The sequence below is a fragment of the Kitasatospora sp. NPDC002227 genome (genome assembly GCF_040296285.1).
Lineage (GTDB): Bacteria > Actinomycetota > Actinomycetes > Streptomycetales > Streptomycetaceae > Kitasatospora.
Map to the genome: position 1 here is coordinate 63,667 of NZ_JBEOWY010000025.1, position 42,250 is coordinate 105,916.

34 protein-coding genes are annotated in these 42,250 nt (G+C 72.4%); 6 read left to right on the top strand and 28 right to left on the bottom strand.

Annotation, left to right across the window (positions count from 1 at the left end):
* From ABT095_RS22285 to ABT095_RS22330, 10 genes are all read right to left on the bottom strand, one after another.
* Positions 1-1,703, bottom strand: a 1,703-nt coding sequence (locus ABT095_RS22285; RefSeq protein ID WP_350531216.1) for a WXG100 family type VII secretion target, incomplete at its 3' end; no start/stop codon positions are given.
* A gap of 6 nt (positions 1,704-1,709) precedes the next feature.
* Positions 1,710-2,717, bottom strand: coding sequence for a WXG100 family type VII secretion target (locus tag ABT095_RS22290; RefSeq protein ID WP_350531217.1), 1,008 nt, complete (start codon positions 2,715-2,717; stop codon positions 1,710-1,712).
* Between the two features lie 51 nt (positions 2,718-2,768).
* A complete protein-coding gene (locus tag ABT095_RS22295; protein WP_350531218.1) occupies positions 2,769-4,919 on the bottom strand; it encodes a WXG100-like domain-containing protein in 2,151 nt (716 codons plus the stop codon).
* Between the two features lie 30 nt (positions 4,920-4,949).
* Positions 4,950-5,483, bottom strand: coding sequence for a hypothetical protein (locus tag ABT095_RS22300; protein ID WP_350531219.1), 534 nt, complete (start codon positions 5,481-5,483; stop codon positions 4,950-4,952).
* 156 nt (positions 5,484-5,639) lie between these two features.
* Positions 5,640-7,865: a WD40 repeat domain-containing protein gene (locus ABT095_RS22305; RefSeq protein WP_350531220.1), complete on the bottom strand. Its 2,226-nt coding sequence runs from the start codon at positions 7,863-7,865 to the stop codon at positions 5,640-5,642.
* 182 nt (positions 7,866-8,047) lie between these two features.
* The gene (locus ABT095_RS22310; protein ID WP_350531221.1) at positions 8,048-8,662 is read right to left on the bottom strand and encodes a GNAT family N-acetyltransferase; all 615 of its coding nucleotides are present in this window, start codon (positions 8,660-8,662) and stop codon (positions 8,048-8,050) included.
* 28 nt (positions 8,663-8,690) lie between these two features.
* Positions 8,691-9,152, bottom strand: coding sequence for a GNAT family N-acetyltransferase (locus ABT095_RS22315; RefSeq protein WP_350531222.1), 462 nt, complete (start codon positions 9,150-9,152; stop codon positions 8,691-8,693).
* A 1-nt stretch (position 9,153) separates the two neighbouring features.
* Positions 9,154-10,092 (bottom strand): RluA family pseudouridine synthase, encoded by a 939-nt coding sequence (locus ABT095_RS22320; protein WP_350531223.1) that lies wholly within the window; start codon positions 10,090-10,092, stop codon positions 9,154-9,156.
* Positions 10,093-10,125: 33 nt separating this feature from the next.
* Positions 10,126-10,650 carry a signal peptidase II gene (gene lspA, locus ABT095_RS22325; protein ID WP_350531224.1) on the bottom strand — a complete coding sequence of 175 codons (525 nt, stop codon included), beginning with the start codon at positions 10,648-10,650 and terminating at the stop codon, positions 10,126-10,128.
* A 188-nt stretch (positions 10,651-10,838) separates the two neighbouring features.
* The gene (locus ABT095_RS22330) at positions 10,839-11,345 is read right to left on the bottom strand and encodes a TraR/DksA family transcriptional regulator (protein WP_350531225.1); all 507 of its coding nucleotides are present in this window, start codon (positions 11,343-11,345) and stop codon (positions 10,839-10,841) included.
* A 529-nt stretch (positions 11,346-11,874) separates the two neighbouring features.
* Between ABT095_RS22330 and ileS the strand changes: the two genes are divergently transcribed.
* Complete coding sequence (ileS, locus tag ABT095_RS22335) at positions 11,875-15,003, top strand: isoleucine--tRNA ligase (RefSeq protein ID WP_350531226.1); 3,129 nt, start codon at positions 11,875-11,877, stop codon at positions 15,001-15,003.
* 260 nt (positions 15,004-15,263) lie between these two features.
* Here ileS and ABT095_RS22340 read toward each other — a convergent pair whose 3' ends face one another.
* The 15 genes from ABT095_RS22340 to rsmH form a co-directional block, all read right to left on the bottom strand.
* Complete coding sequence (locus tag ABT095_RS22340) at positions 15,264-16,577, bottom strand: DivIVA domain-containing protein (RefSeq protein ID WP_350531227.1); 1,314 nt, start codon at positions 16,575-16,577, stop codon at positions 15,264-15,266.
* Between the two features lie 51 nt (positions 16,578-16,628).
* On the bottom strand, positions 16,629-16,919 hold the full coding sequence (locus tag ABT095_RS22345; RefSeq protein WP_350531228.1) for a YggT family protein: 291 nt from the start codon (positions 16,917-16,919) through the stop codon (positions 16,629-16,631).
* A gap of 78 nt (positions 16,920-16,997) precedes the next feature.
* Positions 16,998-17,597, bottom strand: coding sequence for a cell division protein SepF (locus ABT095_RS22350; RefSeq protein ID WP_350531229.1), 600 nt, complete (start codon positions 17,595-17,597; stop codon positions 16,998-17,000).
* A 150-nt stretch (positions 17,598-17,747) separates the two neighbouring features.
* Positions 17,748-18,536 carry a YggS family pyridoxal phosphate-dependent enzyme gene (locus ABT095_RS22355; protein WP_350531230.1) on the bottom strand — a complete coding sequence of 263 codons (789 nt, stop codon included), beginning with the start codon at positions 18,534-18,536 and terminating at the stop codon, positions 17,748-17,750.
* Positions 18,537-18,629: 93 nt separating this feature from the next.
* A complete protein-coding gene (gene ftsZ / locus ABT095_RS22360) occupies positions 18,630-19,829 on the bottom strand; it encodes a cell division protein FtsZ (RefSeq protein WP_350531231.1) in 1,200 nt (399 codons plus the stop codon).
* A 333-nt stretch (positions 19,830-20,162) separates the two neighbouring features.
* Positions 20,163-20,930: a cell division protein FtsQ/DivIB gene (locus tag ABT095_RS22365; RefSeq protein WP_350531232.1), complete on the bottom strand. Its 768-nt coding sequence runs from the start codon at positions 20,928-20,930 to the stop codon at positions 20,163-20,165.
* Positions 20,923-22,029, bottom strand: a complete 1,107-nt coding sequence (gene murG / locus ABT095_RS22370; RefSeq protein WP_350531233.1) for an undecaprenyldiphospho-muramoylpentapeptide beta-N-acetylglucosaminyltransferase — start codon at positions 22,027-22,029, stop codon at positions 20,923-20,925. Before murG ends, ABT095_RS22365 begins: the two co-directional genes overlap by 8 nt.
* A gap of 6 nt (positions 22,030-22,035) precedes the next feature.
* On the bottom strand, positions 22,036-23,445 hold the full coding sequence (gene ftsW, locus ABT095_RS22375) for a putative lipid II flippase FtsW (RefSeq protein WP_502884963.1): 1,410 nt from the start codon (positions 23,443-23,445) through the stop codon (positions 22,036-22,038).
* Positions 23,446-23,508: 63 nt separating this feature from the next.
* A complete protein-coding gene (murD, locus tag ABT095_RS22380) occupies positions 23,509-24,918 on the bottom strand; it encodes a UDP-N-acetylmuramoyl-L-alanine--D-glutamate ligase (protein ID WP_350531246.1) in 1,410 nt (469 codons plus the stop codon).
* Positions 24,915-25,976, bottom strand: a complete 1,062-nt coding sequence (gene mraY, locus ABT095_RS22385) for a phospho-N-acetylmuramoyl-pentapeptide-transferase (protein ID WP_350531247.1) — start codon at positions 25,974-25,976, stop codon at positions 24,915-24,917. The genes murD and mraY overlap by 4 nt, the downstream gene beginning before the upstream one ends.
* Positions 25,976-27,379, bottom strand: coding sequence for a UDP-N-acetylmuramoyl-tripeptide--D-alanyl-D-alanine ligase (locus ABT095_RS22390; protein ID WP_350531234.1), 1,404 nt, complete (start codon positions 27,377-27,379; stop codon positions 25,976-25,978). Before ABT095_RS22390 ends, mraY begins: the two co-directional genes overlap by 1 nt.
* Entirely contained in the window at positions 27,376-29,031 is a 1,656-nt protein-coding gene (locus ABT095_RS22395) for a UDP-N-acetylmuramoyl-L-alanyl-D-glutamate--2,6-diaminopimelate ligase (protein WP_502884964.1), read from the bottom strand. Before ABT095_RS22395 ends, ABT095_RS22390 begins: the two co-directional genes overlap by 4 nt.
* Positions 29,019-31,016 (bottom strand): peptidoglycan D,D-transpeptidase FtsI family protein, encoded by a 1,998-nt coding sequence (locus ABT095_RS22400; protein ID WP_350531236.1) that lies wholly within the window; start codon positions 31,014-31,016, stop codon positions 29,019-29,021. The genes ABT095_RS22395 and ABT095_RS22400 overlap by 13 nt, the downstream gene beginning before the upstream one ends.
* Before the next feature lie 109 nt (positions 31,017-31,125).
* Complete coding sequence (ftsL, locus tag ABT095_RS22405) at positions 31,126-31,653, bottom strand: cell division protein FtsL (RefSeq protein ID WP_502884962.1); 528 nt, start codon at positions 31,651-31,653, stop codon at positions 31,126-31,128.
* Positions 31,654-31,692: 39 nt separating this feature from the next.
* Positions 31,693-32,664 carry a 16S rRNA (cytosine(1402)-N(4))-methyltransferase RsmH gene (gene rsmH, locus ABT095_RS22410; protein ID WP_350531237.1) on the bottom strand — a complete coding sequence of 324 codons (972 nt, stop codon included), beginning with the start codon at positions 32,662-32,664 and terminating at the stop codon, positions 31,693-31,695.
* A gap of 517 nt (positions 32,665-33,181) precedes the next feature.
* On the opposite strand from rsmH, the gene ABT095_RS22415 reads away from it, so the two are divergent.
* The 4 genes from ABT095_RS22415 to ABT095_RS22430 all read left to right on the top strand — a co-directional run bounded on the left by ABT095_RS22415 (position 33,182) and on the right by ABT095_RS22430 (position 38,751).
* On the top strand, positions 33,182-33,694 hold the full coding sequence (locus ABT095_RS22415) for a beta-class carbonic anhydrase (protein WP_350531238.1): 513 nt from the start codon (positions 33,182-33,184) through the stop codon (positions 33,692-33,694).
* 337 nt (positions 33,695-34,031) lie between these two features.
* Positions 34,032-34,982 carry an AAA family ATPase gene (locus ABT095_RS22420; protein ID WP_350531249.1) on the top strand — a complete coding sequence of 317 codons (951 nt, stop codon included), beginning with the start codon at positions 34,032-34,034 and terminating at the stop codon, positions 34,980-34,982.
* Positions 34,983-34,984: 2 nt separating this feature from the next.
* Entirely contained in the window at positions 34,985-36,325 is a 1,341-nt protein-coding gene (locus ABT095_RS22425) for a DUF58 domain-containing protein (RefSeq protein WP_350531239.1), read from the top strand.
* On the top strand, positions 36,322-38,751 hold the full coding sequence (locus tag ABT095_RS22430) for a transglutaminase TgpA family protein (protein ID WP_350531240.1): 2,430 nt from the start codon (positions 36,322-36,324) through the stop codon (positions 38,749-38,751). Before ABT095_RS22425 ends, ABT095_RS22430 begins: the two co-directional genes overlap by 4 nt.
* Positions 38,752-38,847: 96 nt before the next feature.
* On the opposite strand, the gene ABT095_RS22435 is transcribed toward ABT095_RS22430, so the two are convergent.
* The 3 genes from ABT095_RS22435 to ABT095_RS22445 all read right to left on the bottom strand — a co-directional run bounded on the left by ABT095_RS22435 (position 38,848) and on the right by ABT095_RS22445 (position 40,764).
* The gene (locus tag ABT095_RS22435; RefSeq protein ID WP_350531241.1) at positions 38,848-39,231 is read right to left on the bottom strand and encodes an SCO2097 family morphological protein; all 384 of its coding nucleotides are present in this window, start codon (positions 39,229-39,231) and stop codon (positions 38,848-38,850) included.
* Positions 39,232-39,467: 236 nt separating this feature from the next.
* Positions 39,468-40,220: a methyltransferase domain-containing protein gene (locus tag ABT095_RS22440; RefSeq protein ID WP_350531242.1), complete on the bottom strand. Its 753-nt coding sequence runs from the start codon at positions 40,218-40,220 to the stop codon at positions 39,468-39,470.
* A gap of 79 nt (positions 40,221-40,299) precedes the next feature.
* A complete protein-coding gene (locus ABT095_RS22445; protein ID WP_350531243.1) occupies positions 40,300-40,764 on the bottom strand; it encodes an SAV_6107 family HEPN domain-containing protein in 465 nt (154 codons plus the stop codon).
* Positions 40,765-41,443: 679 nt separating this feature from the next.
* On the opposite strand from ABT095_RS22445, the gene ABT095_RS22450 reads away from it, so the two are divergent.
* On the top strand, positions 41,444-42,199 hold the full coding sequence (locus tag ABT095_RS22450) for a DUF6426 family protein (RefSeq protein WP_350531244.1): 756 nt from the start codon (positions 41,444-41,446) through the stop codon (positions 42,197-42,199).
* Positions 42,200-42,250: the final 51 nt, after the last annotated feature.

Genomic DNA, 42,250 nt, shown 5'->3' on the forward strand with positions numbered 1-42,250 from the left:
GGCCGCTCCGCCATCGGCTCCTGCTCGGTCACACGCGAAGCCAACGGCTCCTCCACCGGCCGCTCAGCCACCGGCTCCCGCACCGACGAGACCTCATGCAGGTCAACCGGCGCCTCCACCGGCCGCTCAGCCACCGGCTCCCGCACCGGCCCGGCCTCCGGCGCGGGCTCCCGCACCACCTGCGGCACCTCACCCGACGGCCGCTCCGCCATCGGCTCCTGCTCGGTCACACGCGAAGCCAACGGCTCCTCCACCGGCCGCTCAGCCACCGGCTCCCGCACCGACGAGACCTCGTGCAGGTCGACCGGCTCCCGCACCGGCCCGGCCTCGGGCGCGGGCTCCCGCACCGACGACACCTCATGCGAATCAACCACCGGCTCCGGCGCCCGCCCAGTCCGCTCCCCACCGGGCGTGGGCTCGGTCCGCGCTGCGACGTCCTCGCCGAGGTGGTTCGCGGCCGGCGGCGCGGCGTCCTGCCGGGCGTTCTCCACGTAGGGCGTGCCGGAGTCCTTGGCGGGGCGGTTCGCGCCGAGCTCCGAGCCACCACCGGCCGGGCCCGACGGACGGTCCGCGCCGAACGGCGTCAGGCCACCAGGACGGCTCTCGCCGGTCGGCGACCCGTCAGGCCCGTGGTAGGTGCTGTGCTCCGAGCTGCTCGGTGGGCCGTCCTGGCGGCCGCCCGAGCCGGACGGGACCGGGTCGCCGATCTCGCCATGAGGCGTGGACGGCGGCGGGCCGTCCTGGCGGCCGCCCGAGCCGGACGGCACCGGGCCACCGATCTCGCCGTGCGGCGGCGCGAACTTCGGCGGGCCGTTGAAGTGTTCGCGGGCGGCGTTGGCCCCCGCGTGCAGGCCGGCTCCGGCCCCACCGGAGAGGCCGGAGCCGAGCAGGCTGTTGGGGTCGACCTTGCCGGTCATGGCCAGCTGGGTCAGGACGTCGGTGCCGACACCGGTCGCGGCGCCGTGCACCACCTTGCCGCCGAGCGAGTCCATCGCGCCCTTCGGCAGCACCTTGCCGCCGACCGCCCCCAGCTCCTTGCCCAGCTGGTTGCCGATCGCCCCGGAGATCGCGCCGCCCTCGACCGCCTTGCCGAGCTCCTTCACGTCGATGCTCTTGCGGTGACCCTCGGCCACCTCGATGGTCTGGGCCATCAGGTTGATGGCGCCCATCTGGACGCCCATCTTGATCGCGTGCTTGAGGGCCTCCTGGAGCAGCTTCTTCAGGATGGCCGTGACGGCCTCCCGCCCGATGGCGATGGCCGCCGGGATCTCCAGCAGCGAGGCCCCCGCCGTGAACGGCGCCTCCGCCTCGGCGGTCGCGATCTCGAAGGCCAGGATGCCGAGTTGGGCGATGATCTGGATCTTCGCGGTCTCGGCCGAGTTGGCCATGCCCTCCAGCATGTCGCCCATGCCACGGCAGGCCTGGATCGTGCCGGGGAAGTACCCGGGGTCCTGTTCGGTGCCCTTGCCGGTGGTGAACTGGGCCCAGTGCTTGCCCAACGCTTCGGCGGCGTTGCCCTGCTGGCCGTCCAGCGCGCGCTGGACGGCGCTGTCGGCGGACCTGGCGGCGTGCTCCAGGTCGTCGGCGGCCGTGCGCCACTCCTTGGCCATGTCGCGCAACTCGCCCTCGTCGGCCTCGGGCCAGCGGGTACCGGCGAGCAGCAGCAGGACCCACTGAAGGGGCTCGGGAAGTTCGACAGCCATAACGAGTCAGTGCTTTCCGGTCGTGGGGCGCAGGTTGTACGGCATGGTCGGCAGCTGCGCCGTGTAAGCGGGGGGCGGGGTCGCACCGACCTGGCCGCCACCGTCCTGGCCGTTGAACTCGCCCGTCAGGGACTGCTCGGAGTTCTGGTATCCGTCCGCCATCGACTTCAGGCCGTCGGAGACCTGCTTGAGCCCGGAGCCGAGGCTCTTGAGACCGCTCTGGGTCTCCTTGCTGTACTTGAGGTAGCCCTTCTCGCCCTCGGCGAACTGCTTCCCCGATTCGTCATCGCCCCAGGGCGAGCTTCCCTCCGCCCCGGTGAGGTAGGACGAGAGGCGGGTGGCGAGTTGGGTTATCTGGTCGGCCGCTTCGAGTACCGGGCTGACGGCTGCCCGGTACTGGTCCACGTCGACCTGGAACCCCTGCCCGGCGCCCCCGCCGCCCCCCTGCGCGTTCGCCGCCCCGGCCCGCTGCCCGGCCATCGTCGTACCCATCCGCGGCGTCAGCCGGGTGGGCGCCGCGCGTTCCTCCGGCATCAGCCGCGGCGACTCGTCCTGGTCCGACACCGGCCGGCCCCGCTCCGTCGGCTGCAGCGGCGCCCGCTCCTGCTCCAGCGGCTGAAGCGTCGCCTCCGCCGGAACCGACTCCGCCTCCCGCAGCCGCGCCTGCACCGGCTCCGCCCGCTCCACCGGCTGCAGCGGCATCCGGTCCTGCTCGAACGGCTGCGGGGCCACCCGCTCCTGCTCGGTGGGCCGCAGCGGGATCCGGTCCTGCTCCAGCGGCTGCAGCGGCGCCCGCTCCCGCTCCACCGCCTGAAGCGGCGTCTCCGCTTGAAGCGGCATCTCCGCCGGAACCGACTCCGTCTCCCGCAGCCGCATCCGCACCGGCTCCGCCCGCTCCGCCACCCGCTCGAAGGAGACCGCCTCCGTGGGCGCCTCCTCCCGCGGGAGGAGGAAGCCCTCCCGCAGCCGCGGAGTCTCCTGCGCCGGGATCTCTTCGCTGTGCTGGTCGCTCATCGGGGGTCCTCGTTCGGTAGCGGTAGGGAGCAGGGATCGGACGGGAGGCCGTCAGGCCCCGCCGCCGCCGGCGGCGAGCCGGGCGAGGGCGGCCCGCAGGAAGGGGCTGGGCACCTGGAACCCCTCCTCCTCCCGCAGCGGCGCGGGCCTGGTGGCGGTCGTCGCGGGCGCGGTGGCCTCACCGGCGGGGGCTTCGTCCGGCCGCCCGCGCCGGGCGGCCACGGACCGGGCCCGGTCCAGGTACGCCTGGTCCTCGCCATCGCCGCCGGTCGCACTCGTCGGCTCGGTCGCCGGGGCGGGCTCAGCCGCCCCCGACCGGCCGAGCCCCGAACCGCCCGCCGCCGTACCGTGCTCGTCACTCGAATCCGCCGAGGCGCCGCCCTCGGCCGTACCCTCCGCGGGTGTGCCGAGGATCGCGCTCGCCAACTGCGCCACGAGCGGACTGTCCGCACCCGTGGGCCCGGCCGTCTCCGCCTCGTGCGCCGCCAGGTGCTCCGGCGTGCGGGCCTCGTCCACCCAGCGCTGCCGCATCCGGTGCCAGTTCTTGTCCCGGGGTTCCACCTCGGTGGCCTGGCCGACGATGCCGCGATCGGTGCGCAGCGCCTCCTCCTCTTCCTCGCCCTCACATCCGAAGCGGGTCGGCCGGACGAAGCGGTTGCCGCTCTTCCCGTCCTTCCTACCGCCGCCGCGTGCTCCGCCGAGCCCGCCGGGGGCATGCATCCCAGCCGCCCCGGGGCGTCCCGCCGTACCAGCGGCGGTACCCGCTCCGGTGAGGCCGGCCTTGCCCGCCGCGCTGCCGGCACCCGTACTCGTGCCGAGCCGCGAGGCGGCCGCACCGGCCCCGGTCAGCGCGCTCGCACCGGCGCCCATCGACGACCCCGCACCGGCGAGCGAACTGCCGAGCGCGCTCCCGAGCCCACCGGCCCCGAGCCCGGCGGCCAGGCCGCCGCCGCCGCCACCACCGCCACCGCCGAAGCTCCCGGCGCCCGGACCACTGCCGAACGGCGCCAGCCCCGGGCCCGCCGGACCACTCATCTGCGGGCCGTGGTCAAGGAGCCCGTCCAGACCGAGCTTCTTGACATCCGGACCGGTCGGCATGGTGAAAACCGGCTTCCCGTCCGGACCGAAGCAGCCGTCGGGGCCCCCGCCTGGCTGCCCTCCCGGGGAGAGGCCGGGGCCGGGGCCGCCGAGGTCCGGCATGGTCGGCCTCAGCGGGACGAAGGGCTGGATGCGCGGGGTCTCCGCCGTCGGCTTTGGGCTTCCGATCCCGCTGCCGTCACCGCCGCTGCGGCCGTCGCCGAAGTCGGGCATCTGCGGCGGCTTCCCGACCGGGATGTTCGGCATGCTGTGGCTGCCGGCACCGGGACTCCCCTTCCCGTCACCGCCGCCACCCGGGCCGCCGAAGCCGCCCGGGCGCGAACCGGCCGGCAACCCGCCCGGCCCCAGCCCGATCGGCAGCCCGTCCGGCCCCAGCGGGCCCGCCAGGCCGTTCGGCCCCGTGCCGCTCCTCGACGTGCCGTCCGGCAGCACGGCCGGGCCCACACCGAGGGGCAGTCCGTTCGGTCCCAGACCGTCTAGCCCCACCCGCGAGCTGCCCGGACCGCCACCGCCCGGTCCACCACCGCTCCCACCTGCGCCGCCACCCAGCGCACAGGACTTGCCCGCGCCGGTCATCGACTCGATGTGGCCGGCGCTCTTGCGCAGCATGCTGTCCACGCCGGAGCCGACCTGCCCGATGTACGTGTGGTAGGTCTGCGCGGCCGTCTTGATGCCCTCGGACTTGGCGATGTCGTCGTGCTTGCCCTCCGGGTGCTGCTGCATGTACTCCTTCGCGTACGCCAGCTCCCGCACCATCTCCTTCTTCGCTGCGATGACGGCGCGGGCGGAGCCGTGCAGGTTGGTGGCCATGGCCTGCCCGGCCAGCAGGGTGGTGGCGGCGTGCGAGTCGTCCCGGCCCGCGTACTTCTGCAGGTACGCCTCGTACTGCTCGGCCGCCGGGCCGGACATGTGCTCCATCGCGCGCTTGGCGGCGTCGATGATGGTCTGGATGCGGCTCTCGGCCACCTTGTTCCAGTTGTCCCAGGCGGCGGCGAGGTCCGCGAGCAGGTCCTCGTTGCCGTTCGGGAAGGTGATGTCCGTGCCGTTCTCGTTCTTCTGGACGGTCTTCAGCACCTCAGCGAGGTCGGACGGCAGCTCGATCATGATGACGCGTCACTTTCTGGCTGGGCCGGTTCAGATTTCGGAGCGATGGGGGCCGCCGCCACCCGCGTGCGGCATCGGGAACACCGGGTTCGGGTGGTTGTAGTCGAGCTTCGGCGCCTCCGGCGGCACGTAGCCCGGGTCCTGGTCCTTGACGGGGGTGGGAGCCACCACGGGCGTGGGAGCCACCACGGGGGCGGGCTTCGGCGCGGAGCCGGAGCCGCCGTCCCTGAGGACCTTGTTCAGGTCCTGCGAGTTCTGGTCGTCCGTGAGGCGGTGGCTCGACACCATCTGCAGCAGATTCGCCGCCATCGCACCCGAGTTGGCGAGGTAGGACCGGATGCCCTCCAGCACCTGCTGCTGGTGCTCGGCCACCCCGCCCACCGAGGAGGAGGAGCCGTTCAGCGCCTTGCCCAGCAGGTCGGTGCCGTAGACGGACTTCTGCACCTGCTTGACCACCGACTCCAGGTGGTTGGCCGGACCCTCCAGGTCGTCGAGCATGCTTCTGATCAGCTTGGCGGCTGACTCGACCTCTCCGAGGTCGATCTGGAACGACGCTCCGGCCACAGCCTCTTCCCTTCACACGGTCATTCGGTCACGGATCACCCGACCGACGGTGAGTCACTCTGGCCCCCGCCGATCAACAACCAATGGACAGCGGGTCGACCCGCGTAGACAGAGGGGTCGACCGTCCCGCTCCGGGCAACACCTCGGAGCAGCGCGTCAGAGCAGGGTCGGCCCGTCCACGCCGACCACGTGCAGCCCGGCCTCACCGAAGGCGATGGCGAGCGCGACATCGTCCAACGCCGCCTCGTTCAGCAGCGTGCCGCTGGCCAGGTGCCACAGCCGCAGAGTTGACGTCTCGTCACCGGCCGCCAGCAGCACTTCGCCGTCAAGACTCTGGACGGCCAGCGCCCGCACCGCGGTTCCGCCGCCGTCGAAGGAAGCCGTCCGGACACCGTCACGCACGCCCCAGACCAGCACCTTGCCGTCGGCCGTTCCCGCCACCACCACGGGAGAGTCCCCGGCAACGGCGAAGGTCAGCGTCTCGGCGGGGGCCGACAGTCCGTCGAGCACCGGGCCCGCCCCGCCGCTCGCGGCGTCCCACAGCCGGACGGTGCCCTCGGCCCCGGCGGTCGCCAGCAGCCGGTGACCGTCGGAGAGCCCGAGCGCCATCGCGGTCACACCCTGCGGGTGGGCGGTGAACTGCACCAACGGCGTCCCGTCCAGCGCCTGCCGGACCCGCACCGTCCCGTCCGCCCCGGCCGAGACGAGCAGCGCTGCCGCACCACCGGGCGCCTCGGCGGCGAAGCCGAGCGCGGTGACCGGACCAGCGTGCGGGGTGGGCACCGAGAGCTTCACACCGGTGCGCAGTGTGTGGCAGCGCACTGCCCCGGCGGCGGTGCCGCAGACCAGTACGCCCTCGCCGACGGCCAGTGAGATGACCGGGCCGCCCTCGGCAGCCAGCGACCACACCTCGGTGCGGCTGGCGGCATCGGTCAGCCGCACCGAGCCATCGGCGTGGCCGGTGACGATGGCCGGGCGGCCGTCCAGCTCGGTGACGGCCAGCGCGTTGACCGCGGCGCCGAGGTCGTGGGCGCCCAGGGCAGCACCGCTGACGGGGTGCCAGAGAGCGATCCGCCCATGCTCGTCACCGGTCACCACGGCCGGGGCGCCGCCGATGTCGAGCGAGGCGACGGCGGTGAGCCAGCCCGTCCCGGCCGGCCAGCCGTGCTTGGCGGTGCCCTCGTACACGTCCCAGGTCCGTACCGTGCCGTCGAGCGAACTCGAGGCCAGCAGCGGAGCGCCGTCCACCTCGAGGAAGACCAGACCGGTGACCGTGGCGGAGTGCCCGGTCAGCACGGCATGCGGCAGGCCGGTCGCCAAGTCCCACAGGCGGATCTCGCCGTCCTGCCCCGCCGAGGCGAGCAGGGCCTGGTCGTTGACCGTCAGCACCGCCAGCGTGGTCACCCGGGCCCGGTGGCCCACCAGCAGGTGCAGGCGCTGCCCCGAGGAGACGTCCCAGACCCGCACGACCGCGTCCTCCCCGGCGGCCGCCAGCAGATGCACCCCCGCGCAGCGCGCGTACGCGAGCGCGGCCGCGCCCGCCCCCTCGACGTCGAGCAGGCCGAGCGGGCGGCCGTCCTCGGCACGCCAGGCCCGGATATCGCCCTGCGCCCCGGCCGAAAAGGCCAGCGGTACACCGTGCACCAGCCCGGCGGTCACCACCTGCGCGCCCTCACCACCGGAAGTCCCGTGCAGCAGGACGCCGCTGACGGCGTCCCAGACCTGCACCGCACCGTCCTCGGCGCCGACGGCGAAGACCTCCCGGCCGTCCACCGTGGCCAGCGCCACCGAGGTGGGCACCAATCCCGCATCCGAGCCGGAACTGCCGAGCGACTCCCGGGTGGCCAGATCCGCCAGACCGTAGCCCTGACCGGTCTCGGCGATCGCGTACGCCGGACGACCCTCGACCGCACCGATCACGGCCCTGGCCTGCGGAGCGACCGGCACGTGAATCGGGGCACCCAGCACGGCGGCCGGGGCCGGCAGGACGCTCGGCGTCGCCGGGTCCAGCGCCTGGGCGGCCAGCACCTCCAGCAGGCGCGCGGTCTCGGGCAGCGGAGTTGACGTACCGTCAGCCCACTGCGCGTCACCCCCCGGCAGTACTCCGGTGACCCGCAACGTGGTGGCCCCCGCCGGCGCCTCCGCCCCCGTCAGGCCCGGCCCCGCGGCGCGCAGTGCGGCGAGCAGACGCACCGTCAGCGCCCCGTCCACCCGGCCGAGCCGGGTGGTGCGCCCCTGTGCCGTCAGCCGTTCGACCCGCAGCGCACCGTCGACGCCGAGCAGCAGCTCCGTACGCCCCCCGGGCAGCTCCTCCCCGCCGAAGCCGAGCCGGATGCCGGGCCCCTGGGCCCCCTCCGTGCGCTGCCCCTCCATGTCCGCCATTCCAGGCCCCCTCCTCCGCTCTGCGATCGAGCGGTGCCCCTGATCTGCCCGTTCAGGCAGAGGAATCGTCCATCCGGGTAGCCGCAGGGCAAGATCGGCATTCAGCTGCCGCTCCCCGCGTAACATCGTTCACATGGGCCGGGAGCGTGCGAATCCTCCGCCGCCTCCCGGCTGTGTTGGTATCAGCACAAATCTTCAGGGACCAGCGTGGCGTGCACCGCGTCGTGCAGCTGATGCGTGCGCGAGCTACGGAACAGGCCCGGGCGAAAACCCGCACGCCGGAATCCGATGAAAGCTCCGACCACCTGAACGGGCATATTATCCGCTGCCGCGTACGCGTCTATACGCCGCAGGTCCAGTTGCTCGAATCCGTAGCGGCAGACCAGGCGCAGCGCAGCCGTGGCGGTCCGCATCCGACGCGCCTGAGGCAGCAGCCAGACCGCCGCCTCGGCCGTCCCCTCGGCGCGCTTCACGGCCACCAACTCCCCCCAGCCGACCGGGAGTCCATCCGATTCGACGGTGAAGTACGCGGCCCTGCCCTGCTCCCACAGCAGCGGCGGCACGGTCTCGATCCACCGCGCGGCCGCCGCCTCGTCAGCGTGAGGGAAGACACCTTGCATGAACTCCCGCACCAGCGGGTCCTGACTCCCCGCCAGCACCATCGGCGCATCCCCCGACACCGGCCTCCGCAACACGACCTCACGGTCAGTCAGTGCAGAGAACTCCCCCAAACCCGTCACGTTTCTCCCCATCTCTTGCCGTTGAAACGGCCAGGGGCGCGAGTTCTGCTGGATCAAGCAGAACTCGCGCCCCTGACTGTCGTCTCTAGAACTCGCGCACCATCGTCCGGTGCGGAATCCCCGCGTCGTCGTACACGGGCCCCTCGGCCACGTAACCCAGCCGCTCGTAGAAGCCCCCGGCCCGGACCTGCGCGTGCAGCTCCAGCGAGGAGGCGCCCCGGGCCTGGCCGGCCACCTCGATCGCGCGGACCAGCGCGGCCCCGAGCCCCGTCCCCCGAGCCGCCTTGACCACGGCAAGGCGGCCGAGCAGGACCCGCCCCTCGATCCCCCCGGTCTGGGCCAGCGCCTGCTCGCCGTGGATCAGCCGGGCGGTGCCGAGCGGAGTGCCCGCGGCGTCGACCGCCAGCAGGTGCTCCGACGTCCCGTCCAGGTCGTCCCACTCCAGGTGCTCGGGGATCTCCTGCTCGACGATGAAGACCTCCCGCCGCACGGCGTGCACCAGCGCGAGGTCCCCCGCGCCCGAGGCCACCCGGATGGAAACCGTCATCTCAGCTCTCCGAGGCGATGATGTCGAGGGCCTTGCGCAGGTCGGCGGGGTACTCGCTGGAGAACTGCACCCACTCGCCGTCCGCCGGGTGCTCGAAGCCGAGCGACACCGCGTGCAGCCACTGCCGGGTCAGCCCGAGCCGCTTGGCCAGCGTCGGGTCGGCACCGTAGGTGAGGTCGCCGACGCAGGGGTGCCGCAGGGCGGACATGTGCACCCGGATCTGGTGCGTGCGGCCGGTCTCCAGCTTGATGTCGAGCAGCGAGGCCGCCCGGTACGCCTCGATCAGGTCGTAGTGGGTGACCGAGGCCTTGCCGTCGCGGGTGACGGCCCACTTCCAGTCGGAGGACGGGTGGCGGCCGATCGGCGCGTCCACGGTGCCGCTCATCGGGTCCGGGTGGCCCTGGACGAGGGTGTTGTACTTCTTCTCCACGATGCGGTCGTGGAACTGCCGCTTGAGGTCGGTGTACGCGCGCTCGGACTTGGCGACCACCATCAGGCCGGAGGTGCCCACGTCCAGGCGGTGCACCACGCCCTGGCGCTCGGCCGCGCCGGAGGTGGAGATGCGGTAGCCCGCGGCGGCCAGGCCGCCGATCACGGTGGTGCCGGTCCAGCCGGGGCTCGGGTGGGCCGCGACGCCGACCGGCTTGTCGACCACCACGATGTGCTCGTCGTCGTGGATGATCCGCATCCCCTCGACGGGCTCGGCCACGATCTGCACGGGCGCGGCGGGGGCCGGGATCTCGACCTCGAGCCAGCTGCCGGCCACCACGCGGTCGGACTTGCCCGCCACGGCGCCGTCGATGGTCACCTTGCCGTCGGCGGCCAGCTCGGCGGCCTTCGTCCGGGAGAAACCGAACATCCGGGCCAGGGCGGCGTCGAGTCGCTCGCCCTCCAGGCCGTCGGGAACGGGGAGGCTGCGGGTCTGCGCTGCGGTACTCACCCGTACGAGTATGCCGGACCGCAGCCCGTCCCCTTACTCCGCGGCGTCCGCCTTGGCGCTCTGGTGCATGCTGCCGTCGGGGTTGCTGCCCCGGAAGGAGAGCAGGACCACCAGGATGCCGCCGCAGACAATGGCCGAGTCGGCCAGGTTGAAGACGGCGAAGTGCTGCACCGAGATGAAGTCCACCACATGCCCGCGGAAGACCCCGGGGGCCCGGAACAGGCGGTCGGTGAGGTTGCCGAAGGCGCCGCCCAGCAGCAGGCCGAGCGCGATCGCCCAGGGCAGGCTGTAGAGGCGGCGGGCGATCCGCCAGATCACCACGATCACGGCGGCGGCGATCATCGTGAAGACGATGGTCATCGCCTGGCCCATCCCGAAGGCGGCGCCCGCGTTGCGGATCACCTGCAGGGTGACGATGTCCCCCGCGACCTCGATCGGCTGCCTGCCCTCGAGCCGGGCCACCACCAGCAGCTTGCTGCCGAGGTCGATCAGGTAGGCGAGCAGGGCGATCACCACCAGCACACCGACCCGGCGGCGCTTCACGGGTGCGGAGCTCACGTCACCTTCCGAGCCTTCCGGGAGCGTGGTCGGGACGGCGTCGTCCTGGGTCTGGGGGGAACCTGGAGTGCTGATGATCCGCTCCGCTGCCATCTGGTGCTCCCCGCCGCCCGGGAGTGAACGGAAGGGGAAGGGCCGACGTTACGGGGTCGAGCGTACGGCACCCGACCCCGTGGGCTCGCACCCCGTCAGCGGCGTTCCTGCTTGGCCTTGCACTGCACACAGAGCGTCGCCCGGGGGAAGGCCTGCAGCCGCGCCTTGCCCACGGCCTGACCGCAGGACTCGCACAGGCCGAAGCCGACGCCCTCCAGGCGGGCCAGCGCGCGCTCGGTCTGGGCCAGCGCGTCCCGGGCGTTGTTGGCGAGGGCGACCTCGCTCTCCCGGTTGATGTTCTTCGTGCCCGCGTCGACCTGGTCGTCACCCGCGCCGTCGTTGGAGTCGCGCATCAGGCCGGTGATCGCGGCCTCGGAGGCGTCGATCTCGGCGGTCAGCCGCTCCAGCTCGCTGTTCAGCTCCGCGTGCAGCTCGACCACCTCGGCGGCCGTCCACGGGTCCTCCCCCGGGCGCACCGGCAGCTCCGCCGGGTCGACCGATTCGGCGCCCCCGCCCCTGGCACCGGTGCCCGAGCTGGTGCGGCCCCGGCTGGTGGCCGCGACCCGCCCGGTGGTGCCGGTCTTACGCCGTGTAGTGCTCACGGTCCCCTCCCCTGAGTCGTCCGCCACGACCTTGCGTGCCGGCTTGGTGGCTGTACCCGCGCCGGATGCCTTCTCAGTCATGGCTTCGACCTCATTCACGAACGAAACAGACCGTCGGTTCCCGGCGGTCTCCGGTGCCGGAACGATAATCCCTATCAAATCCGGTCACAACGGGACATACCGAGACCTCCGGCCGCACCACCCGGGTGCTGACCAAAATGTGCCCAGATCGACATCGGCTAACCACTACACTGGTGCCCGCAAGGCGCAGATGGGACGAGTACCGACGTACGCAGCCAGGAGCGACCCGGGGGTGGTGCGAGCCCGGGGGTGTGCACGGCGGGAAGATCACCCCGGAGCCGCCGGAAGAACGGCCCGCTTCACGCGGGCTCAGTAGACCCGGTCGCAAGCCCAAAGAGCGGGCCGCATCGAGCACCACGCGGCCAAGGAGGGTGGTACCGCGGGGCGGCATGCCGTCTCGTCCCTCCGTCGGATCCCGTAAACCATCCGCCGGAGGTAGACACCCCCGATGAGTACCTACAACGCCGTCCCCGCGCAGGTCGACCTGCCCGCTCTCGAGCACCAGATCCTCAGCTTCTGGCAGGACCACAAGGTCTTCCAGCGGAGCCTGGAGCAGTCCGAGGGCCGCCCCGAGTGGGTCTTCTACGAGGGCCCGCCGACCGCCAACGGCATGCCGGGCGCCCACCACATCGAGGCCCGCGTCTTCAAGGACGTCTTCCCGCGCTACCGCACGATGAAGGGCTACCACGTCGCCCGCAAGGCCGGCTGGGACTGCCACGGCCTCCCGGTCGAGCTCGCCGTCGAGAAGGAATTGGGCTTCTCGGGCAAGCAGGACATCGAGAAGTACGGCATCGCCGAGTTCAACGCCAAGTGCCGCGAGTCCGTCACCCGGTACACCGACGCCTTCGTCGAGCTGACCGAGCGGATGGGCTACTGGGTCGACCTCGACGACGCCTACCGCACCATGGACCCGTCCTACGTGCAGTCGGTCTGGTGGTCGCTCAAGCAGATCTTCGACAAGGGCCTGCTGGTGCAGGACCACCGCGTCGCCCCCTGGTGCCCGCGCTGCGGCACCGGCCTCTCGGACCACGAGCTGGCCCAGGGCTACGAGACCGTGGTCGACCCCTCGGTCTTCGTCCGCTTCCCGCTCACCTCCGGCCCGCTGGCCGGCAACGCCGCCCTGCTGGTGTGGACCACCACCCCGTGGACCCTGGTCTCCAACACCGCCGCCGCCGTGCACCCGGAGGTGACCTACGTGGTCGCCACCGACGGCACCGAGCGCCTGGTCGTCGCCGAGCCGCTGGTCGGCAAGGCGCTCGGCGAGGGCTGGGAGACCACCGGTGAGCACTTCACCGGTGCCGAGATGGAGCGCTGGGCCTACCGGCGCCCGTTCGACCTGGTCGAGCTGGAGAACGCCCACTACGTCCTCAACGCCGACTACGTCACCACCGAGGACGGCACCGGTATCGTCCACCAGGCCCCGGCCTTCGGTGCGGACGACCTCGCGACCTGCCGCAAGTACGGCCTGCCGGTGGTCAACCCGGTCGAGGCCGACGGCACCTTCTCGGCCGACGTCCCCCTCGTCGGCGGCGTCTTCTTCAAGAAGGCCGACGAGACCCTGGTCAAGGACCTCGCCGAGCGCGGCCTGCTGTTCAAGCACGTCCCGTACGAGCACAGCTACCCGCACTGCTGGCGCTGCCACACCGCACTGCTCTACTACGCGCAGCCGTCCTGGTACGTCCGGACCACCGCCGTCAAGGACGCGATGATCCGGGAGAACGAGGCCACCAACTGGCACCCGGAGACGGTCAAGCACGGCCGCTTCGGCGACTGGCTGAACAACAACATCGACTGGGCGCTCTCCCGCAACCGCTACTGGGGCACCCCGCTGCCGATCTGGCGCTGTGACGAGGGCCACCTCACCTGCGTCGGCTCGCTGGCCGAGCTCACCGAGCTGACCGGCACCGACCAGAGCGAGCTGGACCCGCACCGCCCGTACATCGACGCGGTCACCTTCGACTGCCGCGAGTGCTCCGGCACCGCCGTGCGCGTGCCCGAGGTGATCGACGCCTGGTACGACTCGGGCTCGATGCCCTTCGCCCAGTACGGCTACCCGTACCAGAACAAGGAGCTGTTCGAGAAGCGCTACCCGGCGCAGTTCATCTCCGAGGCGATCGACCAGACCCGCGGCTGGTTCTACACGCTGATGGCCGTCGGCACCCTGGTCTTCGACAAGTCCTCCTACGAGAACGTGGTCTGCCTCGGCCACATCCTCGCCGAGGACGGCCGCAAGATGTCCAAGCACCTCGGCAACATCCTGCAGCCGATCCCGCTGATGGACCAGCACGGCGCCGACGCGGTGCGCTGGTTCATGGCCGCCGGCGGTTCGCCCTGGTCCGCGCGGCGCGTGGGCCACGGCACCATCCAGGAGGTCGTCCGCAAGACGCTGCTGACCTACTGGAACACCGTCGCCTTCCAGGCCCTGTACGCCCGCACCACCGGCTGGGCTCCCTCGGCGAACGACCCGGCCCCGGCCGAGCGCCCGCAGCTGGACCGCTGGGTGCTCTCCGAGCTCAACACCCTCGTCCGCGAGGTCGACGCCTCGCTGGAGGCGTACGACACCCACCGGGCCGGCAAGCTGCTCTCCGCCTTCGTCGACGACCTCTCCAACTGGTACGTCCGCCGCGGCCGCCGCCGCTTCTGGCAGGGGGACGCCGCCGCGCTCGCCACCCTGCACGAGGCGCTGGAGACGGTGACCCGCCTGATGGCCCCGCTCACCCCGTTCATCACCGAGCGGGTCTGGCAGGACCTGGTCGTTCCCGTGGCCCCGGAGGCGCCGTCCTCGGTGCACCTGGCCTCCTGGCCGGTCGCGGACGAGACGCTGATCGACGCCGACCTCTCCCGGCACATGGCGCTGGTCCGCCGCCTGGTCGAGCTCGGCCGCTCGACTCGCGCCGAGTCGGGCATGAAGACCCGTCAGCCGCTCTCCCGGGCGCTGATCGCCGCCCAGGGCTGGGAGGAGCTGCCGGCCGCCCTGCGGGCGCAGATCGCCGAGGAGCTCAACGTCGAGGTGCTCGAATCCCTGGCCGAGGTGGGGGGTTCGCTGGTCGACACCACCGCGAAGGCGAACTTCCGCGCGCTCGGCAAGCGCTTCGGCAAGGGTGTGCAGGACGTGGCCAAGGTGGTCGCCGCCGCGGACGCCGCCGTCCTCGCGGCCGACCTCCGCGCCACCGGCTCGGCCTCGGTCGAGCTGAACGGCGAGACCATCGCCCTCTCGCCCGATGAGGTGATCATCACCGAGACCCCGCGCGAGGGCTGGGCCGTGGCCAACGAGGCCGGGGCGACCGTCGCCCTGGACCTGCACCTCACCCCGGAGCTCAAGCGGCTCGGCGTCGCCCGCGACGCCATCCGCCAGATCCAGGAGGCCCGCAAGAACTCCGGCCTGGACGTCGCCGACCGCATCGTCCTGCGCTGGCGCGCCACGGCGGAGGAGACCGCCGAGGCCATCGCCGAACACACCCGCCTGGTCGCCGACGAAGTCCTCGCCACCGACTTCGCCGCCGGCGCGGCGGACTGGGACTCGGAGACCTTCACCGACGAGTCCCTCGGCCTGAGCTTCCAGCTCCGCAAGGCCTAAAGGGTTAGGCACCCCACAGCCAGTTGCACTACCCAGGGGCGCGGGGAACTGCGCGAAACCGGAAGAGTCCAGGTCGGAGCCTTCCGCGCTCGCGCAGTTCCTCGCGCCCCTAGCATTTGCAACTGGCTCTCTGCGGAAGAGCGGCAGGTCGGCTTCTCCCGACCTCGCGCAGTTCCTCGCGCCCCTGGGTAGTGCAACTCGCCCGCATGCCAAAAACGCCCCCGCCCGCTCTCGCGGACAGGGGCGTTCGTGGTTGCTGCTTAGTTGTCGCCGTCCTCGTCGATGAGGAAGCCGCGCATCGGGGCCGGAGCCTGCTGCATCGGCTGCGGCGGCTGCGGGCGGACCGCGGCCATCGGCTGGGTCATGCCGACCGGCGCCATCTGGGAGGCCGCGCCACCGTTCGGCTGGGAGCCGAAGCCGCCCGACTGGCCGCCGAACGACGGGGTGTTGCCACCGAAGGACGGGCTGCTGGTGCCGCCGCCGAAGGACTGCTGACCCCCGAAGGAGGGCTGGCTGCTCATCGCGGACGACCCGGCGGGCGCCATCGAGGAAGCGGCCGGCGGCAGCGAGGCCGTGGCCGGGATCCGCGGCGGGGCCAGCGAGTCGTCGGCCTGCGACTCCAGCTGACGCAACTGGGTCTCCAGGTACGACTTCAGGCGGGTGCGGTACTCACGCTCGAAGGCCCGCAGGTCCTCGACCTTGCGCTCCAGCGTCGCGCGGGCGGACTCCAGGGAGCCCATCGCCACGCGGTGCTTCTCCTGCGCGTCCCGCTCCAGCGCGTCGGCCTTGGCGCGGGCGTCCCGCTCCAGGCCCTCGGCACGGCTGCGCGCCTCGCCGACGATCTTGTTGGCCTCGGAACGGGCCTCGGAGATCGCCTGGTCCGCGGTCTGCTGAGCGAGCGCGAGCACGCGGGCCGCGCTGTCGCCGCCAGGCTGCTGCTGCATCGGCTGGCCCATGGGGCCACCGAGCTGCTGACCCATCGGGCCGCCCATCGGCTGCAGCTGCTGCTGGCCGCCCATGGTCTGGCCCATCTGCTGCTGCATGGGCTGCTGGCCCATCGGGCCGCCCATCGGCTGCAGCATCTGGCCGCCCATCGGCTGCACCAGCTGCTGCTGGCCGCCCATGGTCTGACCCATCTGCTGCGGCATCTGCTGCTGGCCCATCTGCTGGCCGGGGCCGGCCGGGAGCTGCGGGGCGCCGGAGGGCAGGCCGAGGGGCTGGTTGCCCATCTGCTGCTGACCCATCTGCTGCGGGCCACCGAGCTGCGGCTGGCCCATCGGCTGGCCGGGGCCCTGCTGGCCCGGCACCGGAGGACCGGATATGGCGGCCGGCACGGGAGCGCCCGGGCGGGCGTCCTGCGGCTGCTGCTCCTTGCGCATGTTGGCCTGGTTCTGCGCGGCGGCACGAGTCGCGGCGGCCAGCTTGGCCCGCAGGTCCTCGTTCTCGCGCAGCAGGCGCGTCAGCTCGGCCTCGACCTCGTCGAGGAAGGCATCGACCTCATCCTCGTCATAGCCTTCGCGCAGGCGGACGGTCGTGAACTGCTTGTTCCGAACGTCCTCGGGGGTCAATGGCATCTCTTCACCTCAACGTGATCGTCGGCAACAACCGGCATCCTGGTGCAGCGCTCAAGACGGCAGAGTCAGCACGAGCGATCTCAGGACAAACACAATGATCATCAGTACGAAGAAGGACAGGTCGAGTGCCACGCCCCCGAGTCGCAACGGCGGGATGAAGCGCCGAAGAAGCTTGAGCGGCGGGTCCGTGACAGTGTAGGTGGCTTCCAGGACCATGACCATGGCCCGCTGCGGACGCCAGGACCGTGCGAACTGGAAGACCCAGTCCATCACGAGCCGGAAGAGCAGGATCAGCAGGAAGACGGTGAGTGCCCAGAAGAGCACGTCCCTCACGATCCCCATCCCGTTCTTCCCTCTCCCTGACCGACGATCCGTCAGTCACTCACTGTTGTTGGACCCACACGTGAAGTCGTGGCCGGGTCAGCTCTGGTTGAAGAACCCACCCTCGGCGATCCGAGCCTTGTCCTCCGCCGTTACGTCGACGTTAGCAGGAGACAGCAGGAACACCTTCTGCGTCACTCGCTCGATACTGCCGTGCAGACCGAAGACGAGTCCAGCGGCGAAGTCTACGAGTCGCTTCGCGTCGGTGTCGTCCATCTCGGTCAGATTCATGATCACCGGGGTGCCGCCACGGAACTGTTCCCCGATGGTACGGGCCTCGTTGTAGGTCCGGGGGTGCAGCGTGGTGATGCGGTACGGCTCACGTTCGTTCACGACCTTGGGCATGATCACCGGGGCGCTCTTCTCCAGGTTGTGGCGGCGGTCGGGTGTGATGGACGACACTGGGGCCATCCGCGGGGGCTCCGGCCGGATCGGCACGGCGGCCGGGACGGGCTGGGGAGCGATGTGCGCGACCGGGGCCGGCGCGGCGGCGGGCCGCTGGAGGTCCTCCGTGCGTCCGGTCCGCATCGGCTCGGGGTCCGTGTCGTAGTCGTCGTCGGGGTCGTACCCCTGGCCGTCGTACGTCTCGTCCTCCACGAGGCCGAGGTAGACCGCCATCTTGCGCATTGCGCCGGCCATGCTCCTTGTCTCCTCCGCGTCATGGTGGATCGGCTCCGTCACCTGGCGGCCTTCGCCCGCGGAGAAAGCGATCCACGGTCCGTCAAATCATGGACAGTTATAGGCTTCTGTCCCGTTTTGTCCTGCAGTGTGATCTACTACCTGGTGACGTTACCGGAGCGGTGACCGCACTCCGAGCACCGCCGTACCGACGCGTACATGTGTCGCTCCGGCTGATACGGCCTGCTCAAGGTCACCGCTCATTCCCGCGGAGACCATGGTGGCAGCAGGATGGGCCGCCCGTACGGCGGTTGCGATTTCCGCCAGCCGATCGAAGGCACGCGCCGGATCCCCGGCCAGCGGCCCCGCCAGCGGAGCGACGGTCATCACACCGGCCAGCTGCAGTCCGGGCGTGTCGGCGATCCTGTCCGCCAGCGCCAGCACGTCGTCCGGGGCGACTCCGGCACGGCCCTCGCCCTCACCGGCCTCCTTGTCGAGCGCGACCTGCACCAGGCAGCCGAGCGGCCCGCGCTCCAGCTTGAGCACCGCCGCCGAGAGCGAGTCGACCAGCCGGGCCCGGTCCACCGAGTGCACCAGGTCCGTGTACGAGACCACCGAGCGCACCTTGTTGGTCTGCAGCTGGCCGACGAAGTGCCAGGTCAGCGGCAGCTTGGCGCAGAGCTCGGCCTTCGGGGCGGCGTCCTGGTCGCGGTTCTCGGCGACGTCGGTGACGCCGAGCGCGGCGAGCAGCGCGGTGTCCTCGGCCGGGTAGGTCTTGGTCACCACGACCAGGGTCACGTCCTCGCGCGGGCGCCCGGCGGCCGCGCAGGCGTCGGCGATCCGACGCTCCACCACCTCGAGGTTGGTGCCGAGCTGCTCGTAGCGCGCGAGCTGCGCCTCCGTCAGGCCGGCCGCGAAGGCGGGGCGGTCCGGGAACGCCGCGTAGATGTCGTTCGTCATGAGTGTCAGCGGTCCAAAAGTCGGTGGTGACAGCAGTGTGCTCACCCCGCCCCCTGGCGGAGGGGCGAAGTGAGCACGTGATTCGTCCTGCGCCTACTTCAAGAAGTCGGGGACGTCGAGCTCCTCGGCCGGGCTCTCGACGAAGGGCTGCCGCGCGGGCTGCACCTGCGGCGGCACCGGCGGGGCGGTGGTGACCGGCGCCTCGGCGGCGCGCGACTCCTCCGGACGCGCCGTCACCGAGCCGATGCTCCCGTAGGAGGGGCGGGTGGCCGGGCGCTCCGGGGCGGCCGGGGTGGTGGCGGCCGGGGTCGACTTGACCACGGGGTCGCGCACGATGGCCGGGGGCTGGCCGCCGTCGAAGCCGGCGGCGATGACGGTGACGCGCACCTCGTCGCCCAGGGCGTCGTCGATGACGGCACCGAAGATGATGTTGGCCTCGGGGTGGGCGGCCTCGCTGACCAGCTGGGCGGACTCGTTGATCTCGAACAGGCCGAGGTCGGAGCCGCCGGAGATGGAGAGCAGCACGCCGCGGGCGCCGTCGATCGAGGCCTCGAGGAGCGGCGAGGAGATCGCCATCACGGCGGCGGCCTTGGCGCGGTCCTCACCGCGGGCCGAGCCGATGCCCATCAGGGCCGAGCCGGCGTCCGACATGACCGACTTGACGTCGGCGAAGTCGAGGTTGATCAGACCGGGGGTGGTGATCAGGTCGGTGATGCCCTGGACACCGGAGAGCAGCACCTGGTCCGCGGAGCGGAAGGCGTCGAGCACCGAGACCTGGCGGTCCGAGATCGAGAGCAGCCGGTCGTTCGGGATGACGATGAGGGTGTCGACCTCCTCACGCAGCCCGGCGATGCCGTCCTCGGCCTGGTTGGCGCGGCGGCGGCCCTCGAAGGTGAAGGGGCGGGTGACCACGCCGATGGTGAGCGCGCCGAGCGAGCGGGCGATGTTGGCCACGACCGGCGCGCCGCCGGTGCCGGTGCCGCCGCCCTCACCGGCGGTGACGAAGACCATGTCGGCCCCCTTGAGGACCTCCTCGATCTCCTCGCGGTGGTCCTCGGCGGCCTTGCGGCCGACCTCGGGGTTCGCCCCGGCGCCGAGGCCCCGGGTGAGTTCACGGCCCACGTCGAGCTTGACGTCGGCGTCGCTCATCAGGAGGGCCTGCGCATCGGTGTTGATCGCGATGAACTCGACGCCCTTGAGACCGACCTCGATCATCCGGTTGATGGCGTTGACACCACCGCCGCCGATACCGACGACCTTGATGACTGCGAGGTAGTTCTGCGGTGCTGCCACGTCGAAGGCCTCTCGCCTCGAATTTCCGGGTCGGCCCCACGGGAACGGAGAACCGACGGATGTCGATGGGTGGGAGCGCGGATTCGTGACCGTATGTCCGAAATTCCGACCACCGACCCGAACCCTAAACTTGAGCTTTAGAGTTACCTATGTGTCTGTGCCAGTTGACACTAGGTCGGACGAGGCCGGGTGTTCAACGAACACGCCGAGCGTCCCTTTTTTCTTTTGAGCCTATGTGATCATCGACCACCCGGTGAAACCGGGGTGACCACCAAGGGTCGAGCCGCGGCCAAGACTGCGTCAACCCCACCCTCAGCCCTAGAACTTACCCGATCAAGAGGACACCGCAGGCGCCTCCGGCGCACTCACGTCATAGTTCGTGGCCTTCTGACCGAGCAGCGCCGTCAGCACCTTGGCCTTTCGCCCGGTGCGGTCCGCACTCCCCCAGCGCACCACCACACCGTCGCTGAGCTGCAGTTCGATGTCGTCGTACGAGTACACCCGAACCGCTCCGGCCCGCTTGGCGACCGCCTCCGGGAGGCCCGCGGCCACCGTCACGGCGGCCCGGACCAGCTCCGGACGGGAGATCACCCCAAGGGATTCGTTCGCCTGCTGACTGAGGGCCAGCTCCACCACCGGCACTCCGGCGGGGGCGGTCGGCCCGGTGGCGAAGCTCACCCCGTCGGCGTCGACCTGGGTGAATGTGCCGTCCTCGGACTTGACGGCGGCCACCGGCTTGCGCTCCACCAGCTTGACCCGCAGGGTGTGCGGCCAGCCGCGCCAGATCTCGGCCTTGGCCACCCGGGGGACGGCCGCCACCCGGCGCTCGGCCGCACCCAGGTCGACCCGGGCCAGCGGGCCGTGGGTGGCGTCCCCGAGCGCGGCGGCGACCTGGTCGTTCGTCAGCTGACCACTCTCCAGGCCCTGGACGGCGACCGAGCGCACGTCCAGGACCGAGGAGAAGAAGACCAGCCAGCCGAGCCCGCCGGCGAGCAGCGCGCCGAGCACGCTCAGCACCACCACCCCGCGCCGGGAGAGCCGGAGCCGGGGCAGGGCCGGCTCCTCCTCGTCCCAGTCGTCGGCGGGCCCGGTCTCAGCCACGGCGTCGGCCACCACGGGCAGCGGCGACGGCCTCGTAGACCATCCGCACCAGCAGGTCGTCCGCGTCCCGGCGGCCGAACGCGGCGGCGGCGTTGCTCATCTCCCACAGCTTCTGCGGGTTGGTGAGCACCGGCAGCACGTTCGAGAGCACCCAGTCCGGGGTCAGCTCGGCGTCGTCCACCAGCAGACCGCCGCCCGCCTTGACCATCGGCTGGGCGTTCAGCCGCTGCTCGCCGTTGCCGATCGGCAGCGGCACGAAGGCGGCGGGCAGGCCGACGGCGGCCAGCTCGGCCACCGTCATCGCGCCGGCCCGGCAGAGCATCAGGTCGGCGGCGGCGTAGGCGAGGTCCATCCGGTCCACGTACGGCACCGCGCGGTACGGCGGCATCCCGGGGATGTCGTCGATCACCGGCAGCTCGTTCTTCGGGCCCACCGCGTGCAGGATCTGCACGCCGTACTGCTGGAGCCGGGGGGCGATCGCCTGGACGGTCTCGTTCAGGCGGCGGGCGCCCTGCGAGCCGCCGGAGACCAGCAGGGTGGGCAGGCGCTGGTCGAGGCCGAAGTAGTGCCGGGCCTCCGGGCGCACCGCGCCCCGGTCCAGGGTGGCGATGGTGCGGCGCAGCGGGATGCCGATGTACCGCGAGTCGCGCAGCTTGGAGTCCGGGGTCGAGACGGCGACGAAGTCGCTGTACCGGGCGCCGATCTTGTTGGCCAGACCCGGGCGGGCGTTGGCCTCGTGCACCACGATCGGCACCCCGGCGCGCTTGGCCGCCAGGTACGCGGGCATCGCGACGTAGCCGCCGAAGCCGACCACCACGTCGGCCTTGACCCGCTCGATGATCTCCTGGGCGGCCCGGACGGTGCCGCGCAGGCGGCCGGGCACGGTGATCAGCTCGGGGGTGGGCTTGCGGGGCAGCGGTACGGCCGGGATCAGCTCCAGCTGGTAGCCGCGCTCGGGCACCAGGCGGGTCTCCAGGCCGCGCTCGGTGCCGAGGGCGGTGATCCCGATGGTCGGGTCGTGCCTGCGGAGGGCGTCCGCGAGGGCGAGGGCCGGTTCGATGTGACCGGCGGTCCCGCCGCCGGCGAGTACGACATGCACCGAAATTCACCGCTCCCTGCGCGCCGGCCGGGGAGCAGGGCGCGCTGTGGTTCGTCGTCGTGGCAGCACCCGGGCCAGGCGTGTCCTGAGCCGGGTGTTCTTGTTCCTTGTGGCCAGGGCCGCCCTGGCTCCCGGCGTGCTGCGTGCGAAGCAGAGCAGCACCCCGATGGCGCACAGGGCCGACAGCATGGCGGACCCGCCGTAGGAGAACAGCGGGAGCGGGACACCCGCGATGGGGAAGAGTCCCAGTGCCGACCCCAGGTTGATCATGGCCTGCGCCATGATCCACGTGGTGGCGGCTCCCGCGGCGTACCTGACGAAGGGGTCCTTCGTGCTGATGGCCACACGGATACCCGCGTAGCCTAGTGCCGCGAAGAGACCGAGAACTGACAGCGTCCCCACCAGGCCGAGTTCCTCGCCGGTGGCGGCGAAGATGAAGTCGGTGTGCGCCTCCGGCAACTGACCCCACTTCTCCACCCCGGCGCCGAGGCCCGAGCCGAAGAGGCCGCCCGCCGCGAGGGCGTACAGGCCGTGCAGGGCCTGGAAGCAGTTCAGGTTCGGGTCGGGCTTGGTGACGCCGATGCAGGCGAGGCGGTCGAGCCGGTGCGGCACGGTGATGATCAGCGCGGTGCAGGCCACCACGGCGATGCCGAGCGTCGCGCCGAACAGCCGCAGCGGGGCTCCGACCATCCAGAGCAGGCCGAACAGCATCGCGATCAGGATCATCGTGGTGCCCATGTCGCCACCGATCATGATCAGCATCATGAGCAGCAGGGTGCCGGGCACCAGGGGCACCAGCAGGTGCTTCCACTGGTCGAGCAGCCCGGTCTTCTGCTTGCGCGCGAGCAGGTCGGCGCCCCAGAGCACCAGCGCCAGTTTGGCGAACTCGGAGGGCTGGATCTGGAAGAAGCCCAGGTTGATCCAGTTCCGGTTGCCGTTGACCTGCTGGCCGATGCCCGGGATGGCGACCAGCACCAGGGCCCCGATCACCACGCAGAGGGCGGGATACACCAGGGCGCGGAGCAGCTTGAGCGGCATTCTCGCCAGGACGAGGAGCATGGCGCCGCCCAGCAGCACGGCCACCAGCTGCTTGCGGAAGAAGAAGGTGATCGGCAGGTGACGCTGCATCACCAGGATCTGCGAGGAGCTGAACACCATCACCAGCCCGAGGACCACGAGCAGCATGCTCGCGCCCAGGATCAGGTAGTACGGCGCCAGCGGCCGCGCCAGCAGGTACCCGATCCGGCCGCGGAACGCAGCCAGCCGCCCGAGCGGCCCGGCCGACTTGAAGACAGTGGTCGTCGCCGAGATCACGCGCAGTTTCGACGGTGGCCCGGCCACGCTGACTCCTCGTTGCTGAATTGGGGCAGCACCCCAGGGGCGCGGGGAACTGCGCGAGTCGGAAGAGGCGGGCAGTCGGTCGGGCTCCGTGAGCAAGTTGCACGTGCTGCCGACTGACCCGCGCAGTTCCTCGCGCCCCTAGAGGTGCCCTACCGCCTCTGCGAAGAGGTCGCCCCGTTCGCCGTAGTTGGTGAACATGTCCATCGAGGCGCAGGCCGGGGCGAGCAGGACGGTGTCACCCGTTCGGGCGAGTCCGGCGGCCGTGCGGACGATCTCGGCCATGGCCGCCGCCCCAGTCTGGCCGGTGGCGGCCTCGACCACCGGGACATCCGGCGCGTGTCGCGCCAGCGCCTGGCGGATCAGCTCCCGGTCGGCCCCGATCAGCACAACGGCCCGCAGCCGCGAGGCCGCTCCCGCCACCAGCTCGTCGAAGGTCGCGCCCTTGGCCAGGCCGCCCGCGATCCACACCACGGGCTCGTAGGCCGCCAGCGAGGCGGCCGCCGCGTGGGTGTTGGTCGCCTTGGAGTCGTCGATGTACGTGACGCCGTCCACCACGGCGACCTGCGCGATGCGGTGGGCGTCCGGCCGGAACGCCCGCAGGCCGTCGCGGACGGCCTTGGTGTCCACCCCGTACGCACGGGCCAGCGCGGCGGCGGCCAGGGCGTTGGTGATGTTGTGCGGGGCGGGCGGCTGGACGTCCTCGACGGCGCCGATCTCGGCGGCGTTCTTCTGCCGGTCGGGGGCGAACGCCCGGTCGACCAGCAGGCCCTCGACCACACCGAAGTTGGAGGGTGCGGGCGAGCCGAGGCCGAAGCCGATGGCCCGGCAGCCTTCCTCGACGTCGGCCTCCATGACCAGCGCCTCGGTGGCCGGGTCGGCCAGGTTGTAGACGCAGGCGACCTGGTTGCCCTGGTAGATCCGGCCCTTGTCGGCGGCGTACGCCTCCATCGAGCCGTGCCAGTCGAGGTGGTCGGGCGCCAGGTTGAGCACCACGGCCGAGTGCGGCCGCAGCGAGGGGGCCCAGTGCAGCTGGTAGCTGGAGAGCTCGACGGCGAGCACGTCGTACGGCTCCTCGGCGAGGACCGCGTCCAGGACGGAGACGCCGACGTTGCCGACGGCGGCCGTCCGCTTGCCCGCCGCGGTGAGGATCGAGGCGAGCATCTGCACGGTGGTGGTCTTGCCGTTGGTGCCGGTGACGGCCAGCCAGGGGGCCGGCTCGCCGGTCTCCGGCAGCGGCTTGCGCAGCTGCCAGGCCAGCTCGACGTCGCCCCAGATCGGCACCCCGGCCGCCTCGGCCGCCAGGAACAGCGGGCTGTTCGGCGGCCAGCCGGGCGAGGTGACGATCAGCTCGGTGCCCTTCGGCAGCGTCTCGCCGTCGCCCAGCTGGGCGGAGACACCCAGCTCGGCGACCCGCTCGCGCAGCGCGGGGCTGTCGCCGCCGTCCACCACGGTGACCTCGGCGCCGAGGTCGCGCAGCACCCGGGCCGCGCTCACCCCGGACAGGCCGAGGCCCGCCACGACCACCCGGAGACCGGCGAAGTCCGTCACTGCGTCACCCACCCCGCGTAGAAGAGGCCGAGGCCGACGGCCACGCAGAGGCCCTGGATGATCCAGAACCGGACCACGATCAGCACCTCGCTCCAGCCCTTGAGCTCGAAGTGGTGCTGCAGCGGGGCCATCTTGAAGACGCGCTTGCCGGTCATCCGGAACGAGCCGACCTGGATGATCACCGAGAGGGTGATGATCACGAAGAGGCCGCCGAGCAGGGCGAGCAGCATCTCGGTCCGCGAGCAGATCGCGAGCCCGGCCAGCGCGCCGCCGAGGGCCAGCGAACCGGTGTCGCCCATGAAGACCTTGGCGGGCGAGGTGTTCCACCACAGGAAGCCGAAGCAGGAGCCCATCAGTGCCGCCGCCACGACCGCCAGGTCCAGCGGGTCACGGACTTCGTAGCAGTCGGCGGTTGCCTTGGCCATGTAGGCGCAGCTCTGGCCGTACTGCCAGACGCCGATGAAGACGTAGGCACCGAAGACCATCACCGAGGCACCGGTCGCCAGACCGTCCAGACCGTCGGTGAGGTTCACGCCGTTCGACATCGCGGCGATCATGAAGTACGCCCAGATGACGAACAGCACCGGCCCGACCGACCAGCTGAAGTCCCGGACGAACGACAGGTTCGTGGACGCCGGGGTGATGCCCCGGGCGTCGTGGAACTGCAGCGACAGGACGGCGAACGCGATACCCACGAAGGACTGGCCGAACAGCTTCGCCTTGGCCCGCAGGCCCAGCGAGCGCTGCTTGACCACCTTGATGTAGTCGTCCAGGAAGCCGACCAGGCCCAGACCCACCGTCAGGAACAGCACCAGCAGCCCGGAGGCGGTCGGCGACTGGCCGGAGACGGCCTTGGTGACGAAATAGGCGACCAGAGTGGCCAGGATGAAGGCGATGCCACCCATGGTGGGGGTACCGCGCTTGCTGGCATGGGCCCGGGGGCCGTCGTCGCGGATGAACTGGCCGTAGCCGTTCTTGGCCAGGAGCTTGATCAGCGCGGGCGTGCCGAGGAGCGAGAGCACCAGGCCGATCATGCCCGCGATGAGGATCTGCTTCATCATTGGGCGGCTCCATCAGCCAGTAGCGCCTCGGCGACCCGCTCCAGACCCACCGAACGGGACGCCTTCACCAGCACCACGTCCCCAGGCCGCAGCTGACCGCGCAGCAGCTCGACCGCCGCGTCCGCGTCGGACACCAGCACCGACTCCTCACCCCACGAACCTTCGTTCCTCGCGCCCAGTTCCATGCAGGCCGCGTCCCGGCCGCCGACCGCCACCAGCTTGGTGACGTCCAGACGGACGGCGAGGCGCCCGATGGCGTCGTGCTCGTCGAGGCTGTCCTCGCCGAGCTCCCGCATCTCACCGAGCACCGCCCAGGTGCGGCGGCGCTCCGGGCCACGGCCGCCGATCGACACCAGCGCCCGCAGCGCCGCCCGCATGGACTCCGGGTTGGCGTTGTAGGCGTCGTTGACGACGGTGACACCGTCGGCCCGGTCGACGACCTCCATGCGCCAGCGGGACAGCGCACCCGCCTCGCCCAGGGCGGCGGCGGTGTCGTCGACGGACATGCCGAGCGCCGCCGCCACCGCTGCGGCGGCGAGGGCGTTCGAGACGTGGTGCTCACCGTACAGGCGCAGCTGTACCGGTGCGGAACCGGCTGGGGTGACGAGTGTGAACGATGGCCGGCCGGTGGAGTCCAGGCGAACGCCGGTGGCCCGGATCTCGGCCTCCGGGCTCTCGCCGAACAGCAGCACGCGGGCCTTGGTGCGCTCGGCCATCGCCCGCACCAGCGGATCGTCGGCGTTGAGCACGGCGGTTCCCTCGCTGGTGAGGGCCTCGACCAGCTCGCCCTTGGCCTCGGCGATGGCGGCCTTGGAGCCGAACTCGCCGACGTGCGCGGTGCCGACGTTGAGCACCAGGCCGACGGTGGGCGGCGCGACGGTGGTCAGGTAGGCGATGTCGCCCTTGTGCCGGGCGCCCATCTCGAGCACCAGGTGCCGGGTGGTGTCGGAGACCTTCATCGCCGTCAGCGGGGCGCCGATCTCGTTGTTGAGCGAGCCCTCGGTGAAGACGGTCTCGCCCTGCTTGGCCAGCACCTGGGCGATCAGGTCCTTGGCGCTGGTCTTGCCGACCGAGCCGGTCAGGCCCACCACCGAGACCTGCGGGGCCCGGTCGACGACGGCGCGGCCGAGCTTGGCGAGCGCGGCGAGCACGTCCTCGACCAGCACGGCGGGCACCCCCACCGGGCGGGTGGCCAGCACGGCGACGGCGCCGAGCTCCACCGCGCGGGCGGCGAAGTCATGCCCGTCCACCCGCTCGCCGACCACGCAGGCGAACAGGCCGCCGGGGCCCATCAGCCGCGAGTCGCGGTCGACCGGGCCGGTGACGAGAGCGGCCGGGTCGGCGCTGTCCAGGGTGCCGCCGACGGCCTCGGCGATCTCGGCGAGAGTGAGTGCGATCACTGGTGCTTGGCTCCTCGGACGGCGTGCGCGATGGCCTCGCGCAGCACCTCTCGGTCGTCGAACGGGCGGTTCTCCCCCTTGACGTACTGCCCCACCTCGTGGCCCTTGCCCGCGACCAGGATGGTGTCCCCCGCGTGCGCGCGGGCCACGGCCCGCGCGATGGCCTCGGCGCGGTCGGGCAGCACGAGCACCTCGCCGCGCTCGGCCTCGGGCACCTCGACGGCGCCGCCGAGCATGGTGGCGAGGATCGCCAGGGCGTCCTCGGAGCGCGGGTTGTCGCTGGTCAGCACGGCGGTGTCGGCCAGGCGGGCGGCGATGCCGCCCATCGGGGCGCGCTTGAAGGGGTCGCGGTCCCCGCCGCAGCCGACCACCACGTGCAGCTGGCCCTTGGTCACCTCGCGCAGCGACTCCAGGACGGCCTTGAGGGCGTCCGGCTTGTGGGCGTAGTCGACCACGGCGACGTACGGCTGCCCGGCGTCCACCCGCTCCAGCCGGCCGGGCACGCCCGGGACGGCGGCCACCCCGGCCACGGCCTCGGCGAGCGGCAGCCCGGCGGTCACCAGCGCGGCGATCGCGCCGAGCGCGTTGGAGACGTTGAACTCACCCGGCAGCGGCACCGAGGCGTCGGCCTGGGCACCGCCGGGCCCGAGCACCCGGAAGGTCGAGCCGATCGGGCCGAGCTGCACGTCCACGGCCCGCCAGTCGGCGGCCTCCGCGCCCTTGGCCGAGAAGGTGGCCACCGGGATCGGGGCCTCGGCGGCCAGCCGGCGGCCGTACGCGTCGTCGAAGTTGGCCACCCCGCGCCGGGCCTTGTCCGGCTGGAACAGCCGGGCCTTGGCGCGGAAGTAGTCCTCCATGTCGGGGTGGAAGTCCAGGTGCTCGGGGGTGAGGTTGTTGAACAGCGCGACGTCGTAGACGACCCCGTCCACCCGGCCGTAGACCAGCGCGTGGCTGGAGACCTCCATGACCAGCGCGTCGGCGCCGCGCTCGCCCATCACGGCCAGCACGGCGTGCAGGTCGGTGGACTCCGGCGTGGTGTGCTGGCTCTTGATCCGCTCCTCGCCGACCCGCATCTCCACGGTGCCGATCACGCCGGGCAGCCTGCCCGCACCGCGCAGGCCGCCCTCGACCAGGTACGAGGTGGTGGTCTTGCCGTTGGTGCCGGTCAGACCGATGGTCAGCAGCCGCTCGGCCGGGTGCCGGTAGAGCTCGGCGGCCAGCTCGCCCATCACGGCGCGCGGGCTCTCCACCAGGAGCACCGGCAAGCCGCTGCCGGCCGCCAGCTCGGCCCCGGCCGCGTCGGTCAGCAGTGCCACCGCCCCGGCCTCGGCGGCCTGGCCGGCGAAGCTCGCCCCGTGCGCGTTGGCGCCGCCGAAGGCGACGTAGACGTCGCCCGGGCGCACCGCGCGGGAGTCGTGGGTGATGCCGGTGACCGGGCCGCCCTCGACGGGGGGCAGGCCGAGCAGGCGGGCCACCTCGGCGAGCGGCGTGGCCACCCGGGCGCTCGGGCGCGGGGGGCTTGCGGAGATTTGATCGGGTTTCGGCACGGCGGGCAGGCTATCGGCCGAAGGGGCCCCAGGGCCAAACCGGGACGGGTCGAGCGCGTTCATATCATCACCTTGAGCGGAGCCGTCCCTTGTCAGGGCTTCCAGTCGACGGGCAGGTTGGGCGCCTCGCTGCCGCTGGGCGCGACCTGCAGGGTCTTCAGCGTGAACTCCATCACCTGCTTGAACACCGGCCCGCAGAGCTGACCGCCGAAGTGGCCGTTCACCGGGTCCTGGATCACGCAGGAGACGGTGACCCGGGGTGCCTCGGCCGGCGCGAAGCCGATGAAGGAGGCGGTGTAGCCGGAGTACTTGCCGGTCTTGGGGTCCACCCGGTTGGCCGTTCCGGTCTTCCCGGCGACCCGGTAGCCCGGGATCTGGGCCTTGTTGCCGGTGCCCTGCTCGTCGGTGACGACGGACTCCAGCATCTCAGTCAGCGTCTTGGCCGTCTCCGGCTTCACCACCCTGGTCTCAGCCCCGGGCGGGGCGGGCACGTACCGCCCGTCCGGCCCGGTGGTGCCGGCCAGCAGGCTCGGCGCCACCCGCACCCCGCCGTTGGCGATGGTGGAGAAGACCGAGGTCGCCTGCAGGGCGTTCACGCTCAGGCCCTGGCCGAACGGGATGGTGAACTGCTGCGAGCCCTTCCAGTCCTCCGGCTTGGCCAGGATGCCCTTGGTCTCCCCGGGGAAGCCGATCCCGGTCGGCTGCCCGATCCCGAACCGGTGCAGGTAGTCGCCGAGCACCTGGTTGGCCTCCGGCTGGGTCTTGCCCAGGTGTTCGGCCGCCTCGATGGTGCCGATGTTGGAGGACTTGGCCAGCACCCCGGCCAGCGTCAGGTACCAGGTCTCGTGGTCCACGTCGTCGTGGAAGACCCGGTCCGAGCGCTGCAGGGTGTTGGGCACCGTGACATGGGCGTCCCAGTTGGCCGTGCCGGTGTCGAGCACGGCCGCCATGGTCATCAGCTTGGCGGTCGAGCCGGGCTCGTACGCGTCCTGCACCGCCGGGTTGCCCAGCTGGGAGTTGCTGGCGTGCGCCAGGTCGTTGGGGTTGAAGCCCGGGGAGGTGGCCATCGCCAGGACCTGACCGGTCTTCACGTCCTGGACGATCACGTACCCCTTCTCCGCCCCGGCGTTGGCCACCTGGTCGGTGATCGCCCGCTGGGCGGCCCACTGGATGTCCTGGTCGATGGTCAGCCGCAGGTCGCTGCCGGGCACCGCGGGCAGGCTGCCGCTGCCGGTGGCCACCGCCCGGCCCCCCACCGAGGCCCCGGTGGCCCGGCCCGCCCGGCCGGCCAGCTCCTTCTCGTACTGCAGCTCCAGACCGCCGGTGCCGATGCCGTCCGCGTTGGTGAAGCCCACCAGGTTGGCCGCCAGACCGTCCGCCGGGTAGGTCCGCCGCTTGGTCTCGGTCGGGCTCACCCCCGCCAGCGGGTTGACGCAGGCGGCGTCCAGGTACTGCCGGCCGCCCTGGTCGGCGGGCTTGCCGAGCAGCGCCTTCTGGGCCCGGCAGGCCTTGGTGTCAGCCTGCTTGGCCAGCTCGGTGCGCAGGTCGGCGATCTGCTTCTTGGTCTCCGGGCTCTGCCGGGGCGCGAGCATCACCCAGCGGGTCTTGGGAGTGTGCAGGGCCGCCGCGAGCTGCTCCTTGGTCCGGCCGAGGATCGGCGCGAGCAGCGCGGCGGCCTGCTCCGGCCCGTCGGGGACGTGCAGCTTGTCGGGGGCGTACAGGGTCGGGTCACCGACGACGTCGTACGCGTCCACGGTGGCGGCCAGCACCACCCCGTCGGCGGACGTTATCGATCCGCGCTCGGCCGGGACCGGCAGGTCCACGTACTGGTTCGCCACCGCCCCGGCCGCCAACTGGTCCGAGTCCAGCAGCTGCAACTGCACCAGCCGCCCGGCGAACACCGTCAGCACCAACCCGAGCGTGAACGTCACCAACCGCAACCGCCGCTTCGAATCCGCCAACCGGATCGCCTTCGGCGGCTGCGGCGCCGGCCGCCGCGGCGCGGCCGGCCGCGGCCGGGGGGCGGCACCACGCGGGTGCGGCGGACGGGGACGGGGACGGGGACGGGAAGGCTGACGCGGAGTACTCATCGGGCCGCACCCCCGAGCTGGGGCGGCGACCCCTCAGAGGCGCGGGGAACTGCGCGAATCCGGAAGGTACGGACGGCCGCCCGGCCCGCAGGAGCAAGTTGCACGTGCTTCACCGCGCCGTCCCCCCAGCCGTAACCGGCGGAGCCGTGGCGATCTGCACCCCGGCGCCGTCACCGGGCACCGCGCTCGGCGACGGGGCAACCGTCGGCTGCCCCCAGAGCTGGTTGTTGGTACGGGGCACGGGCGGCCCGTCACTCGCCTGGCCGGGCTTGCCGAGGACCTTGCCGTCGTCGGTCAGGAAGGCCGGGTCGCCGCCGGGCACCATGCCGAGCTCGCGGGCGCGGCGCTCGAGTGCGTCGGGCGCCGCGCCCTGGTCGATCTGCTTCTGCAGGGTCTGCTGCTGGTCCGTCAGCTCGGTGGTCTGCTTCTGCAGCCTGGAGAGCTCGAAGGTGCCCTCGTTGAGCGCGGTGTTGAGCGCCAGCAGCCCGAGCAGCCCGCCCGAGAGCAGCGCCACCACCAGGACCACGAACGGCACCCGCCCCCGCGCGGGCCGCACCGCGATCCGGACGTTCAGCCGGGGCCTGCCCCCCTGCCCGGGGACCGCCCTGTCCCGGGTCTTCCCGCCGACCACCGGCACCGCTCTTCTCCCTCGCCGTTCCCGCCCCCGTCACCCCGATCAGGCCCGGGGGGTGTTCCTGATCCTCTCCGCCACGCGCAGCCGCACGGACGCGGCGCGCCGGTTCTCCTCGATCTCCTCCTCGGTGGGCAGCTCGGCCCCCCGGGTGAGCAGCTTCAGCCAGGGCTGGTGCTCCTCCGGCACGATCGGCAGCCCGGGCGGCGCGGTGCTGGTCGCGGCGGCGGCGAAGTGCTGCTTCACCAGCCGGTCCTCCAGCGACTGGAAGGACATCACCGCGATCCGGCCGCCGAGGGCGAGCACGTCGAGCGCCGCCGGGATCGCCCGGTCAAGCACCTCCAGCTCGCCGTTGACCTCGATCCGCAGCGCCTGGAAGGTCCGCTTGGCCGGGTTGCCCCCGGTGCGCCGGGTGGCGGCCGGAATGGCGTTCCTCACCAACTCCACCAGACGCGCGCTGGTGGTGAACGGTTCCTTCTCCCGCTCGCGGACGATCACCGAGGCGATCTTCCCGGCGAACCGCTCCTCGCCGAAGAACTTGAGGATGTGCGCCAGCTGCCCGTGGCTGTAGGTGTTCAGCACGTCGGCGGCGGTCTGCCCCCGGGTCTGGTCCATCCGCATGTCCAGCGGCGCGTCCTGCGCGTAGGCGAAGCCGCGCTCGGCCTCGTCCAGCTGCATCGAGGAGACCCCGAGGTCGAAGAGGATGCCCTGCACCTGGTCGATCCCGAGCCGCTCGAGTACCTGCGGCAGCTCGTCGTAGACGGCGTGCACCAGCGTCGCGCGGTCGCCGAAGCGCTCCAGCCGCTGCCCGGCCAGCCGCAGGGCCGACGGGTCCCGGTCGGTGGCGACCAGCCGGACTTCGGGGAACTGGGTGAGCAGTGCCTCGCTGTGGCCGCCGAGGCCGAGCGTGCAGTCCACCACCACCGCGCCGGGCGCGGAGATCGCGGGGGCCAGCGCGTCCACACAGCGCTGCAGCATCACCGAGACGTGCTTGCCTGCCGGGTCTTCGGTGTTCATGCGCGGTGGCGCCCTTCTTCGGTGATCAGCGGAGGTGACCGCCCCATTTTGGCCCACCGCGAGCGGTTCCCCGCACGCCGCCCGTGGTCCCCGCCCGCTCGCCTGGGGAAGGAGTGACCGCCAGGCACCGGGGAAGGTGCGCCGGGTGGCCACGGAGCGGGTGGAGGCCACGGGCTGCGTACGCGCCGGGCGCCCCTCGGCGCGCGGTTGACGGCGCGCGGCGGGTGTGCTCCACTGCGCGGCAACTCTATCGCGGCAGGGGTCCGAGTCAATCGTCCGCGACGGCGCACCACCCGGGCGGAGGTATCCGTCCTCGCAGGTCGCAGCCCTGCCGCGGCCGCCGGACGGCACTCTGCGCAGGGCCGCGTGCCGCTCCCCGCACGCCGGGACAGATCCGGACAAGTCCGCCGAATTCCCGCGTGCGCCCCCTGCGCCCCGCTATGTGCTCCGTCACACCGGCGAAGCAGCTGCTCCCCGCCGTCACCGCTACGGCCTCGATCCCATTAGCGTCAGCGGTATGACTGAGCCCACCACCGAGCACGCCACCATCATCGACCGCTTCGTCGCGTCGAACCGTGCCTACGCCGTGCACTTCGAGGACGGTGGCATGGACGCCCGACCCGTCCAGAAGGTCACCGTGGTGGCCTGCATGGACGCCCGCCTCGACCTGTTCGCCGCGCTCGGGCTGGAGCTCGGCGACGCCCACGTCATCCGCAACGCCGGCGGAGTGGTCACCGATGACACCATCCGCTCGCTCACCATCAGCCAGCGCGCCCTGGGCACCCGCTCGATCGCCCTCATCCACCACACCGGCTGCGGCCTCCTCGGCCTCACCGAGGACTTCCGCCGCGAACTCGAACTCGAGGTCGGCCAGCGCCCCCAGTGGGCCGTCGAAGCCTTCGTCGACCTCGACGGCGACGTCCGCCAGTCCATGCAGCGAGTCCGGACCTCACCCTTCCTGCTCCACACCGACGACGTCCGCGGCTTCGTCTTCGACGTCCACACCGGGCTGCTCCGCGAAATCCACTGACGTTCGGTAGAAGCCAGGGGCGCGGGGAACTGCGCGAAGTCGGAAGAAGCCGACCTGCCGACTTCCGCAGAGATCCAGTTGCACTGTCCCGGGGCGCGGGGAACTGCGCTGCCGACCATGCACGGCCTGCGGCCCACCGCTTCGCGCGGTTCCCCGCGCCCCTGAATGGTGCAAGTCATTCGTGTGGGTGACTTTCGGCCGCCCGTCGGTGGAGAATGCGCGGGATGGACCGGCCCGTAATGGGGGAGCCGGGGGACACAGGGCTGGGAGCACAAGCGTGACGACGTTCAACGGACAGACCACCGCAGCAGGCGGCGGCGGGGGCCGCCCCGCCGGGCTGCACGAGCTGAGCGCAGTGGTCGAGCGCGTCCGGGCCTCCGTGGAGAGCGTCATCGAGGGCAAGCCGGAGGCCGTCCGGATCGCCCTCACGGTCCTGCTCGCCGAGGGCCACCTGCTCCTGGAGGATGTCCCCGGGGTCGGCAAGACCATGCTCGCGAAGGCACTCGCGAAGTCCCTGGACTGCACGGTGCGCCGCATCCAGTTCACCCCCGACCTGCTGCCCTCCGACGTCACCGGCACCAGCGTCTTCGACCAGAACCGCCGCGACTTCGAGTTCCGCCCGGGCGCGATCTTCGCCCAGATCGTGGTCGGCGACGAGATCAACCGCGCCTCGCCGAAGACCCAGTCCGCCCTCCTGGAGTCGATGGAGGAGCGCCAGGTCACCGTCGACGGCACCAGCTACGAGCTGCCCTCGCCGTTCATGGTCGTCGCCACTCAGAACCCGGTGGAGATGGAGGGCACCTACGCCCTCCCCGAGGCCCAGCGCGACCGCTTCATGGCCCGGATCTCGATCGGCTACCCGAGCGCCGAGGCCGAGTTCCAGATGCTCGACCTGCACGGCGGCGCCAACCCGCTGGACGACCTGCAGCCGGTCGCCCACGCGCACGACATCCTCAAGCTGATCGAGGTCGTCCGCACCGTCCACGTGGCCGACCCGGTCCGCCGCTACGCCGTCGAACTGGTCGCGGCCACCCGCACCTCGCACGAGCTGCGCCTGGGCGCCTCCCCCCGCGCCACCCTGCACCTGGTCCGGGCCGCCCGCGCGGCCGCCGCCCTGGACGGCCGCGACTACGTGCTGCCCGACGACATCCAGGCCCTGGCCGTGCCGGTGCTGGCCCACCGCCTGATCCCCACCGCCGAGACCCAGCTGAGCCGCCGCTCCGCCGAGCAGATCGTCCAGGACCTGGTCGCCCGGCTGCCCATCCCCCGCCCGCAGGGCCGGGCCTGACGGTGGACCGGACCGAGAAGCCCGGCCGCACCGGCCAGGTCTCCGGGCTGCGCCAGGGCCTGCGCGGCCTGACCACCCGGGGCCGCTCCTTCCTCGCCGCCGGGATCACCGCCGTGCTCTGCGCGTACGTCTTCGGACAGGACGCCCTGCTCCAGGTCGGCATGCTGCTCGCCGCCCTGCCGCTGATCTCCGCCGCGCTGCTACTGCGCACCCGCTACCGGGTCGCCTCCGGCCGCCGCCTCACCCCGCACCGGGCCGCCGCCGGCCAGGAGGCCCGGGTGCACCTGCGGCTGGACAACGTCTCCCGCGTCCCCACCGGCCTGCTGCTGCTCGAGGACAAGGTGCCGTACGTGCTCGGGCCGCGCCCGCGCTTCGTGCTGGACCGGGTCGAGCCGCGCGGCTTCCGCGAGGTCTCCTACCGGGTCCGCTCGGACCTGCGCGGGCGCTACCCGCTGGGGCCGCTCCAGCTGCGGGTGGCCGATCCGTTCGGCATGTGCGAGCTCACCCGGGCCTTCAGCGCCGCCGACGTGCTCACCGTGGTGCCGCAGGTGCAGAGCCTGCCGCCGGTGCGGCTGCCCGGCGAGTCCGCCGGCCACGGCGAGAGCCACAACCGCACGCTGGCCCTGGCCGGCGACGATGACGTCATCCCCCGCGAGTACCGGCACGGCGACGACCTGCGCCGGGTGCACTGGAAGTCCACCGCCCGCTACGGCGAGCTGATGGTGCGCCGCGAGGAACAGCCCCTGCGGGCCCGCGCCACCGTGCTGCTCGACACCCGCGAGATCGCCCACCGGGGCAGCGGACCGGCCTCCTCGCTGGAGTGGGCCGTCAGCTGCGCCGCCTCGGTCGGCGTCCACCTGCTGGAGCGCGGCTACCAGACCCGCCTGCTCACCGACACCGGCCAGGCCGTGCCCGGCCCGGAGGCCGGCGGCCAGGGCACCGTCGCCGAGTCCGCCGGCCTGCTGCTCGACGCGCTGGCCGTGATCGGGTACTCCGACGGCGGCGGCCTGCACCGCGCCGAATCGGTCCTGCGCCTGGGCGGCGAGGGCCTGCTGGTCGCGGTGCTCGGCGCCCTGGACGACGAGCAGCTCGACCGCCTCGCCCGGCTGCGCCGCCAGGTCGGCACCGCCGTGGCCATCCTGCTCGACACCCCGACCTGGGCCGGGCTGCGCGCCCTGCTGCCCGACACGCCCGACCCGGCCCAGCGCCGCGAGGAGCAGCGGCTGCGCGAGGCCGGCTGGACGGTCCTGCCCGCCCGGGCCGGCGACTCGCTGCCCGCCCTGTGGCGGCTGGCCGACCGCGCCACCCCGGCCGCCCCCTACCGAACGGAGGCCGGCTCATGACCACCCGCGCCAAGCTGACCCTCTTCGCGGCCCTGGCCACCGCACTGGCCACCTTCTGCCTCACCCCGCTGCTCCACCCCGCCGGGTGGATCGGCCAGGGCTTCTTCCTGATCATCGTCGCGGCCGGGGCCGGGGCCGGCCTGCGCCGGCTGGCCCTGCCCCGCGCGCTGACCGTCCTCGCCCAGCTGCTCGTGGTGGTCTACGCCCTCCTGGTGACCAGCCTCGGCTCCTCGCTCGCGTACGGGGTGCTGCCGGGCACCCGGACGGCCCAGGCCGTGAGCCAGCTGCTGACCGACGCCGGCAACGACATCAACGAGTACGCCATCCCGGCGCCCTCCACCCACGGCCTGCAGTTCGTGCTGGCCGGCTCGGTGGCGCTGATCGCCGTCGCGGTGGACGCGCTCGCCGTCACCTTCCGCCGGGCGGCGGTGGCCGGGCTCCCGCTGCTCGCGCTGTACTCGGTCGGCACCGGGCTGACCGGGGGCGGCGGGGCGTGGTTCTGGTTCCTGCTCGCCGCCACCGGCTACCTGCTGCTGCTCTTCGCCGAGGGCCAGGACCGGCTCTCCCGCTGGGGCCGGGTCTTCCACGGCTCGGGTGCCCAGGGCACCCCGGGGCCGCTCTCGCACAGCGGGCACCGGATCGGCCTGCTGGCCCTGGTCTGCGCGCTCGTGCTGCCGGTCTTCGTACCGAACGGCGGGCTCGGCCTGATCGACGGCGGCGGCTTCGGCGGCTCGGGCGGCAAGGGCAACGGGGGCGTGACCTCGCTCGACCCGGTGGTCAACCTGACCAGGAACCTCAACCACCCGTCCGACACCCCGCTCTTCAACTTCACGACCACCGGCGACGCCTCGCAGCAGTACATGCGGATCGCCACGCTCGACACCTTCGACGGCGCCAACTGGACCGCTTCCAAGCAGCCGGCCCAGGCCCTGCCCTCCGTCCTGCCCCCGGTCGAGGGTCTGGCCGACTCGGTGCCCCGCTCGTCGGTCCAGACCCAGGTCGCGGTGACCGACAAGCTCGACACCCAGTGGCTCCCGCTGCCGTACCCCGCCGAGCGGGTCATGGTGCGCGGCAACTGGCGGTTCGAGCCGAGCAGCCGCGAGGTGGTCGCGGACAAGGGCCAGAAGATCGCCGGTATCAGCTACCAGGTCGTCAGCACGGACCTCCAGCCCACCCCTGAGCAGCTCCGCAAGGCCGGGCCCCCGCCGCCGGACGTGATCACGCGCTACGGCGGCCTGCCCTCCGCCTTCCCCCCGCAGATCACGTCGGCCGCCACCCGGCAGACCGCCGGCAAGCTGACCGCCTACGACAAGGCGGTGGCACTGCAGGACTGGTTCACCAGCTCGGAGTTCCACTACCAGCTGCAGGTCGACCCCTCGACGGACAGCAACGCGATGGTGCGCTTCCTGACCGACAGGACCGGCTTCTGCGTGCACTTCGCCGGGACGATGGCCGCGATGGCCCGCTACCTGGGCATCCCCTCCCGGGTCGCGATCGGCTTCGCCCCCGGCAAGCCGGTCAGTGACACCCAGTACCTGGAGCGCAGCGAGGACTACCACGCCTGGCCGGAGCTGTACTTCGCCGGTACGGGCTGGCTGCGCTTCGAGCCCACCCCGAGCCGCGGCTCACCTCCCCCGTACACCCGCGAGCAGGCGGCCCCCGCGCCGTCGGCCTCCTCCGCCGCGCCCAGCGGCTCCGCCTCGGCCATGGCCAGCGGCGGGCCGAGCGCCAGCAGCAGCTGCGTGGTGCGGGCGCACCAGCTCGACGACTGCGGCAACGACAAGCCGGCCGTGATCGTCACCCCGCACCACACCCCGTGGTTCCTCACCTGGCAGGCGCTGACCACCTTTGCGGTGACCCTGCTGCTGGTGGGGGCGCTGCTGGCGCCGATGCTGTGGCGGCTGCGGCTGCGAAGGCGCCGCCTGGGCGCCGGACGGCACCTGCCGGGGGCGCCCGAGCTGAGCGACGAACAGGTGCTGGCCGCCTGGGAGGAGCTGATCGACAGCGCCTGGGACCTCGGCATCCCGCCGGACGACGCGGCCACCCCTCGCCGTACCGTCCAGCGGCTCGCCGAGGCGGGGCGCCTGGACGCCACGGCCCAGGCCGCGGCGGGCCGGGTGGCGCTGGCCACCGAGCGGGTGCTCTACGCCCGCGACCTGGGCCCGCAGTCGCCGCTCGGCGCGGACGTCCGCCTCACCACCGAGGCGCTGCGGGGCGCGGCCGGCCGCCGCACCCGGGCCCGGGCCACCCTGCTGCCCGCCTCCACCGCCCGGCTGCGCCGGCGCTGGGCCGACCGGCTGGCGGCCCGCCGCGACCGGCTCGCCGAGGCCTCCGCCCGCGCGACGGCCCGGGCGACCGCGCCGCTGCGGCGGCTGCTGGAGAGCCTGGGACGCCTGGGGCACCTGGGGCGCCGCAAGCAGGACTGAGCGGACACGGAAGAGGGCGGACAGTCGACCGACTGTCCGCCCTCTCTTGGTAGGTCTCCGTTGTACTGCTGCCCGAAAGGGCCCGCAGCCACCGACTCAGATGCCGTCGTGTTCGTCCCGACGGCGTTGCCAGCGCTGCTCCATCCGGTCCATCACACCGGCCTTTCGTCGCGGTGGCGACGCCGGCTTGGCGCCTGCCCCCTGCCCGACCGGGCCACGCCTCCAGCCGGTGACGGCGAGGACCGCGCAGCCCAGCATCACCAGGAACCCGACGACGCTCACCCAGATCAGCTGAGCGACCATGCCCCCCATCAGGAGAGCAACGCCCACCACGAACCCGGCGGCGGCCTGGTAGACCCTCCGACGGGTGTAGGTGCGCAGCCCGGTTCCCTCAAGCGCTGACGCGAACTTGGGATCTTCGGCGTACAGCGCTCGCTCCATCTGCTCGAGCAGTCGCTGCTCGTGCTCCGAGAGCGGCACGGAGTCCTCCTACTCGTCGGTCGCGGGGCAACCAGTCCACCCCTGGCCCGGCCTTGTGTGGTCCATATGCCCCATGCGTCTGGCTGTCATGCTTTCCGGCTTTACCCAGATCATACGGTCCTCCGCCCAGGTTCGGGGTGGTCGAACCCGCGTGGCCCGGGCCACGTCCGCGCGGTGTCCCGCACGCTGCCCAACGCCCAGCGGAGCGGACAAGTGCCCGAGCACCGGGCACCGGCTCAGACCAGGGCGGCCAGCAGGTGCAGCTGGGTCGCCACCGCGTGGAAGGCGGGCTGCTCGGCGGCGGCCTGCTCCAGCCGGAGCAGCGCCTCGGCCGCGCCCGGCTCGGTGTCCACCAGCACACCGGGGACGAGGTCGGCGAAGACCCGGACACCGTGCACCGACTCCACCCGCAGCCCGGCCGCCTCCGCCAGCGCGCCGAGCTCCTCGCCGGTGAACCGGCGCGGCATCGGGTCGGCCGTGCCCCAGCGGCCGTCGGCCGACTCGAGCAGCGCCTGGGCCTCGGTGAAGTGGCCCGCCAGCGCACGGGCCAGCACGGCACCGGTGCGGTTGGCGGCCAGCAGGCTGATCAGGCCGCCCTTGCGGAGCGTCCCGGCCAGGTTGCCCAGCGCCTCGGCCGGGTCGTCCACCACCTCGAGCACGCCGTGGCAGAGCACCGCGTCGACCGAGCCGGCCGTGATCACCTCGGGCAGGGTCTGGGTGTCCCCCTGCACGGCCCGGACCAGCTCGGTGACGCCGGCCTCGGCGGCCCGCCGCTCTAGCGCGAACAGCGCGTCCGGGCTCGGGTCGACCACCGTCACCCGGTGGCCCAGCCGGGCGACGGGCACCGCGAAGTTGCCCGTGCCGCCGCCGGTGTCCAGCACGTCGAGCACCGGCTGGCCAAGCTCGGCGGCCCGCCGGCTCAGCGCCTCGGACACCACCTCCCACACCACGGCGGTGCGGAGCGCACTCTGGGGACGCGTCGGGTACAAGGCAGGCTCCTCGGCACAAGGGGTGATCACACCGGAACGACCCCAACCTTAGACCGGCCACCGGCCTGCGCCCGCACCCTCAGGGCCTGCCGTCCAGGCGCAGCAGGCGCTGCACGATCCGCAGGTACAGCGCGGTGTTGCGCACCAGGTCGTCCGCGTCGCGGGCGCTGGCCGCCCCGGAGATCCCCGCCTCCGCGGCCGCCCGCCGCCGGGCCCCCGCCGCGAAGTACACCGCCCACTCCGCCAGCTCCGGCGCGACCTCCGGCAGCACGTCCCACGCACTGCGGATCGCCTTCCGGCGCCGCGGATTCGTCTCCGGCCGCCCCCGCACGGCCAGCACCGCCGCCGTGGTCCGGAGCGCCGCCAGGTGCGCCGTCGCGTACCGCTGCAGCGGATCCTCCATCGCCCGCGCCCGCTCCAACGTCCCGAACGCGTGCCGCAGCAGATCCAGCGCCGCCGGCGGGGCCGAGGCCCGCAGCAGTACCGGGTGCACGTCCGCCCCGCGCCCGTGCGGCAGCAGCGACGGCTGCACCGGCTCGGGCAACGGTGGCTGGTGCCCGCCACCCCCCTGCGGAGGGACGGGTGAAGCGGTCTCGGGCTGGCTGACGGTCATCTGCTCCCCCGGTCCGTGTACGGGCGGCACGGGCCGGCCTGGCCCGCGTAACCCCATCGTGACTCTCGCCACTGACAAGCCGACGGGTCCACCGACGTCACCGGCGCCCCGGACGCGCTCGACATGGCCGGAATCGCCACGGAATGTCACGGGCAGCCAAGGCGCCCAGCAGGGCACCCAACGGGCATTTCACCGCTTCCACCAGCGGAGGCGGCCTGGTTGCCGGACGATCTGCAAAACGATCAAGCCAGTCTACCGACCGGTACCGTGCGCGCCGCGTGACCGAAGTTGATCACTGGTAGCTACCGCCCCCCGCCCATCGGCCCTATTTGGCATGCTTCGACCAATCCGTCCGACCTTCACCGCCCCTCCATGGAAGCTTCGTCAGTGCCCCACTCAACAGCGGACGGCCGGTCCGGCGCGGCCACCCCCGCAGGGCGTCCGCACAGCCCGTGACGCCCGTTGCGCAAGGTGACCGGATCGCCGGTGCGGTGGCTGGAATTCATCCTGGCCAACCCCCTCACGGCTCTGCCACTGTTTCGCCGCGCCGCCGAGCCACCACCGTGGGCCCGGCCGCGATCGGACGCTCTCCCCGCACCGGAAGTAGACAATGAACCTCAGGAACCTCGTGGTCGCCGCCGCACTCGGCGCCACCGTGCTCACCGCCGTCCCCGCGCTGGTCGCCCCGACCCTGGCAGTCGCCGGCGACTGCGGCGGAGACGCGATGTCCGACTGCGACCACTTCAGCGACCCGGTCGTCGGCAGCGACGACCCGGACCCGAGCCCCGAAGACCCGGGCGACCAGAACCCCGTCGAGGACACCATCGACGACAGCGCCGGGAACGTGGGCGACCCGGTCCCGGGTCTCCCGCAGGTCGTCATCACGGCCCCGAAGCAGCCCTACGTCTTCGTCGCCGACCCGGGGATCCCCGCCACGGAGGAGCCCACGGGCGAGCGCGGGGGCTGCTGCGGGGACGCCGTGACGGATTGGGTCAGCTCGAGGTCCGCCACCGTCGTCAAGGTGGGCGCGAAGACGACCGTGCGGCAGCCGTGCCACAGGAACAACAGCAATCTGCCCGCCGAGATGACCGCGAACTCCACCTACAAGGTGAGCTACGGGTACAGCGACAACCTCTCGGCCTCGGCGAAGGGCGCGCTCCAGGCCCAGGTCAACCACAATCTCAACTCCGAGGAAGACGTGCAGTTCGGGGTCAAGGTCGTGATACCCCCGAACCAGGGCATTGCGCTGGAGGTGGAGTACCAGCTCTTCACTTACCAGGTCAAGACGACGGACTTCGGCATGACCGAGACGTCGTACGCGAACGTGTCCCAGCCGACCGGCGGCTGGACGCTCGTCTCCTGCTGATGTCCGACCGTTCCAGCGTGGCGGCGGTGCGACGGGTCCTCCCCGTCGCAC

Excerpts from the sequence above, each read along its gene's own strand:
- ABT095_RS22290 (WP_350531217.1), bottom strand. The coding sequence starts at position 2,717 with ATGAGCGACCAGCACAGCGAAGAGATCCCGGCGCAGGAGACTCCGCGG.
- ABT095_RS22295 (WP_350531218.1), bottom strand. The coding sequence starts at position 4,919 with ATGATCGAGCTGCCGTCCGACCTCGCTGAGGTGCTGAAGACCGTCCAG.
- ABT095_RS22305 (WP_350531220.1), bottom strand. The coding sequence starts at position 7,865 with ATGGCGGACATGGAGGGGCAGCGCACGGAGGGGGCCCAGGGGCCCGGC.
- ABT095_RS22315 (WP_350531222.1), bottom strand. The coding sequence starts at position 9,152 with ATGACGGTTTCCATCCGGGTGGCCTCGGGCGCGGGGGACCTCGCGCTG.
- ileS (WP_350531226.1), top strand. The coding sequence starts at position 11,875 with ATGAGTACCTACAACGCCGTCCCCGCGCAGGTCGACCTGCCCGCTCTC.
- ABT095_RS22340 (WP_350531227.1), bottom strand. The coding sequence starts at position 16,577 with ATGCCATTGACCCCCGAGGACGTTCGGAACAAGCAGTTCACGACCGTC.
- ABT095_RS22345 (WP_350531228.1), bottom strand. The coding sequence starts at position 16,919 with ATGGGGATCGTGAGGGACGTGCTCTTCTGGGCACTCACCGTCTTCCTG.
- ABT095_RS22350 (WP_350531229.1), bottom strand. The coding sequence starts at position 17,597 with ATGGCCGGCGCAATGCGCAAGATGGCGGTCTACCTCGGCCTCGTGGAG.
- ABT095_RS22355 (WP_350531230.1), bottom strand. The coding sequence starts at position 18,536 with ATGACGAACGACATCTACGCGGCGTTCCCGGACCGCCCCGCCTTCGCG.
- mraY (WP_350531247.1), bottom strand. The coding sequence starts at position 25,976 with ATGAAGCAGATCCTCATCGCGGGCATGATCGGCCTGGTGCTCTCGCTC.
- ABT095_RS22400 (WP_350531236.1), bottom strand. The coding sequence starts at position 31,016 with ATGAGTACTCCGCGTCAGCCTTCCCGTCCCCGTCCCCGTCCCCGTCCG.
- rsmH (WP_350531237.1), bottom strand. The coding sequence starts at position 32,664 with ATGAACACCGAAGACCCGGCAGGCAAGCACGTCTCGGTGATGCTGCAG.
- ABT095_RS22415 (WP_350531238.1), top strand. The coding sequence starts at position 33,182 with ATGACTGAGCCCACCACCGAGCACGCCACCATCATCGACCGCTTCGTC.
- ABT095_RS22430 (WP_350531240.1), top strand. The coding sequence starts at position 36,322 with ATGACCACCCGCGCCAAGCTGACCCTCTTCGCGGCCCTGGCCACCGCA.
- ABT095_RS22450 (WP_350531244.1), top strand. The coding sequence starts at position 41,444 with ATGAACCTCAGGAACCTCGTGGTCGCCGCCGCACTCGGCGCCACCGTG.